Raw genomic sequence first — 57671 nt, 5'->3', positions numbered from 1 at the left:
CAACCCCGTCGACGGCCGCATCATCGTCATCGAGATGAACCCGCGCGTCTCGCGGTCCTCGGCGCTCGCCTCCAAGGCCACCGGCTTCCCGATCGCCAAGATCGCCGCGAAGCTCGCCGTCGGCTACACGCTCGACGAGATCCCGAACGACATCACCGAGAAGACCCCGGCCTCCTTCGAGCCGACGCTCGACTACGTGGTCGTGAAGGCCCCGCGCTTCGCCTTCGAGAAGTTCCCCTCCGCCGACTCCACCCTGACGACCACCATGAAGTCGGTCGGCGAGGCCATGGCGATCGGCCGCAACTTCACCGAGGCGCTGCAGAAGGCGCTGCGGTCGCTGGAGAAGAAGGGCAGCCAGTTCACGTTCGTCGGCGAGCCCGGTGACAAGGCTCTTCTCCTGGAAGAGTCCGTGCGGCCCACCGACGGCCGGATCAACTCCGTCATGCAGGCCATCCGCGCGGGCGCCACGCCCGAGGAGGTCTTCGAGTCGACGAAGATCGACCCGTGGTTCGTCGACCAGCTCTTCCTGATCAAGGAGATCGCGGACGAGCTGGGCGCCGCCGACAAGCTTGACCCCGAGCTGCTCGCCGAGGCCAAGCGGCACGGCTTCTCCGACGCCCAGATCGCCGAGATCCGCGGGCTGCGCGAGGACGTGGTGCGCGAGGTGCGGCACGCGCTGGGTGTGCGCCCGGTGTACAAGACGGTCGACACCTGCGCCGCCGAGTTCGCGGCGAAGACGCCGTACTTCTACTCCTCGTACGACGAGGAGACGGAGGTCGCATCGCGCGAGAAGCCCGCGGTGATCATCCTGGGTTCCGGTCCGAACCGCATCGGCCAGGGCATCGAGTTCGACTACTCCTGCGTCCACGCCTCCTTCGCGCTCAGCGACGCGGGCTACGAGACCGTGATGGTCAACTGCAACCCCGAGACCGTCTCCACGGACTACGACACCTCCGACCGTCTGTACTTCGAGCCGCTGACGCTCGAGGACGTGCTGGAGATCGTCCACGCGGAGTCGCTGGCCGGCCCGATCGCCGGTGTGATCGTCCAGCTCGGCGGCCAGACCCCCCTGGGCCTGGCCCAGGCCCTCAAGGACAACGGCGTGCCGGTCGTCGGTACGTCCCCCGAGGCGATCCACGCCGCCGAGGACCGCGGCGCCTTCGGACGCGTCCTCGCGGAGGCCGGCCTCCCGGCCCCCAAGCACGGCACCGCCACCACCTTCGCCGAGGCCAAGGCCATCGCGGACGAGATCGGCTACCCGGTCCTCGTACGGCCGTCGTACGTCCTCGGCGGGCGCGGCATGGAGATCGTGTACGACGAGACCCGGCTGTCGTCCTACATCGCCGAGTCGACCGAGATCAGCCCCTCCCGGCCGGTCCTCGTCGACCGCTTCCTCGACGACGCGATCGAGATCGACGTGGACGCGCTGTACGACGGCGAGGAGCTGTACCTCGGCGGCGTGATGGAGCACATCGAGGAGGCCGGCATCCACTCCGGCGACTCGGCGTGCGCGCTGCCGCCGATCACGCTGGGCGGCTTCGACATCAAGCGGCTGCGGGCCTCCACGGAGGCCATCGCGAAGGGTGTCGGGGTCCGTGGCCTGATCAACATCCAGTTCGCGATGGCGGGCGACATCCTGTACGTCCTCGAAGCCAACCCGCGAGCCTCGCGCACGGTCCCCTTCACCTCGAAGGCGACCGCGGTGCCGCTGGCGAAGGCCGCCGCCCGGATCTCGCTGGGCGCGACCGTCGCCGAGCTGCGGGCGGAGGGGCTGCTCCCCGCGCACGGTGACGGCGGCGAGCTGCCGCTCGACGCGCCGATCTCCGTCAAGGAGGCCGTCATGCCGTGGTCGCGCTTCCGCGACATCCACGGACGCGGCGTCGACACCGTCCTCGGCCCGGAGATGCGCTCCACCGGTGAGGTCATGGGCATCGACTCCGTCTTCGGCACGGCGTACGCCAAGTCCCAGGCGGGCGCCTACGGTCCGCTGCCGACCAAGGGCCGCGCCTTCATCTCGGTCGCCAACCGCGACAAGCGCTCGATGATCTTCCCGGCGCGCGAGCTGGTCGCGCACGGCTTCGAGCTGCTGGCCACCTCCGGCACGGCCGAGGTGCTCAAGCGCAACGGCATCAACGCGACGGTCGTGCGCAAGCAGTCCGAGGGCACAGGACCGAACGGCGAGCGGACCATCGTCCAGCTGATCCACGACGGCGAGGTCGACCTCATCGTCAACACGCCGTACGGCACCGGTGGCCGCCTCGACGGCTACGAGATCCGTACGGCCGCGGTGGCACGCTCCGTGCCGTGCCTGACGACCGTCCAGGCACTCGCCGCCGCCGTCCAGGGCATCGACGCGCTCAACCACGGCGACGTGGGCGTGCGCTCACTCCAGGAACACGCCGAACATCTGACAGCGGCCCGCGACTAGGGAGGCCCTGGCAGCCCTGAGGGGGACACCGGAAACGGTGTCCCCCTCTTCATGAGGCTCATGAGGCTTCACGAGGACACCGAGAGCTTCAAGAGGACACTGAGACATGTACAAGCTTTTCTTCCGGCTGGTCTTCAAGCGGATGGACCCCGAGCAGGCCCACCACCTCGCCTTCCGCTGGATCCGGCTCGTCGCCCGTATCCCCGTATTGCGTACGTTCGTCGCCGCCGCGCTCGCGCCGCGCCACAAGGAGCTGCGGACCGAGGCGTTCGGCCTGCGGATGCACGGTCCCTTCGGGCTCGCGGCGGGCTTCGACAAGAACGCCGTCGCGATCGACGGGATGTCGATGCTCGGCTTCGACCACATCGAGATCGGCACGGTCACGGGGGAGCCGCAGCCGGGCAATCCCAAGAAGCGGCTGTTCCGCCTCGTGGCGGACCGGGCGCTGATCAACCGTATGGGGTTCAACAACGAGGGTTCCGAGGCCGTCAGCGAGCGCCTGGGGGCCCGTACGCCCGTCTTCAGGACCGTCGTGGGCGTCAACATCGGCAAGACCAAGGTCGTCCCCGAGGAGGAGGCCGTCGGCGACTACGTGAAGTCGACCGAGCGGCTCGCCCGGCACGCGGACTACCTCGTGGTGAACGTGAGCTCGCCGAACACGCCCGGCCTGCGCAACCTCCAGGCCACCGAGGCACTGCGGCCGCTGCTGAGCGCCGTCCGCGAGGCCGCCGACCGCGCGGTCACCGACCGGCGTGTGCCGCTGCTCGTCAAGATCGCGCCCGACCTCGCCGACGAGGACGTCGACGCGGTCGCCGACCTCGCCGTCGAGCTCGGCCTGGACGGGATCATCGCCACGAACACCACGATCGCGCGCGATGGACTCGGTTTGAAGTCCGAACCCTCGCTCGTCGAGGAGACCGGCGGACTCTCGGGCGCGCCGCTGAAGGCACGCTCCCTGGAGGTGCTGCGCCGCCTCTACGCGCGCGTGGGCGACCGGATCACCCTGGTGGGCGTCGGCGGCGTCGAGAACGCCGAGGACGCCTGGCAGCGCATCCTGGCCGGCGCCACGCTGGTCCAGGGGTACAGCGCGTTCATCTACGAGGGCCCCTTCTGGGGCCGGGCGATCCACAAGGGGCTCGCCGCCCGCCTCCGTACCAGCCCGTACACCACCCTCGCCGACGCGGTCGGCGCCGACGTGAGGAAGTCCGCATGAGCCTGGAACCCTTTGGCGCACGTCTTCGCCGTGCCATGGACGAGCGCGGCCCGCTGTGCGTCGGCATCGACCCGCACGCCTCGCTGCTCACCGACTGGGGCCTGAACGACGACATCGCGGGCCTGGAGCGGTTCAGCCGCACCGTCGTCGAGGCGCTGGCCGAGCGGGTCGCGGTCCTCAAGCCGCAGAGCGCGTTCTTCGAGCGGTTCGGCTCACGGGGCATCGCCGTCCTGGAGAAGTCGGTCGAGGAGGCGCGGGCGGCCGGGGCGCTGGTCGTGATGGACGCCAAGCGCGGCGACATCGGCTCGACCATGGCCGCGTACGCGGAGACCTTCCTGCACAAGGACGCGCCGCTCTTCTCGGACGCGCTGACCGTGTCGCCGTACCTGGGCTACGGCTCGCTGAAGCCCGCGGTGGACCTGGCGCGCGAGAGCGGGGCCGGGCTCTTCGTCCTCGCGCTCACCTCGAACCCGGAGGGCGGCGAGGTGCAGCACGCGGTCCGCGGGGACGGCCGCAACGTCGGAGCGACCATGCTGGCCCACCTCGCCGCCGAGAACGCGGGAGAGACGCCCCTGGGGTCCTTCGGCGCGGTCGTCGGCGCCACGCTGGGCGATCTCTCCTCCTACGACCTGGACATCAACGGACCGCTCCTGGCGCCCGGCATCGGCGCCCAGGGAGCCACGGCGGGCGACCTGGCGGGCGTCTTCGGGGCGGTGGTGCGCAATGTCGTGCCGAACGTGAGCCGGGGTGTTCTTCGTCACGGTCCCGACGTGGTCGCGCTGCGTGCGTCCGCCGAGCGCTTCGCGGAGGAGATCAGAGCCGCTGTGACGGCCGCCTGAGTCCTCCGACAGCCGTTCGGGAGTCCTCCGATGAGTGCCTTCGGAACGCCGCGAGTCTGAATACATCCTCAAATCCGGGGCAGTATGTCGTAAATGTCCGGCTCCAGGGAGGCTGACCAGGACTTTTCCGCTGTTCTCGCTGACTCTGGCGCACTTGCCCGCTAGTCTCCGTCGAGTGGGGCCACCTCCCACGCTTTCAAGGCAGTGCGGGGGAGAACGGGCAAGCGTGTTGCTCGTAGCTCCCCAGGTGTGGGGCGACTAGGTTCCTCACCGGTCCGTATCCGACAGTTCGACATCCGAGGTGACGTAGGCGTGGCTCTTCCGCCCCTTACCCCTGAACAGCGCGCAGCCGCGCTCGAAAAGGCCGCCGCGGCTCGCCGGGAGCGGGCCGAGGTCAAGAATCGACTCAAGCACTCCGGCGCCTCCCTTCACGAGGTCATCAAGCAGGGCCAGGAGAACGACGTCATCGGCAAGATGAAGGTCTCCGCTCTCCTGGAGTCCCTGCCGGGCGTGGGCAAGGTCCGCGCCAAGCAGATCATGGAGCGACTCGGTATCTCCGAGAGCCGCCGCGTACGCGGCCTCGGCTCGAACCAGATCGCTTCTCTGGAGCGTGAGTTCGGCGGCTCCGGCGCCTGAGTCCTGGGCATACCGGGATTGCTGGAATAATCGCTGCATGAGTGAACGACCGCGGCTGACCGTGCTCTCCGGCCCCTCTGGGGTCGGCAAGAGCACGGTCGTCGCCCATATGCGCAAGGAACACCCCGAGGTCTGGCTCTCGGTGTCGGCGACGACCCGCAAGCCGCGCCCCGGTGAGAAGCATGGAGTCCACTACTTCTTCGTCTCCGACGAGGAGATGGACAAGCTGATCGCCAACGGCGAGCTGCTGGAGTGGGCCGAATTCGCCGGCAACCGCTACGGGACGCCGCGTGCCGCCGTCCTGGAGCACCTCGAGTCGGGCGTACCCGTCCTCCTGGAGATCGACCTCCAGGGTGCACGGCAGGTCCGCGAGTCCATGTCGGAGGCCCTGCTCGTGTTCCTGGCTCCGCCCTCCTGGGACGAGCTGGTGCGCAGGCTCACCGGACGGGGCACCGAACCGCCCGAGGTGATCGAGCGACGCCTGGAGGCGGCCAAGATCGAACTGGCGGCCGAGCCGGAGTTCGACGTCACCCTGGTCAACACCTCCGTCGAGGACGTGGCGCGTGAGCTGCTAGCCTTGGTAGAAGTTGTTTGATCTTTCAGGTCACTTTTAGGTCATTTCCACCTTTCGGAAGGCAGAGCGTGTCCTCTTCCATTACCGCTCCCGAGGGCATCATCAACCCTCCGATCGACGAGCTCCTCGAGGCCACCGACTCGAAGTACAGCCTCGTGATCTACGCGGCCAAGCGCGCCCGTCAGATCAACGCGTACTACTCGCAGCTCGGCGAGGGCCTCCTCGAGTACGTCGGTCCGCTCGTCGACACCCACGTCCACGAGAAGCCGCTGTCGATCGCCCTGCGCGAGATCAACGCCGGTCTGCTGACGTCCGAGGCCGTCGAGGGCCCCGCGCAGTAGTCGTTCAATCGCTCATCCCAGGCCCGGCGGCGCGACCGCCGGGCCTGTGGTGTGTCATGGAGTCGTACGTTTCCGAGCTCGGGGAGAGACGGTGGACAAGCCCAAGGTCGTGCTGGGGGTCAGCGGTGGCATCGCCGCGTACAAGGCCTGTGAGCTGCTGCGCAGGCTGACGGAGTCGGGCCACGACGTGCGCGTCGTCCCCACCGCCTCCGCGCTGCACTTCGTCGGCGCCGCCACCTGGTCCGCGCTCTCCGGCCACCCCGTCTCCACCGAGGTCTGGTCGGACGTCCACGAGGTCCCGCACGTCCGCATCGGACAGCACGCGGACCTGGTGGTGGTGGCCCCCGCGACGGCCGACATGCTCGCCAAGGCCGCCCACGGCCTGGCCGACGACCTCCTCACCAACACCCTGCTCACCGCCCGCTGCCCGGTCGTCTTCGCGCCCGCCATGCACACCGAGATGTGGGAGCACCCCGCCACCCAGGAGAACGTGGCGACGCTGCGCCGCCGCGGCGCCGTCGTCATCGAGCCCGCCGTGGGGCGCCTGACCGGCGTCGACACCGGCAAGGGGCGACTGCCCGAGCCTGCGGAGATCTTCGAGGTCTGCCGCCGGGTGCTCGCCCGCGGCGCGACCGAGCCCGATCTGACCGGCCGCCACGTCGTCGTCAGCGCCGGCGGTACCCGAGAGCCCCTCGACCCCGTCCGCTTCCTCGGCAACCGCTCCTCCGGCAAGCAGGGGTACGCCCTGGCGCGCACGGCGGCCGCGCGGGGCGCCCGGGTCACGCTCATCGCCGCGAACACCGGACTGCCGGACCCGGCGGGCGTGGACGTGGTGCCGGTCGGGACGGCCGTGCAGCTGCGCGAGGCGGTCCTCAAGGCGGCCTCGGACGCCGACGCCGTGGTGATGGCGGCCGCGGTGGCGGACTTCCGCCCGGCCGCCTACGCGGCCGGAAAGATCAAGAAGAAGGACGACCAGGAACCGGAGCCGATCGTTCTGGTTCGTAATCCGGACATCCTCGCGGAGATCTCGGCGGACCGTCCCCGCCCCGGCCAGGTGGTCGTCGGTTTCGCCGCCGAGACGGACGACGTCCTCGCCAACGGTCGTACGAAGCTGGCGCGCAAGGGGTGCGATCTTCTCGTCGTGAACGAGGTGGGGGAGCGCAAGACCTTCGGTGCCGAGGAGAACGAGGCCGTGGTGCTGGGGGCCGACGGCAGTGAGACCCCGGTGCCGTACGGCCCCAAGGAGGCTTTGGCCGAGATGGTGTGGGACCTGGTGGTACGCCGCCTGGTGTGACTGTCTCATTAGCCCCAGCCGCCGCGTCCATCAGCGTGAAATCGCCCGTGGGGACCCTGGTGGAGAACGATCGTCATGGCGCAGAATGCCCGTGCCGCAGGTCACAGGGCTTCCGAGAAGCGAGACAGGGGGGCCTGTGGGTGAGTGCGACCGATAAACTGTTCTCGGACGACGCCGAGCGCAGCTCTCGTCCCGTCCACCAATGATCAGCCAGCAGCCGCTGCAACCACAGGGAGCGTTGTGTCCCGTCGCCTGTTCACCTCGGAGTCCGTGACCGAGGGTCACCCCGACAAGATCGCTGACCAGATCAGCGACACCATTCTCGATGCGCTTCTGCGCGAGGACCCGACGTCCCGGGTCGCCGTGGAGACGCTGATCACGACCGGCCTGGTGCACGTGGCCGGCGAGGTCACGACCAAGGCGTACGCGCCGATCGCCCAGCTGGTCCGCGACAAGATCCTGGAGATCGGTTACGACTCGTCGAAGAAGGGCTTCGACGGAGCTTCCTGTGGTGTCTCGGTGTCGATCGGCTCGCAGTCGCCCGACATCGCGCAGGGTGTCGACACGGCGTACGAGAACCGGGTCGAGGGCGACGAGGACGAACTCGACAAGCAGGGCGCGGGCGACCAGGGCCTGATGTTCGGGTACGCGACGGACGAGACCCCGGAGCTGATGCCGCTCCCGATCCACCTCGCGCACCGCCTGTCGCGCCGCCTCTCCGAGGTCCGCAAGAACGGGACGATCCCCTACCTCCGTCCCGACGGCAAGACCCAGGTCACCATCGAGTACGACGGCGACAAGGCGGTCCGTCTGGACACGGTCGTCGTCTCCTCGCAGCACGCGTCGGACATCGACCTCGACTCCCTCCTCGCCCCCGACATCCGCGAGTTCGTGGTCGAGCCGGAGCTCAAGGCCCTCCTCGACGACGGCATCAAGCTGGAGACCGAGGGCTACCGTCTCCTGGTGAACCCGACCGGCCGCTTCGAGATCGGCGGCCCGATGGGCGACGCCGGCCTCACCGGCCGCAAGATCATCATCGACACGTACGGCGGCATGGCCCGCCACGGCGGCGGCGCCTTCTCGGGCAAGGACCCGTCCAAGGTCGACCGCTCCGCCGCCTACGCCATGCGCTGGGTCGCCAAGAACGTCGTCGCCGCGGGCCTCGCCTCCCGCTGCGAGGTCCAGGTCGCCTACGCCATCGGCAAGGCCGAGCCGGTCGGTCTCTTCGTCGAGACCTTCGGCACCGCCAAGGTCGACGCCGAGAAGATCGAGACCGCCATCGCCGAGGTCTTCGACCTCCGCCCGGCGGCCATCATCCGCGACCTCGACCTGCTGCGCCCGATCTACTCCCAGACGGCCGCCTACGGCCACTTCGGCCGCGAGCTGCCCGACTTCACGTGGGAGCGCACGGACCGCGTGGAAGCCCTGCGCAAGGCCGTCGGTCTGTAAGCAACGCCTGCACGGTGAGGCCCGGTACCCCGTCGGGGTGCCGGGCCTCACCGTTTCCCGGCGGGAGTCCGCGAGGGGCCGGGCGCGGCGGGTGGGTAGAGATGGGTGGGCGGGTGCGTAAATCGGTGGTGCGGGTCGGGGCGCGGTTCGTAGGGTCGGGGTCTCCCGGTGCGATGGCCGCGGTTACTTCGGTGGAGTGCGCCCAGGGCGCGCGGTGATTCTGGATCATGGTCCGCTGCCGCTTGGAACTCGGGAGAACTGACGTCGTGGCGTCCGGTGCGATGGGCACGGGTACTTCCGGGGTGTGATCCCCTCGCAGGTTCGAATCCTGCTGCCGGTCCTTGGACCGGTATGGCCGAGTGGCCCATGGCAGAAGCGCCCTCGGGGCGTTCGTGATCCGTGGCCGGTCCGATCTCGGGCGCGCGGCGGTGTCAGTGGGGTCTGGTAGGAATGTTGCTGTGAGCAGCGCGAACGGGTGGGGTGAGGGCGGCGCGGAGGGCGCGCCGCCCGAGCAGCTTGCGTTGATTCGGGAAGGGGTGCGGCAGGCCCGGGCGCCCAAGGCGAAGCCGCGCACGTGGCGGGGGGCGAAGCTCGCCGAGGAGCTGCCTGTCGCACGGGTCCTCGTCGACAAGGGTGTGCTGCACCTCGACCGCTATTTCGACTACGCCGTGCCCGCGGAGCTGGACGCCGAGGCACAGCCGGGCGTGCGGGTCCGGGTGCGGTTCGGGGCCGGGCGGCACCGGGTGCGGGAGGGCCGGCGGGAGGGCGGGGGGCTGATCGACGGGTTCCTCGTCGAGCGGCTCGCCGCGTCCGACTACGCCGGGCCGCTCGCCGCGCTCGCGCAGGTCGTGTCGCCCGAGCCCGTGCTCGGGCCCGAGCTGCTGGGACTCGCGCGCGCCGTCGCCGACCGGTACGCGGGGAGCCTCGCGGACGTGCTGCAGCTCGCGGTCCCGCCGCGCAACGCGCGGGCCGAACAGAAGCCCTCGCCCGCGCCGCTTCCTCCGCCCGGCATACCCGAGACCGGTTCCTGGGCGCGATACGGGCGGGGGGCGGCCTTCCTCGAGTCGCTCGCCGCGGGCGGGGCACCGCGGGCCGTGTGGAACGCGTTGCCGGGGCCCGGCTGGGCCGAGGAGATCGCCAGGGCCGTGGGCGCGACGCTCGCCTCGGGGCGGGGCGCGCTCGTCGTCGTGCCGGACGGCCGGGCCGTCACACGGGTGGATGCCGCGCTGTCCGCCGTACTGGGGAAGGGACAGCACGCGGTGCTCACGGCCGAGGCCGGCCCCGAGAAGCGATATCGCGAGTGGCTGGCCGTGCGGCGTGGTTCCGTACGGGCCGTCGTGGGGACCCGGGCCGCCATGTTCGCGCCCGTACGGGATCTGGGACTCGTCGTCATCTGGGACGACGGCGACGACAGCCACAGCGAGCAGCACGCGCCGCAGCCGCATGCCCGGGAAGTGCTGCTGCTGCGGGCCGCTCATGACAAGTGCGCCTTCCTGTTGGGGAGTTGGGGCTGCACGGTCGAGGCGGCGCAGCTGGTCGAGAGCGGGTGGGCGCTGCCGCTGGTCGCCGAGCGGGAGCAGGTGCGGGCGAGCGCGCCGCTCGTGCGGACCGTGGGGGACGGGGACCTCGCGCGGGACGAGGCGGCGCGGGCCGCCCGGCTGCCGACCCTCGCCTGGCAGGTGGTGAGGGACGGCCTGCGGCACGGGCCCGTACTGGTGCAGGTCCCGCGGCGTGGGTACGTACCGCGGATGGCCTGTGCGCAGTGCCGGGCGCCGGCTCGCTGCCGGCACTGCGCGGGACCGCTGGAGGCGCGGGACGCCGGGGCGCTGCTGTGCACGTGGTGCGGGCGGGACGAGGCGGCCTGGCACTGTCCCGAGTGCGGTGGGTTCCGGCTGCGGGCCCAGGTCGTGGGCGCGCGGCGGACCGCGGAGGAGCTGGGGCGGGCGTTTCCGGCCGTGCCCGTGCGGACGTCGGGACGCGAGCAGGTGCTCGACACCGTCCCGGGTGCGCCCGCGCTCGTCGTGAGCACGCCGGGGGCCGAGCCCGTCGCCGAGGGCGGGTACGCCGCCGCGTTGCTGCTCGACGGCTGGACGATGCTGTCGCGGCCCGATCTGCGGGCCGGCGAGGACGCGCTGCGACGGTGGATCGGCGCGGCGGCGCTGGTCCGCGGACAGGGGGCGGGGGGCACGGTCGTGGTCGTCGCGGAGCCGACCCTGCGGCCCGTGCAGGCGCTCGTACGGTGGGATCCCGTCGGGCACGCGGTGCGGGAGCTCGCCGAGCGGGCCGAGCTCGGGTTTCCGCCGGTGTCCCGGATGGCGGCCGTGTCGGGTACGGCGGAGGCGCTCGCCGGGTTCCTCGCCGTGGTCGAGCTTCCGGGCGATGCGGAGGTGCTGGGGCCGGTGCCGCTGCCCGTCACACAGGCCGGTGGACCGCGCCGGGTGGGTGCGCCGCCGCCGGGGGAGCAGTGGGAGCGGGCGCTCGTTCGGGTGCCGCCGGGGAGCGGGGCGGCGCTGGCGGCCGCGCTGAAGGCCGCCCAGGCGGCGCGGATGGCGCGGGGCGTGAGTGAGCCCGTACGGATTCGGATCGATCCGCCGGACATCGGGTGACGAGCGTCGGTCCGCCCCCGTCCGGGCCTCCCCGCCCTGGGCCGCCTCCCGGCTTCGATGGTGCCGGGAGGCAGGCGAGAGGTGGGGTCAGCCGTTGCGGGGGCCCGGGAACGCCGTGGGCCTGACCTCTTCGCGCAGCGTGGGGCTGCCCGCGGTCGGCTGGGTCGGCATGGAGCGGGCGGCGGGGACCGTCGGCACCGTGGGGATGCCCGTGTTGACGGCGACCGTGCGGGTGCCCGAGGTCTCAGTGGAGCGCTCGGCCTCGGCGGCGGCCTGCGCGGCGGCGCGGCGGGCGCCGTAACGGCGGTGCACCGCCTGCTTGGTGACCCCGAGGGCGGAGCCCACCGCGTCCCAGGAGAAGCCCAGGGAGCGGTCGAAGTCCACGGCGGCCGTGACCAGGGTCTCGACGCTGTCCCGCAGCTCCTGGGCGAGGCGGACGGTCGGGGCGGGGGCGCGTCCGTAGACGACGAAGCCCGCGGAGGGGCCGGAGCGGCGCGGGCGGTAGACATTGCCCAGTTGTGCGGTGAGCGTGCGCAGTGCGTCCACCTGCCGGCGGACCCGCTCGATGTCCCGCACCAGCAAGTGCAGGCTGGCCCGAGCCTGGGCGTCGTGGGTTGCGTGGTCGGCCATGAACAAGCCTCTCGAACCGGCGTTGAAAAGGATCGGGCCGCGATCGCGGCCCGATGTGGTCAACTCTCACTTGACCAACGCGTTTGCGGGTGAGTGGTCACGCTGTGGGGGCGCAAGGGCATATGCACAGGGCGCGTCCCGGGGCGTACGCCCCCGGTACGCCGTTGTCTCGCCTCGGTCTTCGGTACCTGTTCGTGTGTTCGGCGTGCCGCCCGTCGAACCCCCGAGCCGCCGAGCCCTCGCGCCGCATAGACTGGTGCGCTGCCCCGTACCCCGTCCGGACCGGCGGATGTGCAGGGCCCTGAAGCGTTCCCGCCCGAGAGGCCAGCCGCCACCCATGAAGCTCGTCTTCGCAGGTACCCCCGAGGTCGCCGTTCCCGCACTGGACGCCTTGATCGCCTCCGGGCGGCACGAGGTGGCCGCCGTGGTCACGCGGCCCGACGCGCCCGCCGGCCGGGGACGCCGGCTTGTCGCGAGTCCGGTCGCCGAGCGGGCGGAGGAGGCCGGCATCGAGGTGCTGAAGCCGGTCAAGCCGCGGGACGAGGACTTTCTGGCCCGGCTGAGGGAGATCGGGCCCGACGCCTGCCCCGTGGTGGCGTACGGGGCGCTGCTGCCCCGGGTCGCCCTCGACGTGCCCGCCCACGGATGGGTCAATCTGCACTTCTCCCTGCTGCCCGCCTGGCGTGGCGCCGCCCCCGTGCAGCACGCGATCATGGCGGGGGACGAGATCACGGGTGCCTCCACCTTCCTCATCGAGGAGGGGCTCGACTCGGGGCCGGTGTACGGGACCGTCACCGAGGAGATCCGGCGCACCGACACCAGCGGGGACCTGCTCACCCGGCTCGCCTTCGCCGGTTCCGGCCTGCTCGTCGCGACCATGGACGGCATCGAGGACGGCACCCTGAAGGCCGTACCGCAGCCTGCCGACGGCGTCACCCTGGCGCCGAAGATCACCGTCGAGAACGCCCACGTCGACTGGTCCGCACCGGCGCTGCGCGTCGACCGGATGGTGCGCGGGTGCACGCCCGCGCCCGGCGCCTGGACCGTCTTCCGCGGCGAGCGGCTCAAGCTCATCCACGCCACGCCCGTGCCCGAGCGCACCGACCTCGCCCCGGGCGAACTGTCCGTCGGCAAGAACAACGTGTACGTCGGGACCGGCTCGTACGCCGTGGAACTGCTCTGGGTCCAGGCCCAGGGCAAGAAGCCGATGCGCGCGGCCGACTGGGCCCGCGGGGTGCGCATCGCCTCCGGCGAGCGGCTCGGGGCCTGACACGCGGTCGTAAGGCGATGGCCCGCACCTCCCCCGGGGGGTGCGGGCCATCGGGCTCCCGGCCGGCCGGGAGGGATCACAAGGCGTGGGCGCGCAGCACCGGCCAGGTCTTCGGGCTGACCCTGGCGTCCACCGTGAGGGTGACCCCGTAGTACTTGGTGGCGGGCCGCTGGAAGTCCGCGGCCGCCGCCTGGGATTTGGTGCGCAGCCGGGCGCGGTAGCCGTGAGGTTGTACAACTCCATTGGTAACACAAGAAGTTGACGCACCGTCCGGGCTCTGGGACTGGTCTGCGGCGATGCGCCGGCACGCGCGCGTGACACTCGGTCATGGGCAGCGCGGGTTGACGGTCTCCGTCATGGACGACGGAGAGGGGTGATTCCGGACCCGCCTCGACGAGTACGTGTACGGAGCCCTGCGGGCCGGGGGCTGCGGGTTCCGCTGAAGGACTCCGGGCCCGAGCGGCTGCTCGCCGCGGTGGCCGCGGTCGACGGCGGCGACGCGCTCTTCGCGCCCAGCGTCACCCGCCGCCTGATCGAGGCCTTCGCACGGAGATCGCCCACCGCCTCGTCACCAGCGCGGCCACCGTCATGACCCACCTCAACCGCACCATGACCAAGCTCGGCCCGGACAGCCGGGCCCAGGCGGTCGTGATCGCGTACGGGACGGGACTGGTGATCCCGGGCGGCTGAGCGGCGGGCGGCCGGCCGACCAGGACACCTGGGCCGTCCGGCCGACGACGTCCGTCCGGAAGTAGGCTGGAGGGGTCGAACCATCCAGGATCCGGAGCACCTTTTTCGTGACTGAGCAGTCCCGCGGGCCGCGTAAGCCCGGCAAGCCCTACCGCCGCCCCCAGAAGGACCCGGTCCGCATGCTCGCCTTCGAGGCGCTGCGGGCCGTGGACGAGCGCGACGCGTACGCCAACCTCGTGCTGCCGCCGCTGCTGCGGAAGGCGCGCGAGAAGGAGGGACCGGAAAAGTTCGACGCGCGGGACGCGGCGCTGGCCACCGAGCTGGTGTACGGGACGCTGCGCCGGCAGGGGACGTACGACGCCGTCATCGCGGCCTGTGTGGACCGGCCGCTGCGAGAAGTCGACCCGCCCGTGCTCGATGTGCTCAGCCTCGGCGTACACCAGCTGCTCGGGACGCGCATCCCGACGCACGCCGCCGTGTCCGCCTCCGTCGAACTCGCCCGCGTCGTACTCGGCGACGGGCGCGCCAAGTTCGTCAACGCCGTGCTGCGCAAGGTCGCCCGGCAGGATCTCGACGCCTGGCTCGAGCAGGTCGCGCCGCCCTACGACGAGGACCCCGAGGACCACCTCGCCGTCGTGCACTCGCACCCGCGCTGGGTCGTCTCGGCGCTGTGGGACGCGCTGGGCGGCGGCCGTGCCGGGATCGAGGACCTGCTGGAGGCCGACAACGAGCGGCCCGAGGTGACGCTCGTGGCGCGGCCCGGGCGTTCCACCGCCGACGAACTCCTCGGCGTTCTTGGGGAGGAGTCCGTGCTGCCGGGACGCTGGTCGCCGTACGCCGTGCGGCTCAGCGAGGGCGGCGAGCCCGGTGCCATCGACGCCGTACGGGAGGGGCGGGCGGGCGTCCAGGACGAGGGCAGCCAGCTGGTGGCGCTCGCTCTCGCGAACGCGCCGCTCGACGGCCCCGACAAGGCGTGGCTGGACGGCTGCGCGGGCCCCGGCGGCAAGGCCGCCATGCTCGCCGGACTGGCCGCCGAGCGCGGCGCCGCGCTGCTCGCCGCGGAGAAGCAGCCGCACCGGGCGGGCCTGGTGGCCAAGGCGCTCGCGGGCAATCCCGGCCCCTACCAGGTCATCGCCGCCGACGGCACCCGTCCGCCGTGGCTGCCCGGCACCTTCGACCGGGTGCTCATGGACGTGCCCTGCACGGGTCTTGGCGCCCTGCGCCGCCGTCCCGAGGCCCGCTGGCGGCGCCGTCCCGAGGACCTGGAAGGCTTCGCGCCCCTCCAGCGCGGGCTGTTGCGCACGGCGCTGGACTCCGTACGGGTCGGCGGCGTCGTCGGGTACGCGACCTGCTCGCCGCACCTCGCCGAGACCCGCGCGGTCGTGGACGACGTCCTCAAGCACTACGACACGGGCTCCGCCGAACTCCTCGACGCCCGCCCGCTCCTGCCCGGCGTACCGGCGCTGGGCGACGGCCCCGACGTACAGCTGTGGCCGCATCTGCACGGTACGGACGCCATGTATCTGGCGCTGATCCGCCGGACGGCGTGACCTCTCCCAGCGCCGAGAACAGCCCGAAGGCGTACCCTTTCTCGTATTCGGAGAAAAGGCCGGAGCGGAGTAGGACGAGGCGTGGTAACCCCCGTCCGAGCGCAATATGAGAGTCATCGCCTGATCCTCCGAGTTCACCATTCTCGTATTTGAGGGCGTGAATGATGGCAGCGCGTGTGGATCCCGATCGTTCCGAGTGGGACGTCATCGTCCTGGGCGGCGCCGCGGCCGGGGAGAACGCGGCTCAGTACGCCACGCAGTTCTCCGGTCTGGAGGCGGTGCTGGTCGAGGCGGAGTTGCTGGGCGGCGAGTGCTCGTACTGGGCCTGCATGCCCAGCAAGGCCCTGTTGCGCCCGGCCGAGGTGCTGGACGGCGGACGGCATGTGCCGGGTGTGTCCTCGCTGTTGACCGGGCGCGAGCTGGACGTGCGCGCGGTACTGGCCCGCCGGGACACCGTCGTGAACGGCCTCGACGACTCCTCGCAGATCAACTGGGCGCTCGGCGTCGGCATCGATGTCGTACGCGGGTACGGGCGGCTCGCCGGGGAGCGCGCGGTGGCGGTGGAGACGGCGGCCGGCGGCACCCGTGTGCTGACCGCACGGCACGCGGTGGTGATCGACACGGGCTCCTGCACCACCGTGCCGACGATCCCCGGCATGAGCGAGGCACGCCCGTGGACGTCCCGAGACGTCACCAATCTGCGCGAGGTGCCACGCCGGGTCGTGGTGCTGGGCGGTGGGGTGGTCGCGTGCGAGGCGGCCACCTGGCTGAAGCCGCTGGGCGTCGAGGAGTTGAGCGTCGTGTACCGGCGCACCGGCCTGCTGGCCCGGGCGGAACCCTTCGCCGGGCGCATGGTGGCCGACCGGTTGACGGACGCGGGGGTGCGGCTGCTTCCCGGCAGATCGGTCACCGAGGTGCGGCGCGACGATCCCCGTGACACGGGAGTCGGGCTGGCGCACGGCGGCGAGGTCACCGTCCGGCTGGACGACGGGAGCACGCTCGTCGCCGACGAACTGGTGCTCGCCACCGGACGTACGCCGAACACCCAGGACATCGGCCTGTCGTCGGTGGGATGCCCCGACGGCGGCTTTCTGGAGGTCGACGACGAGCAGGCCGTACGGGCGGTGGACGGGCACTGGCTGTACGCGGTCGGTGAGGTCTGCGGACGCGCGCTGCTGACCCACATGGGCAAGTACCAGGCGCGGATCGCCGGTGAGGTGATCGCCGCCCGCGCCAAGGACGGGCGGGTGGACGGAGCGGGGAGCGGTGTGCCGGGCTCCGCCGACGGACATCGGGGCAACCCGCAGGTGACGTTCACCGACCCGGAGGTCGGATCGGCCGGCATGACCGAGCGGGCGGCGCGCGCGGCGGGACTCGACGTGGCGACGGTCGAGTACGACATGGCCGCGCTGGCCGGCACGTATGTGCAGCGCGAGGACTACTTCGGGCGCGCCAAACTGGTCGTCGACCGGGATACCGACACGGTGGTGGGCGCGACGTTCGTCGGTTCGGGCGTCGCGGAACTCGTCCACTCCGCCACGACGGCCATCGTCGCGAGAGTGCCGCTTCCCGTGCTGTGGCATGTCGTGCCCAGCTACCCCACCGCGAGCGAGGTGTGGCTCCGCCTGCTGGAGGCGTACCGCGCGGAAAAGCGGCGTGTCGGGTAGCGTGAATTTCCCGTCATGCATTTCAGCCGATCAGGGATCCCGCACGTAACTCGATCGAAAGAAATATGCCATGCCTTTCATTTCCACGAAGGATGACACGGAAATCTATTACAAGGACTGGGGTACGGGGCAACCGGTCGTGTTCAGCCATGGCTGGCCGCTGAACGCCGACGCCTGGGACCCCCAGGTCCGCATGATGGCCGAAAATGGCTTCCGTGCGATCGCGCACGACCGCCGCGGCCACGGACGCTCAGGCCAACCGTGGGACGGAAACGACCTGGACACGTACGCGGACGACCTGGCGCAGTTGATCGAGACACTCGATCTGCGCGACGTGATCCTGGTCGGCCACTCCACCGGTGGCGGCGAGGTGACGCGCTACATCGGCCGCCACGGCACGGGACGGGTCGCCAAGGCCGTCCTCCTCAGCGCGATCCCCCCGCTGATGCTCAAGACGGAAGCGAACCCCGAGGGGCTGCCGTTGGAGGTCTTCGACGAGATCCGCAAGGGCGTCGCGACCGACCGCTCGCAGTTCTACGAGGACCTCAGCGTGCCCTTCTACGGCGCCAACCGGCCCGGGTCCCAGGTGTCCCAGGGCACGCGGGACGCGTTCTGGCTGTGGTGCCTGCAGGTGGGTATCAAGGGCTCGTACGACTGCGTCAAGGCGTTCTCCGAGACCGACCTCACCGAGGACCTGAAGCGGTTCGACATCCCCACCCTGATCGCACACGGCGACGACGACCAGATCGTGCCCATCGTCGCGGCCGCGGAGAAGTCCTCGAAAATCGTCAAGGACGCCACGCTGAAGGTGTACCCGGGTGCCCCGCACGGTCTGTCGATGGTGGCCCCGTTCAAGGACGTCTTCGACGCCGACCTGCTGGCCTTCGCCCGCGGCTGAAGAACCGGCGGCACCCGGACCGTGCGGGGCGCGACACCCGCGCAACGGTCCCGGTGCCGCTTTGGTGCCGTTTTGGTGTCGCCCCGGTGAGGCTCGGGCACGGCGCAGGTATGGCGCATGTATGGCGCAGGTATGCCGCCGGTATGTCTCAGGTACGGTCCAGGAGCCGGACCGAGGAGAGCAACCGGCCCGGGGCATGGCAGGCTTGGGGCATGGCCGTGCAGATCAACCCCAGCATTCTGTCCGCGGACTTCGCCCGTCTTGCCGAAGAGGCACAGGCGGTGGAGGGCGCGGACTGGCTCCATGTCGACGTCATGGACAACCATTTCGTCCCGAACCTCACGCTCGGTGTGCCGGTGGTGGAGTCCCTGGCCCGTGCGACGGACACGCCGCTGGACTGCCATCTGATGATCGCGGACCCCGATCGGTGGGCACCCCAGTACGTGGAAGCGGGTGCCGGCTCCGTCACCTTCCACGTCGAGGCGGCCGCCGCGCCGGTTCGGCTCGCCCGCGAGATCCGGGCCAAGGGCGCCCGCGCCTCCATGGCGCTCAAGCCCGCGACCCCCATCGAGCCGTACGAGGACCTGCTCCCCGAGCTCGACATGCTGCTGATCATGACGGTCGAGCCCGGTTTCGGTGGCCAGGCGTTCCTGGACATCATGCTGCCGAAGATCCGCCGCACCCGTGAGTTGATCAGCAAGCACGGCCTCGAGCTCTGGCTTCAGGTCGACGGCGGTGTGTCGGCGTCCACCATCGAGCGGTGCGCGGAGGCGGGCGCGGACGTCTTCGTCGCAGGCTCGGCCGTGTACGGGGCCGCTGATCCGGCCCACGCGGTACGTGCATTGCGCACCCAGGCTCAGGGCGCGACGGCCCATGCGGCGTGGGCGTGCGACCACTGACCAAAGGGAACGTGAACGCCGCCCAGCAGGGCTGATCAAGTACGCCGGATCTGCAAGGATGAACGGCGAATCCAGAGTGTGAACAGCAGTGAGGAGATCGCCGTGTCGGGTATGTCGGCGGGCCGGTCAGCCATGCGGATGGGACCCGCTGAGCTGGTGCAGGCGGCGGCCATGGCCCGCCGCTTCTACCTCGAGGGGAAATCCAAGATCCAGATCGCCGAGGAGTTCGGCGTCAGCCGCTTCAAGGTGGCCCGGGTCCTGGAGACCGCCCTCGAACGGGATCTCGTGCGGATCGAGATCCGGGTGCCCGCCGAGCTGGACGCGGAGCGCTCCGACGCGCTGCGCGCCCGCTACGGCCTGCGGCACGCCGTCGTGGTCGAGTCCCCGGCGGACGCCGAGGAGTCGCCCGACCCCGAGAACCTCGGTGAAGTCGCCGCCGACCTGCTCGGTGAGCTGGTCAACGAGGGCGATGTGCTGGGCCTGGCCTGGGGCCGCTCCACCATCCACATGGCGGCGGCGCTCGACCGGCTCCCGCCGTGCACGGTGGTGCAGCTGACGGGCGTGTACGACGCCGGGACCGCGGAGCGCGGGTCGGTGGAGGCGGTACGCCGCGCCGCGCAGGTGTCGGGCGGCGACGCCCACCCCATCTACGCGCCGATGCTGCTGCCCGACGCGGCCACCGCGGCCGCGCTGCGCAGCCAGACCGGGATCGCCCGTGCCTTCGAGTACTTCGACAAGGTCACGGTCGCCTGCGTGTCGATCGGCTCCTGGGAGCCCGGCATCTCGACGGTGCACGACATGCTCACCGAGGAGGAGCGCGCCCACTACGCCACCCTCGGTGTCGCCGCCGAGATGTCCGCGCACCTCTTCGACGCCGAGGGGCGGCGGGTCGGCCGTGACCTGGGCGAGCGGTGCATCACCGTCGAGGCCGACCGGCTGCGGCGCATCCCCGAGGTCGTGGCGATCGCGGGCGGACAGCGCAAGGCCGCCGCCATCGACGCGGTGCTGCGGTCCGGGCTCGTCACCAGCCTGGTGACGGACACGTCCGCCGCGGACTACCTGATGACAGCGGGCACGACTCCCCGCCCCGCCCTGAACCGGGCGGACCCGGACGGTCCGTGACCCGTCAGGAGGCGCTTCGGGGTATTGGCGCGCCGCGCGGAGGGGGGCGTGGCAGCATCGGCGGCATGGTGGTGGTGCGGTGGGTGCCCCGGGCGCTCGTGGGGCTGTTTCTGTGTCTCGGCGTGCTCCTGACGGGCTGCTCGTCGACGGAGTCGGCCGGTACGGGTGCGGTGACGGGCGCCCCGTCGGCGGCCCGTTCAGCGGTTCCCACCTGGGCCCACGGGATGGGGACGGTCGACGCGACCCGGCTTCCCGCCGAGGCCCGCACGACGCTCGCCCTCATCGACCAGGGCGGCCCCTTCCCGTACGCCAGGGACGGCGTCGTCTTCGGGAACTTCGAGGGCATGCTGCCCAAGCACCAGCGCGGCTATTACCACGAGTACACGGTCAAAACCCCCGGCGCACACGATCGGGGAGCCCGTCGCATTGTCACCGGGCAGGGCGGTGAGATCTACTACAGCGGTGATCACTACAAGTCGTTCAGGGCGGTGCTGAGATGACGGACGGCCCGTTGGCGGAGGTGTTCCGGGCGGCGCGCGCGGTCGGATGGCAGGTCAGCGTCCTCGACCTCACCGGAGTCTCGGACAAGGCGGCCTTCATGGAACGCTGCGTCCGCGCCCTCGACCTGCCCGAATGGTTCGGCCGGAACTGGGACGCGCTCGCGGACTGCCTGGGCGACCCCGACTGGGGGCCCGCCAGCCCGGGCCGCGTCATCCTGGTGAGCGGCTGGCGGCGCTACGCCAAGGCCCGCCCCGACGAGTGGGAGATCGCCCAGGAGGTGCTGGAATCGGCCACCGGGCACTACGAGGAGCACGACGCCACGCTGTCGGTGGTCCTCTCGCTTGGAGGATCCGACCAACTGCCCCCTGACCAGCCTGGATGATCTGTCCGGGCATCACATACAGGTCGCCATGGGACAATGAAGTACGTGCTCTTCCCCCTGGCTGACCTGTCCGGGGGCCACCTCTGATCGACTGGGATGTGCAGCACGTGCGTTTCCTCAACGACATCCAGCCTCCGTACGACCTGACGTACGACGACGTCTTCATGGTGCCCAGCCGCTCCGCGGTCGGCTCCCGGCAGGGCGTGGACCTCAGTGCCCCGGACGGCACCGGCACCACGATCCCCCTGGTCGTCGCCAACATGACCGCGATCGCGGGCCGCCGCATGGCCGAGACCGTCGCCCGCCGGGGCGGTCTCGTGGTCATCCCGCAGGACATTCCGATCGAGGTCGTCACCGAGGTCGTCTCCTGGGTCAAGGGACGCCACCTGGTGCTCGACACCCCCATCGTCCTGGCCCCCCACCAGACCGTCGCCGACGCGCTGGCGCTGCTGCCCAAGCGCGCCCACAACGCGGGCGTCGTGGTCGACGAGGACGGCCGTCCGATCGGCGTGGTCACCGACGCCGACCTCACCGGCGTGGACCGGTTCACGCAGCTGGCCGAGGTCATGTCCCGGGACCTGCTGCTCCTGGACGCCGACATCGAGCCGCGCGAGGCGTTCAACAAGCTGGACGGCGCCAACCGCCGCTACGCCCCGGCCGTGGACGCCGAGGGCAAGCTCGCCGGCATCCTCACCCGCAAGGGCGCCCTGCGCGCCACGCTCTACACCCCGGCCACCGACGCCGCCGGCAAGCTGCGCATCGCCGCCGCCGTGGGCATCAACGGCGATGTCGCGGGCAAGGCCAAGCAGCTCCTCGACGCGGGCGTCGACACGCTCGTCATCGACACCGCGCACGGCCACCAGGAGTCGATGATCAGCGCGATCAGGACCGTGCGCGCGCTCGACCCGCAGGTCCCGATCGTCGCGGGCAACATCGTCGCCGCCGAGGGCGTCAAGGACCTCATCGACGCGGGCGCGGACATCATCAAGGTCGGCGTCGGCCCCGGCGCCATGTGCACCACCCGCATGATGACCGGCGTCGGCCGGCCGCAGTTCTCGGCCGTCCTCGAGTGCGCCGCAGAGGCGAAGAAGTACGGCAAGCACGTGTGGGCCGACGGCGGCGTCCGTCACCCGCGCGACGTGGCCATGGCGCTGGCCGCGGGCGCGTCCAACGTGATGGTCGGTTCCTGGTTCGCGGGAACGTACGAGTCCCCGGGCGACCTCCAGCAGGACGCCGACGGGCGCCTGTACAAGGAGTCGTTCGGCATGGCGTCCGCGCGCGCGGTCCGCAACCGCACGAGCGAGGAGTCGGCGTACGACCGCGCCCGCAAGGCACTCTTCGAGGAGGGCATCTCCACCTCGCGGATGTTCCTCGACCCGGGCCGCCCGGGCGTCGAGGACCTGATCGACTCGATCATCGCGGGCGTCCGCTCCTCCTGCACCTACGCGGGCGCCAACTCCCTGGAGGAGTTCGCCGAGAACGCGATCGTCGGCATCCAGAGCGCGGCCGGCTACGCGGAGGGCAAGCCCCTGCACGCCAGCTGGAGCTGACCCCTTCCACCGTCGTACGGCCCCCGTGGTGCGCCCGCGGGGGCCGTCGGCGTACCTGCCGCGGACTGCCGTGCGGGGGCGTGCGCAACCATCGAAAGGCCCCGCGCAACGAACACGCGCCGAGGTGCGATGAACGCAACGATCTTGCGGAGACGCGCAAGGTTGCTGCATTACGCCCGTGAAGCCCGGACTCATAGGGTCAAGCGCTGTACATGGCGTGGCGGGGACCCCGCTCGGTGGGTCCCTGCTGCCAGGGGTGCCGCCGGTCCCCGCCGTATCGACCGGCAGCGATGAAGGAGCCACCGCGTGCTCGATCAAGGCGCACCCCCGCAGTCCCGCACAGAGTCCGCCGCACCGTCCCCGGGTGTCGGCGCGCGTCTCATGCGCCGCAAGCCCGTGGAACGCCTGGTCGCCGAGGGCGGTCAGGGCGAGGGAGGCTCGCTCAGGCGCTCCCTCGGGCTGTGGCAGCTCACCATGATCAGCATCGGCGCCACCCTGGGCACCGGCATCTTCGTGGTCCTCGGCGAGGCCGTCCCCAAGGCCGGACCCGCGGTCACCCTCTCCTTCGTGATCGCCGGCCTCACGGCGCTGTTCTCGGCCCTGTCGTACGCCGAGCTGGCCGGCACGATCCCGGTCGCCGGCTCCTCGTACTCGTACGCGTACGCAACGATGGGTGAGCTGATCGCCTGGATCTGCGGCTGGTGTCTGGTCCTGGAGTACGGCGTGTCGGTGGCCGCCGTCGCGGTCGGCTGGGGCGAGTACCTCAACGAACTGCTCGCCGGCACGATCGGCGTCACCATCCCGAACGCGCTCTCCGCACCTCCCGGCGACGGCGGCATCTTCAACCTGCCGGCCCTGATTGTCGTCCTGCTCGCCATGGCCTTCCTGCTCGGCGGCGCCAAGGAGTCCGCACGCGCCAACACGATCATGGTGGCCGTGAAGATCGTCGCGCTGCTGCTGTTCTGCGCGATCGGCATCCAGGGCTTCAAGTCCGGCAACTACGAGCACTTCATGCCGCTCGGCATGGCGGGCGTCAGCGCCGCCGGTGCCACGCTGTTCTTCTCGTACATCGGCTTCGACGCCGCCTCCACCGCGGGTGAGGAGGCCAAGGACCCGCAGCGCGACCTGCCGCGCGCGATCATGCTCTCGCTGGTCATCGTGACGGCCCTGTACGTCGTCGTCGCGGCCGTCGCCGTCGGCGCCAAGCCCTGGCGGAAGTTCAACGACTCGGAGGCCGCGCTCGCCGAGATCATGAAGAACGTCACCGGGCAGACCTTCTGGGGCACGCTGCTCGCCGCCGGTGCCGTCATCGCCATCGCCAGCGTCGTCCTGACCGTCCTCTACGGCCAGACCCGCATCCTCTTCGCCATGTCCCGCGACGGGCTCGTGCCCAAGGTGTTCTCGCGCGTGCACCCGAAGACCGGCGCGCCCCGCGCCAACACCGTGATCGTCTCGCTGTTCTGCGGTGTCCTCGCCGCCGCGATCCCGCTCGGCCAGCTCGCCGACGCCACCAGCATCGGCACCCTCTTCGCCTTCGCGCTGGTCAATGTGGCCGTCGTGGTGCTGCGTCGGACGCGCCCGGAGATGCGGCGCACCTTCCGGGTGCCGTTGTCGCCGGTGCTGCCCGCGATCGGCTTCGCCCTGTGCGTGTGGATGATGGGCAGCCTTTCGGCCGTCACCTGGGTGGTCTTCGGAGTCTGGATGGCCGCCGGGCTCGTGTTCTACTTCAGTTACGGCTACCGCCGCTCCCGTCTCGCGCCATCAGAAAAGTGAAACACCCGCAGTGCTGAACGATCTCGACGAACGCATCGTGCACGCCCTCGCCGAGGACGCCCGCCGCTCCTACGCCGACATCGGCCAACTGGTCGGCCTGTCCGCGCCCGCCGTGAAGCGTCGGGTGGACCGGCTGCGGGCCACGGGTGCCATCACCGGGTTCACCGTGCGGGTGGATCCGGCGGCGCTGGGGTGGGAGACGGAGGGGTTCGTCGAGATCTACTGCCGCCGGAACACCTCGCCGGAGACCATTCAGCGGGGGCTGGAGCGCTATCAGGAAGTGGTGGCCGCGTCCACCGTCACCGGTGAGGCGGATGCGGTGGTGCAGGTGTTCGCTTCTGACATGCGGCATTTCGAGCGGGTGTTGGAACGGATCGCCGGGGAGCCGTTCGTGGAGCGTACGAAGTCGGTGCTGGTGTTGTCTCCGTTGCTGCGGCGGTTTTCGTCAGGGTCGCCCACGTAAGGGGTCGTTGGGGGCTGAGTGGCGGCTGCGGGTTCGTCGTGGCTGGTCGCGCAGTTCCCCGCGCCCCTGACGGGGCGTTGCACCCTGCGCCCTCTGACAAGAACCCTTACTCCGCTGTCTTCCTCGCCAGCGCGTTGTTGCCGATGGAGTTGTGGACGCTGAAGCTCACCGCGTCCGAGCGGTAGCGGTCGTCGGACCATTCCACCGGGCGGCCTTCGCGGGTGGTGGTGACGCGGCGGACCCTCAGGAGGGGACTGGTGCGGCGGACGCCGAGGAGGTCCGCGTCCTGGGCGCCCGCCGCCACCGCGTCGATGACGTGCTCCCCGTAGGCGAAGACCAGACCGGTGTCCTCGTAGAGCCGCTGGGTGACCGAGGGGCAGTCGGGCTCGATGGCCTCGACGGCGGGGGAGATCCAGTCCGCGTACACGGTCCGCTCCAGGAGGACCGGCTCGCCGTCCAGACCGCGGACCCGCAGGACGTGCAACACCGGTGTCCCCTCGGGGAGTTGGAGGCGCCCGGCGTCCTCCGTGGTCGCCGGGCGGTGCTCCTGCTCGACGACGTGTCCCGTCGCCTCCCGGCCCATCGCGCGCGCCCACTGGGCGAAGCTGCGCAGTTCGGCGAAGCTCTGGCTGCGGCGGCTGGCGAGGACCACCCGGCGGGCGCCCTGGCGGGAGCCGATGAGGCCCTCGGCGGTCAGGGCCGCGACGGCCTGGCGGACCGTGCCGCGGGCCACGCCGTACTGGGCCGCGAGGTCCGTCTCCGCGGGCAGCAGACTGCCCACCGTGTACTCCTCGCGGTCGATGGCGCGCCGCAGCTCGTCGGCGATCTCCTCGTGTCGCGCCGGCATGCTTCCCCTCTGATTCGACTGCTGTGCACAGCGTGACCAGCCTAATCGAGATCCGAACGTGATCGGCGCGGGCCGGGATTGTGCAGGGAATCAAGGGTCACGGTTTCGCCAAAGTTTACGAACAGGACACCCACGCCGGGCCTACTGGGGCCAACTTGTTCAGACAAGTTCTCCGCACTACCCGAACCTCGTGCGTACTCCTGGAGAGACCGTGACCGTGTTCCTGCCGAGGACCGCCGTCCTCACCGGCGGCCTCGCCGTCGCCGCCGCCCTCGCCCTCAGCGCCTGTGGCGCGGCCCCCGACGACAAGTCGACCACCGCCGACGGCAAGAGCGCGGCCACCGCGACCTCCGCCGCTGACTTCGGCGGCCTCGACGCCCTGGTCAAGGCCGCCAAGAAGGAGGGCACGCTGCACGCGATCGCGCTGCCCCGTGACTGGGCCAACTACGGCGCCCTGATCGACGGCTTCAAGAAGAAGTACGGCATCAAGATCGAGGTGGAGAACCCGGACGGCTCCAGCCAGGACGAGATCAACGCCGTGACGTCGAGGAAGGGGCAGGACCGCGCCCCGGACGTCCTCGACCTGGGCAGCTCGTTCGCGCTCAGCGCCGCCCAGCAGGGGCTGCTCGCGCCGTACAAGGTGACCGCCTTCGCCGACATCCCCGAGGGACAGAAGGACGCGCAGGGCCGCTGGTTCAACGACTACGGCGGCTACATCTCCATCGGCTGCGACGCCAAGAAGGTCAAGGAGTGCCCGAAGACCTTCAAGGACCTGCTCAAGCCGGAGTACAAGGGCCAGGTCGCCCTCAACGGCAACCCCACCAAGTCCGGTTCGGCCTTCGGTGGTGTCTACGCGGCCTCGCTGGCCAACGGCGGTTCGTTCGACGACATCCAGCCCGGCCTGGACTTCTTCGCCAAGCTGAAGAAGAACGGCAACTACACGCCCGTCGAGTCGACCCCGGCCACCGTCGAGAAGGGCGAGACCCCGATCAGCATCGACTGGGACTACCTGAACGCCGGTTACGCCGACGAGTTCAAGTCCAAGGGCGTCGACTGGACGGTCACGGTCCCCTCGGACGGCAAGTTCTCCCAGTACTACTCCCAGGCCATCAACAAGGACGCCCCGCACCCGGCGGCCGCCCGCCTGTGGCAGGAGTACCTCTACAGCGCCGAGGGCCAGAACCTCTGGCTCAAGGGCTACGCCCGCCCGGCCCTGATGACCGCCATGCAGACGGCCGGCACCCTCGACAAGACCGCCGCCGCCAAGCTCCCCGCGGTCTCCGGCACGCCGAGCTTCCCGACCGAGGCCCAGCAGGCCAAGGCCAAGACGGTCCTCGCGCAGGGCTGGGGCAAGGCCGTCTCCGGATGACCACCGTCCTCACCGAGGCCGAGGCCGACGTGACGCCCGCCGCCGCCGCTTCCCAGCGGCGGCGGCGCCGCGCCCCCGGCTGGCTCGCCGTGCTCCCGCTGCTGGTCTTCGTCGCGATCGCCTTCGGCATCCCCGCCCTGGCCATGCTGAACGGCGCCTTCACCGTCAAGAACCAGACGACCGGCGCCACCTCGTACACCACGGCCAACCTGACCGACTCGCTCCAGGGCGCCTACCTCACCGCCCTGATCGGCAGCGTCAAGCTGTCCGCGGTCTCCGCGGGCATCGCGACCGTCCTCGGACTGCCGCTCGCCCAGGCCGTGGTGACCTCCCGCTTCCGCGCCCTGCGCGAGGCGGTCCTCACCGCCTCCGGCGTCCTCGCCAACTTCGGCGGTGTGCCGCTGGCCTTCGCGTTCGTCGCCACCCTCGGCAACGCGGGTGTCCTGACCGAACACCTGGGCCTGAAGGACAAGGGCTGGAACCTCTACAGCTTCTGGGGCCTGGTCATCGTCTACCTGTACTTCCTGATCCCGCTGATGGTCCTCACCATCACGCCCGCCTTGGACGGTCTGCGCTCCCAGTGGCGCGAGGCCGCACAGAACAACGGCGCCACCGGAATCCAGTACTGGCGGCACATCGCCCTCCCCGTCCTCACGCCCTCCCTGCTCGGCGGCCTCGTGCTGCTCTTCGGCAGCGCCTTCGCCGCGTACGCCACCGCGGCGGCCATGGTGGGCAGTGCGGTCCCGCTGGTCACCCTGCAGATCGCCGACGCCATCTCCGGCAACGTCCTGGTCGGCCAGGAGAACGTGGCGCTCGCCCTCAGCCTCGACATGGTCCTCATCGCGGGCCTGGTCATGGCCGTGTACCTGCCCCTGCAACGACGGAGCGCGCGATGGCTGGAAGCCTGAACAATCCCGCTCGGGTCCTGAAGCCCGCCCGCGGGGTGAACAAGTCCGTACGCGTGCGTCCCTGGCGCGGGGTCGTCCTCGTCTGCGCCGGGCTCTACTTCCTGGTCCCGCTCGCCGCGTCCGTGATCTTCACGGTCGACGTGCCGAACCAGGGGATCACCTTCGACGCGTACCGCCAGATCGTCTCCGCCGACGGCTTCGGCTCCAGCCTGCTGCTCTCGCTGGAACTGGCCGCCGCCACCATCGCCGTGGTCCTGCTGCTGATGGTGCCCGCGATGGTCGCGCTGCGGCTCGGTGCCCCGAAGCTGCGGCCCGTGGTGGAGGTGATCTGCTCGCTGCCACTGGTCGTCCCGCCGATCGCCTTCGTCGCCGGGATCGCCACGGTCCTCAAGTGGGGACCCGAACACCTCTCCCGCACCCCGCTCTTCGAGACGTTCGTGGCACTCCAGAACCCCGACTTCCCCGCAGTGCTCGTCCTCGCGTACGTCGTGATGGCACTGCCGTTCGTGTACCGGGCCCTGGACGCCGGGCTGCGCGCCGTCGACGTACGCACCCTCGTCGAGGCCGCGCGCAGTTGCGGGGCGAACTGGCCGCAGGCGCTGGTACGGGTCGTGCTGCCCAATCTACGCGGAGCGCTGCTCAACGCCTCCTTCCTCACGCTGGCCCTGGTGCTCGGCGAGTTCACCGTCGCCCAGCTGCTCGGCTTCCAGCCCTTCGCCGTGTGGATCTACAGCGTCGGCGGCTCGCAGGCCCAGCTCTCCGTCGCCGTCTCCGTGCTCAGCCTGCTCGTCACCTGGGCCCTGCTCCTCTCGCTCGCCGGGCTCGGCGGGCGCTCCCGTTCCGCTTCCGCATCCCGGGGATGAACCATGACCGTCACCACGCTTGAGAAGGCCGCCGACGCCAAGGCCGCCACCGTTGAATTCCGGGGCCTGCGGCGGGAGTTCGGCCCGACCGTCGCTCTCGACGGCCTCGACCTGACCGTCCGGCCCGGCGAACTCCTCGCCCTGCTCGGCCCCTCCGGCTGCGGCAAGACCACCGCGCTGCGCATGCTCGCCGGGTTCGAACACCCCGACTCCGGCGAGGTGCTGGTCGACGGCGAGGACGTCACCCGGGTCCCGGCCCACCGCCGCGACGCGGGGATGGTCTTCCAGTCCTACAGCCTCTTCCCGCACCTCAGCGCCCTCGACAACGTGGCCTTCGGGCTGCGGATGCGCAAGGTGCGAACCGCCGAACGGCGTGCCCGCGCGGCCGAGTTGCTCGACCTCGTGGGACTCGCCGACAAGGGCGAGCGGTTCCCGCACCAGCTCTCCGGCGGCCAGCAGCAGCGCATCGCGCTGGCCCGCGCGCTCGCCCTGCGTCCGCGCGTGCTGCTGCTCGACGAGCCCCTCTCCGCCCTGGACGCCAAGGTGCGGCTCACCCTGCGCGAGGAGATCCGCCGGCTTCAGCAGGAACTCGGCATCACCACGCTGTTCGTGACGCACGATCAGGAAGAGGCGCTGTCCATGGCGGACCGCGTCGCCGTGATGCGGGCCGGGCGGCTCGAACAGTGCGCCGCGCCCGCCGAGCTGTACGGGCGGCCCGCGACCGCCTTCGTCGCCGAGTTCGTCGGCACGATGAGCCGGATTCCGGGGCGGCTGGACTCCGGCGTGGCCGAGGTGCTCGGACAGCGGCTGCCGGTCGACGGGGACGCGCCCGCCGCGACCGAGATCGACGTGCTCGTACGGCCCGAGGCGGTGCGGGTACGGGCCGACGAGGCCGGGACCGCACGCGTCGTCGCCACCGCCTTCCTCGGCGCCGCCACCCGTGTCACCGTCCGGCTCCCGGACGCCACCGAGGTCAAGGCCGACCTGCCCACCCATGAGGCCGTCGGGCTCGGCTCGGGCGCCGCCGTGACCGTGAGCCTGCCGGAGCGGCCGGTACTGGTCGCCGAGCGCACGCAGTGACCGACGCATCCCCCACTGAGTTACGCCGAGTGAAAGAGAGCACCGTGACCCTCCGCACCACCTCCCCCCACCTCCCCCTCCAGGCCGTCCTGTTCGACATGGACGGCACGCTCGTGGACACCGAGCGGCTGTGGTGGGAGGCGGTGGAGCAGGTGGCCGACGGGCTCGGACGCCGGCTGGCCGGGGCCGACCAGCCGGAGGTGCTCGGCCGGCCCGTCGAGTACACCGCCGCCTGGCTGGGCGGGATCACGGGCGCCGATACGGAGGATATCGCCGCCGAACTGCACCGGGAGTTCGCGCACCGGGTCCGTACCGGCATCGTGCCCCGCCCGGGTGCGCTGCGGCTCCTCGGCGAACTGGTCCGCGAGGGTGTCCCCACCGCCCTCGTGACCGCGTCGCCGCGCGCCGTCGCCGACACCGTCCTCGCGGCGCTCGGCGCCGAACACTTCGCGGTCTCCGTCACGGCCGACGACACCGAGCGCACCAAGCCCGCCCCCGACCCCTACCTCGCCGCCTGCCGCGCCCTCGGCGTCGATCCCGCCGCGTGTGTGGCCGTGGAGGACACCGAGACGGGTGTGGCGTCCGCCGAGGCCGCGGGGTGCGCCGTGCTCGCCGTGCCCTCGCTCGCGCCGATCGACTCCGTACCCGGACGCACCGTCCTGACCAGCCTGGAGGAGGTGACCCCGGCCCGGCTGCGCGCCATGGTCGCGCCGCGCGAGCTGCGGGTGATGAGCTGGAACCTCTGGTACGGCGGGACGAAGGTCGACGACCACCGCGAGAAGCAGCTCAAGGTCATCGCCGAGACGGGCGCGGACGTGGTCGGCCTCCAGGAGACGTACGGCACCTCGGCACAGGAACTCGCCGAGGCCCTCGGCTGGCACCACCACCGGGCCGGCGAGAACCTCGGTGTCATCAGCCGCTACCCGATCACCGCCCGCCACGGCGACCCGGACGTCGGCTTCTACGGCGGCACCGGAGTGCGCGTCCGGCTGGACGGCGGCCAGGAGGTGGACGTCTGGAGCGCCCACCTCGACTACACGCCGTACGGCCCCTACGAGGCCCGCTTCGACGGGCTCCCGGCGGCCGAGCTGATCGCCCACGAGGGTGTCCGACTGGAGCAGATGCGGGAGATCCTGCGACGGATCGCCGAGTCCGCCACGGAGGCGGTCCCCGTGGTCCTGGTCGGTGACTTCAACGCGCCCTCGCACCTGGACTGGCCGGACGTCGCGTGGCCCGTGACCAGGGCCGCCGAGGAGGCGGGCCTGCGCGACTCCTACCGTGAGGCCCACCCCGACCCCGTGCGGGAGCCCGGACACACCTGGTCGCCGGTCCACGTGGAGCACGAGGACGGCAGCGGGCGGCCCGAGCCGCAGGACCGGATCGACTTCGTGCTGCACCGGGGGCTGACGGTGCTCGACTCCCGGGCGCTCGTCACCGGCACCCCGCGCCCCTGGCCCGAGGTCGCCGGCAACGACTGGCCCTCGGACCACGCCGCGGTCGTCACCACCTTCGCCGTCTGAACCGAGCGGCGGTCCAGGAAACCATTGCGGTGCGGGCGCGCCATCACGTAGGTTGATCCGCGCCCGCTACCAGCGAGTAACACCGAAGGGTAACCAACCGTCGCCCGGCCACCCGACCGTCCTGCCGTCCTGGGGAGTCCATGCGCTGGTCCTTCGGCCGTCCCACCACGGTCCGTACGCGCATCGTGGCGCTCGCGCTCGCACCGGTTCTCGCCCTCATGGTGCTGTGGAGCTTCGCCATGGTGTCCGTCACCGGCGAACTGCGCGCGCTCGTCCGGGTCCAGGGGGTGTACGACGACTTCGGGACGCCCGTCGACACGGCGGTCGGCCAGATCCAGATCGAACGGCGGCTCGCGGCCGCCTACCTGGGCGCGGACCACGGCACGGCGGCGGCCCTCGACCTGATGGAACAACAGCGCCGCACCGACCGCGCCGTGACCGCCATGCGGACGGCGATCCGGGACGGCGACCGCGGGCGGCTCTCCGCCAGGCAGCGGCAGGTGCTCGACGCCGTGCTGCGCTCCTTCGACGGGCTGGAGGGGCTGCGGGAGCGGGTGCTGTCCCGCGCCATCAGCTGGGACCGGGCGGTCACCGAGTACGGCGCCCTCGTGGAGCCGGGCTTCGACGTCCAGTCCGCCCTCACGGCGCTGCAGGCCGGACAGCTCGCACGCGAGGCCCAGGTCGTCATCGAGCTGGTGCGGGTGAGGGAGTTCGTCTCGCGGGAGGACGCCCTCGTCGCCGGGGCGCGAGCCGCCGGATCGCTCACCGACGGCCAGTACGACACGCTCACCGCGACGATCGAGGACCGCCGGATCTTCGAGCGGACGTATGTGCCCGACCTCCCCGCCGACTCGCGCGCCCTCTTCGAGGAGTTCCAGCGCGGCTCCCTGTACCGGGAGCTGACCCGGGGTGAGGACGCCCTGCTGCGGGCGGGCGCACGGGGTGCGGGAGAGGCCGTCGCGGCCGGTTCCTGGCGCACCACCACCGACCGGGCCGTCAAGCGGTACATGCAGCTGTGCACGCGGTCGGCCGTCAACTCCGCCGAACGCGGGCGGGCCTTCGCCTACCGGGAGCTGGCCAAGGCGGCGATCGTCGGTGTACTCGGACTCGCCGCCGTGGGACTGTCCCTGTGGTTCGCCGTGCGCGGCGCCCGGCGCATATCGCGCCGCCTGGAGACCCTCCGGGACGCCGCCGACCTCCTCACCACCCGCCAGCTGCCCGACGTGATGCGGCGGCTCGGCGCGGGCGAGGACGTGGACGCCGCCACCGAGGCGCCGCCCCTGGCCGACGGGGAGGCGGGAGCCGACGAGATCGGCCAGGTCGGCCGGTCCTTCAACACCGCCCGCCTCGCGGCCGTCGAGGCCGCCGTCAAGCAGGCCACCCTGCGCCGCGGGCTGTTCGCGGTGCTCCTCAACATCGCCCGCCGCAACCAGGCGCTCGTCCACCGCCAGCTCAAACTGGTCGACACGCTGGAGCGACGCACCGAAGACCCGGACGTCCTGGACGACCTGTTCCGGATCGATCACCTCACCACCCGGATGCGGCGCCACGCGGAGAGCCTGATCATCCTCTCCGGCGCGGCGCCCGGCCGCAGATGGCGCAGGCCCGTACCGGTCGCCCGCGTGGTGGCCTCCGCGGTGGGCGAGATCGAGGAGTACGCGCGCGTCGTGGTCCCGCCGATGCCGGAGGTGGGCGTGGCGGCGGACGCCGTCGCCGACGTCGTCCATCTGATCGCCGAACTCGTCGAGAACGCCACCGTGTTCTCACCGCCCCACACCCAGGTCACCCTGCGCACCGGGCGGGCCGGGGGCGGGTTCGTCCTGGAGATCGACGACCGGGGCCTCGGTCTCGAACCCGAACAGATCGAGGAGGCCCACCGCACCCTCACCACGCCGGACGACTTCGATCCGACCCGGCACGACCGGCTCGGGCTGTACGTGGTGGGGCGGCTCGCCGCACGGCACGGCATCGAGGTCACGCTGTGCCGGTCGCCGTACGGCGGTACGACGGCGGTGGTGCTGCTGCCGGAGGCGGTCCTCGCGCCGGTCGACCCCGAGCGGCCGGAGCCGGCGGCGGACACGGAATCGCGGGCACTGCCGTCGCGCACCTCCCGGACCGCCGAGACCTCCCGGACCTCCGAGACCTCCCGGAAGGGCACCGCCGTCCTTGAGGAAAAGCGGGAGGCACCTGACCGTCACACGGACCGTGCGGAGGAACAGTCGGAGGCACCTCGGCGGCACGCGGACCGTGTAGAGAACCCGCGGGAGGCACCTCTCCGGCACGCGGATCGTGTGCCAGAGACCGCTCCCGCCACCAGCCCGCCCGCACTGCCCACCCGCGTCCGGCAGACCTCCCTCGCCCCCGAACTGCGCACGGAGGGCCCGGCCACCGACGAGCCGTCGGAGCGCGAGGTCACCCCCGAGGAGGTCCGCGCGGTCTTCGGCGCCTTCCAGCGCGGCCTCGACCGCGGCCGCAAGGGCCTGCCCACCGGGTCCGGATCCGAGCGGCGAACCGACACCGAGGAAGGGACGGACGCCGACGATGCTCCGTGACCAGACCCCCGAGCACTCCGACCGGGCCTCCGAGCCCCGGGGCGGCACCCCCGAACCGCCCGGCACGGACCTCGGCTGGCTGCTCGACGACCTCGTGGCCAGGACCGACCACGTCCGCCAGGCCGTGCTCCTCACCGCCGACGGCCTCCCGCTGAGCTGCTCGGACGGCATGCGCCGACGGGACATCGAGCACCTCGCCGCCGTCTGCTCCGGCTTCCACAGCCTGGCCCGCTCGGCCGGTGAACGCTTCGCCGCGGGGGAGGTGCGCCAGACCATGGTGATGCTCGACGACGCCTACCTCTTCATCACCCCGGCGGGCGACGGCAGCCGGCTGGCCGTCCTGAGCGAGGTGCAGACGGACGTCGGACAGCTCGCCCACGAGATGGCGTTGCTGGTCCGCCGCGTCGGCCGCCACATGGCCGCCGCCGTACGGTCGGCCGCCGACCCCGCGGGCCCCTGACCCGGCCGTGACCGACGACCACTGGTACGAGGACGAGACCGGGTCGATGGTGCGGCCCTACACCGTGACCCGGGGCCGGACCCGGCCCTCGGACCGGCACACCATCGATCTGATGTCGCGGGTCACCGCCCTGAGGACGGACGAGGGCAGGCCCGGTGTCGACCATGCCGGCGCCGCCCTGCTGGCCCTGGTGCGCCACGGACCCCGGCCGGTCGTCGAGCTCGCCGCCGACGCCGACCTGCCCCTGACCGTCGTACGCGTGCTGCTCGGCGATCTGGCCGAGGCCGGTCTCGTACGCATCGACGCGCCGCGGCGGCCGGAACCGGGCGGCCCGGCGGCCGACCCCGAGCTGCTGCGCGAGATCGTGGAGCGACTGCGCGCGCTGTGAGAACGGGACGCGGGCCGTGCGGCCGGGACGGCTCGGCACGGAGAGGCCGCGACGGCTCGTCACGACGTCTGTGACCTGCGCCTCAGGGGTTTCGGGCGCCGCCCGAGGGCGCGCAACGAATCGCCGCCGGAGGCAGGGCGCACGCAACGATTCGTCCACCGGCGCGCAACGGCTCCTCCTTGTCCCCCCGAGCCCCCCGCCCGTACCGTCTAAGCAGCCCCCGACACCCCTCCGTACCCGTGAGGACCACGCATGCGCACAGCCCTGCTCCAGAGCTCCGGCCGCCCCGGCTCGGTCGTCGAGAACCTGAAGGTCCTCGACGAGGCCGCGGGCCGCGCCGCCGCTGCCGGCGCCGGGCTCGTGGCGGCTCCGGAGATGTTCCTCACCGGGTACGCGATCGGCGACGACATCGCCCGCCTCGCCGAGCCCGCCGACGGGGACTCCGCCGACGCGGTCGCCGAGATCGCCACCCGCCACGGCGTCGCCGTCGTCTACGGCTACCCCGAGCGCGAGGGCGAGACGGTCTACAACTCCGCGCAGCTCATCTCCGCCGACGGCACCCGCCTCGCGAACTACCGCAAGACCCACCTCTTCGGCTGCTTCGAGCGCGACCACTTCACGCCCGGCGAGCAGCCCGTCGTCCAGGCGGACCTGAACGGCCTCCGCGTCGGCCTCATGATCTGCTACGACGTCGAGTTCCCGGAGAACGTCCGGGCGCACGCGCTCGCCGGCACCGACCTCCTCGTCGTGCCGACCGCGCAGATGCACCCCTTCCAGTTCGTCGCCGAGTCCGTCGTCCCGGTGCGCGCCTTCGAGAACCAGATGTACGTCGCGTACGTCAACCGGGTCGGCCCGGAGGGCGAGTTCGAGTTCGTCGGACTGTCCACGCTGGCCGGTCCCGACGGGATCGCCCGGACCCGGGCCGGACGCGGTGAGGAACTCGTCCTCGCCGACGCCGACCCCGACTTCCTCGCGGCCTCGCGCGAGGCGAACCCGTATCTGAAGGACCGCCGCCCCGGCCTCTACGGGTCGCTCGTCTGACACCCGGCAGCCCCCCAGCGCCTCCCCTCACCAGCTTTCCCGCAAGGAGTCCGTACCCCATGACGTCCACGGTGCCCACCGCCGTCCAGCACGCCGACGCGCAGCAGCCGCCGATCACCATGTTCGGCCCGGACTTCCCGTACGCGTACGACGACTTCCTCGCCCACCCGGCGGGCCTCGGCCAGATACCCGCGACCGAGCACGGCACCGAGGTCGCGGTCATCGGCGGCGGCCTGTCCGGCATCGTGGCCGCCTACGAGCTGATGAAGATGGGCCTCAAGCCCGTCGTCTACGAGGCCGACGAGATCGGCGGTCGCCTGCGCACCGTGGGCTTCGAGGGGTGCGACCCGTCGCTCACCGCCGAGATGGGCGCCATGCGCTTCCCGCCCTCCTCCACCGCCCTCCAGCACTACATCGACCTGGTGGGTCTGGAGACCCGGCCGTTCCCCAACCCGCTCGCGGAGTCCACTCCCTCGACGGTCGTCGACCTCAAGGGCGAGTCGCACTACGCGACCACCGTCGACGACCTGCCGCAGGTCTACCGCGACGTGATGAACGCCTGGAACGCCTGCCTCGAAGAGGGCGCCGACTTCTCCGACATGAACCAGGCCATGCGTGAGCGCGATGTGCCGCGCATCCGCGAGATCTGGGCGAAGCTCGTCGAGAAGCTCGACAACCAGACCTTCTACGGCTTCCTCTGCGACTCGGACTCCTTCAAGTCCTTCCGGCACCGCGAGATCTTCGGCCAGGTCGGCTTCGGCACCGGCGGCTGGGACACCGACTTCCCGAACTCGATCCTGGAGATCCTGCGCGTCGTCTACACCGAGGCCGACGACCACCACCGCGGCATCGTCGGCGGCTCCCAGCAGCTGCCGCTGCGCCTGTGGGAGCGCGAGCCGCAGAAGATCGTGCACTGGGCCTACGGCACCTCGCTCGCGAAGCTGCACGACGGCGCCCCGCGCCCGGCCGTGACCCGGCTGCATCGCACGGCGGGCAACCAGATCACGGTGACGGACGCCAACGGTGACATCCGCACCTTCAAGGCGGCGATCTTCACCGCCCAGTCCTGGATGCTGCTCTCCAAGATCGCCTGCGACGACTCGCTCTTCCCGATCGACCACTGGACCGCCATCGAGCGGACCCACTACATGGAGAGCTCCAAGCTCTTCGTGCCGGTCGACCGGCCGTTCTGGCTGGACAAGGCCGTCGACGACAGGGGAAATCCGACGGGCCGTGACGTCATGTCGATGACGCTCACCGACCGCATGACCCGCGGGACCTACCTCCTCGACGAGGGCCCGGACAAGCCCGCCGTCATCTGCCTCTCGTACACGTGGTGCGACGACAGCCTGAAGTGGCTGCCGCTGTCCGCGAACGAGCGGATGGAGGTCATGCTGAAGTCGCTCGGCGAGATCTACCCGAAGGTCGACATCAGGAAGCACATCATCGGCAACCCGGTGACCGTGTCCTGGGAGAACGAGCCCTACTTCATGGGCGCGTTCAAGGCCAACCTGCCCGGCCACTACCGCTACCAGCGCCGCCTGTTCACGCACTTCATGCAGGAAGCGCTGCCCGAGGACAAGCGGGGCATCTTCCTCGCCGGCGACGACATCTCCTGGACGGCAGGCTGGGCCGAGGGTGCCGTGCAGACCGCGCTGAACGCGGTCTGGGGCGTCATGCACCAGCTGGGCGGGGCGACCGACCCGACCAACCCCGGGCCCGGCGACGTCTACGACGAGATCGCGCCGGTGGAACTGCCCGAGGACTGAGCCGGGCCGGCCTCCATGGGGTGGCCGGTCAGATTCCGGCCGCCCGCGCCGCCGTGTACACCTCGGCGGCCAGGTCCTTGAGCTCCTCGGCGTCCCGCGTGCCGTCCTGGAGGTCGACGAAGTACTCGTCGAGGCCGATCTCGGCGTACGGCACCAGGTCCGACACGATCTGGTCGACGTTGCCCTGGAAGGGCTGGCGGTCCGCGCCGTCGTAGGCCTTGGCGGAGTAGCGCGTGTTGATCCGCGCCACCGACTGGATCGGCTCGGTGCGCCCGCGCTCGGCCGCGAAGTCCTGCACCTGCCGCCACTGGGCGGCGAGCTGGTCGGCGCCTCCCGTGGCCACGGGCTGCCAGCCGTCGCCGCGGTCCACGAGCCGGGTCAGCGCCTTCTTGCTGAAGGCGGGCAGCAGGATCGGGATCGGCCGGGCGGGCTTCGGGGCGACCACCGCCGACTTGATCCTGGTCAGGCGGCCCTCGTACGACACCGGGTCCGGGCCCCACACCGCGCGGCACACGTCGAGGACCTCGTCCAGGACCTGGCCCCGCTCCTCGAACGGCGCCACGCCCGCCGCCGCGTACTCGTCGAGCGACCAGCCGGTACCGAGGCCCGCCACGACCCGGCCGCCGCTCGCCGCGTCCAGTGTGGCCAGGGCCCTGGCCAGCTGGAACGGGCCGTGCAACGGGGCGACCAGGACGCTGGTGCCCAGCCGCGCCCGCCGCGTGGCCGTCGCGGCCAGCGTCAGGGTCACCAGCGGCTCGGCGACGCCGCGGTACAAATCGGGCCAGGGCAGGTTCGGGACGCCGTACAGCCCCTGCGTGGCGGGGTCCGGGAACAGGGCGCGCTCGAACACCCACAGACTCTCGTAGCCGATCTCCTCAGCCGTGCGCGCCACGTCCGGGACGTCACGACCGATGTCGAACTGGCGTGTTTGAGGAAGACTCAGACCCAGCCGAGCAGCCATGCTTGTGCTCCTTCGCATTCGGCATTTGAATCGTGAACGTATCGCGTACGAGAGTGAGTTACGTGCCGTACGCGGTGATATGGCCGGATCGGTCCCCCAGGGGCGTGAGCAGCATCCGGCCCGCCAGGCCGACCGCGGCGCCGAGGCGGTCGGCGAACTCCTCGGCGAGGTCGGGGAGTCCGCGCAGCGCCCACAGGGCCCGCGCCGCCGACCAGGCCGCGTCGCGGGCCCTCTCCAGGCTCCACGAACCGAGGAGATGGGTGAGCGGATCGGCGATCTGGAGGAGGTCGGGGCCCGGCATCAGATCTTCGCGGACGCGCTCCTCCATCGAGACGAGGAGGTCACCCACGCGCTCGAACTCGTCCTCCAGATCGGCTGGTTCGCAGCGCAGGGTACGGCAGGTGTCCACGACGGCGAGCGCCAGATCGTGTCCGATGTGCGCATTGATGCCCGCGAGCGCGAACTGCAGCGGGCGTACTCCCGGATGGCGCCGGAACTGGAACAGCGGGCGCCAGCAGGCGGGCGGGGACCCCTCCTCGGCCACGCGCAGATAGCGCTCGGCGAAACGTACATCCAGCGTGACCGCGGCCTCGCCGTCCGGGAATTCCCCCGCGTCCAGGCGCCGTTCGACCTCCTCCGTGACGGTGAGGTAGACACGGTTGAAGACCGCGATTCCGTCCCGCTCCGGCAGGGTCGCCGCCAGGGTGCGCATCCGGGAGGCGATCGCGTCCACGGGGGTGGTGAACTGTTCCAACTGCGTCATGGGGGCAGGTTCCCAGTCCTAGGCTGACCGGAGTCGCCGCCTGGCCGGGCACATCCCCAGAAAGGGGGAACACGCCCGTGTCGGGAGGCGCGGATGTGGCCGGGAGTGGCGCAAACGTGGTGGGAACCGGGGGGAGCGGTAGGTGTCAGGCTTACGTGCGCGGCGCCTGGCCGCACGCAGGGCCGAGCGCAGGCGGGTGGCCCGGCGCGCCGCCATGGTCGCGGCGGCCTCGGTGGTCGTGGCGGTCGGCGCGGTGACGGGGATGATGTCCGCCCTCGACCGCGAGCGCCCCTCCGACGACGCCCAACCGCTGGTGACCCGCTCGCCCGGCCTCCGCCCGCCGCCCGCCGTACCGACTCCCTCCCCGTCCGGGACCTCCGCCGCGCCGTCCCCGTCCCGGCACTCCCCGTCCCCGAAGCCGAGCCCGACGCCCTCCCCGAGCGGGAAGGAGCCGACGACCGTGGCCGCCCCCGCCCTGCTCTACACCCACCCCGACTCCCAGGTCCTGGACTGGGTCGCGTCCCACCCCGGCGACCACCGGCGCGCGGTCATCGAGTCCCGGATCGCCGACCGCCCGGCCGCTGTCTGGTTCGCCGACTTCACCCCCGCCACCATCACCGCGCGGGTCAGGGCGGTGACCGCGGGCGCCGCGGCCGAGGGCCGGGTCCCGGTCGTCGTGCCGTACGCGATCCCGCAGCGCGACTGCGGCGGGGCCTCACAGGGCGGCGCACCCGACCTCGCCGCGTACGACGGCTGGATCGACGACTTCGCGGCGGGCCTCGGCGAGGACGAGGTCATCGTCATCCTGGAGCCCGACTCGGTCGCCCAGGCCGGCTGCCTCCCCGCGACCGACCGGGCCGCCCGCTTCGCCTCGCTGGCCCGCGCCGGCCGCGTCCTCAAGGCCGCCGACCCCCGGGCCCGCGTCTACTACGACGCCGGCCACTCCGCCTGGAACCCGGCCGCCGAGCAGGCCGCGCTCCTCGCACGGGCGGGCGCCGCGTCGGCCGCCTCCTCCGACGGTGTCTTCACCAACGTGTCCAATTTCCACCGTACGAGCGACGAGATCGCGTACGCCCGCCAGGTGCTGTCCGCGCTGGGCGGCCCCGCGAGCCTGGGCGCCGTCATCGACACCAGCCGCAACGGCAACGGCTCCCCGGCCGACGGGGAGTGGTGCGATCCGGCGGGCCGGAAGATCGGCCGGGCGCCGACCCTGAACACCGGGGAGGCCAGGATCGACGCCTATCTCTGGGTGAAGCTGCCGGGGGAGTCGGACGGGTGCAAGGGCACGCCGGGGACCTTCTCGGCGGAGTACGCCTATGAGCTGGCGCGCTGATCGTCCGCCTCGTCGTACGAGGACGTGCCGGAGTCCAGCAGCGGCTCATCGGTCTTCAGGTGGGCCGGGGCCATCGCCCGCAGCGCGTGGTACCCGGTGATCACGACGAGCGTGCCGAGCGCGATGCCGCTGAGCGAGAAGTTGTCCGTGAACTTCAGGGAGACGCCGCCGACGCCGATGATGATGCCCGCGGCGGCCGGCACCAGGTTCAGCGGATTGCGCAGGTCGACCCGGGCGTTGAGCCAGATCTGGGCGCCGAGCAGGCCGATCATGCCGTACAGGATGACGGTGATGCCGCCGAGCACGCCGCCCGGGATCGCGGCCACGATCGCGCCGAACTTGGGGCAGAGGCCGAAGAGGAGGGCGAAGCCCGCGGCGGCCCAGTAGGCGGCCGTGGAGTAGACGCGGGTCGCGGCCATCACGCCGATGTTCTCGGAGTACGTGGTGTTGGGCGGGCCGCCGACCGCCGTGGAGAGCATCGAGGCGACGCCGTCCGCGGAGATCGCGGTGCCCAGCTTGTCGTCCAGCGGATCGCCGGTCATCTCGCCGACGGCCTTGACGTGCCCCGCGTTCTCGGCAACCAGCGCGATCACGACCGGCAGCGCGACGAGGATCGCCGACCACTGGAAGGACGGGCCGTGGAAGGACGGCAGCCCGATCCAGTCCGCCTTGCCGACGCCGGAGAGATTCAGCCGCCAGTGGTCGGTGAGCTTGCCGCTCGCGTCCACCGAGTGGATCTTTCCGAAGACCCGGTCGAAGACCCAGGAGATCCCGTACCCGAAGAGCAGGCCCAGGAAGATCGCGATCCGTGACCAGAAACCGCGCAGGCAGACGACTGCCAGACCGGTGAGCAGCATGGTGAGCAGCGCCGTCCACTGGTCCTGCGGCCAGTACGTGGACGCCGTCACCGGCGCCAGGTTGAAACCGATCAGCATGACGACGGCGCCCGTGACGATCGGTGGCATCGCGGCATGGATGATCCGCGCCCCGAACCGCTGGACGGCCAGGCCCACCAGGAACAGCGCGACGCCCACGACGAACACCGCGCCCGTCACCGTGGCGCTGGTGCCGCCCTGCGCGCGGATCACCGCGGCGACGCCCACGAAGGAGAGCGAACAGCCGAGGTAGCTGGGCACCCGGCCGCGGGTGGCGAGCAGGAAGATGACCGTCGCGAAGCCGGACATCATGATCGCGAGGTTCGGGTTCAGACCCATGAGCACCGGTGCCACGAACGACGCCCCGAACATCGCCACCACGTGCTGGGCGCCGAGCCCGATCGTGCGCGGCCACGAGAGGCGTTCATCGGGGCGGACAACCGCTCCGGGCGCGGGCGTCCGCCCGTCGCCGTGCAGTTTCCAGCGCACACCGAGGTCCATGGTGAGTTTCGCTTTCTTCGTACGTGAAACTTTGTCCGGACCATTGTCACGGGTACCTGGCGGTTCTACGCTCGCACGGTCTTACTCATGAACTGCGTTCACATTTCTGATCGGAGGCTTGATGAGTGCAAGACCCCGTCCGTCCCGTCTGGCTGTCCTCCTCGCCGCCGTGGCCACCTTCGCGGCGGTCGTCGTCCCCTCCGCCTCGGCCCACGCGGCCCCGAAGGCCCCCCGGACCGCCGTCCTCGACGGCGCGCGGCTCCAGCAGACCCGGCTCCGCCTCGACCGCGGGGATCCCCAACTGAAGCGCACGCTCAAGGACTTGACCGCCCGCGCCGACAACTGGCTGCCCCAGGGCCCCTGGACGGTCGTCGACAAGCCCAAGCCCGCCCCCGGCGGCGACGTCCACGACTACCTGAGCCAGGCCCCGTACTGGTGGCCCTCCCAGCCGAAGACCGCCGACAACCCCTGGGGCTGCCCGTACGTCCAGCGCGACGGCCAGCGCAACCCCGAGGTCGACACCGGCACCGACCGTCAGGACGTCGAGAAGGTCTTCGACTCCACGTACGACCTCGCGCTCGCCTGGTACTACACCGGCAGGAAGCAGTACGCCGAGAAGGCCGCCACCGTCCTGCGCACCTGGTTCCTCGCCTCGGCCACCCGGATGAACCCGAACCTCGACCACGGGCAGTTCATCCCCTGCAAGTACGACGGCCGGGCCATCGGCATCATCGACTTCTCGCAGTCCTACACCAGCGTCCTGGACGCGATCGCGATCCTGGAGACGGGCGCCCCCGGCTGGTCGAAGAGCGACCGCACCGCCATGCGCGCCTGGAACACCGACTTCCGCGACTGGCTGGAGAACAGCGCCTTCGGCGGCGAGGAGGGCGCCGCCAAGAACAACCACGGCACCTTCTACGACATGCAGCTCGCCGCCCTGGCGTACGCGACCGGCGACGAGGACCTCGCCCGCCGGACCGTCCTCGGCGCGGAGTCCAAGCGGATCGACCCGCAGGTCGCCGCGGACGGCAGCCAGCCCCAGGAGCTCACCCGCACCCGCAGCTGGCACTACTCGACCTTCGACCTCGTCGCCTACACCCGCCTCGCGGCCATCGGCCGGCACGTCGGCGTGAACCTGTGGCGGTACACGGGGCCGGACGGCCAGACCCTGGCCAAGGCGGTCGACTATCTGCTGCCCGCCGCGACGGGCGCCGCGCCGTGGCCCCACCCGGAGCTGGAGTTCCACCGCTACGCGGCGAGCGACATCGTGCACGCGGCGGCCGACGCGGGGGACCGGGCGGCCCAGGCCGCGGTGCCGAAACTGGAGACACCGCCCGGCGGCGACCTGTGGACACTGCGGCCCGCAGCCGAGCAGCTGGACTCGATCGCCGGCTGACCGGAGGGCCTGCGAACACCCTGATCAGGGGCTCCTGAGCGGCCGCTTAGGATGGGGGTGTCCCCACCGTCCCCACCGGCACCCTCAGGAGCCCCGCCCGTGACCGCCGAAGCGCCCGCAGCCTCCGCCCTCTCCTACGGGCGGCTCCTCCCCGTCACCGTCCACTTCGACGACCTGGACGCACTCGGCCTGCTCCACAACGCCCGCTACCCGGTCATGGTCGAACGCGCCTGGACCGCCCTGTGGAACGACCAGGGCTTCCTCGCCTTCGAGGGCGACTGGGAGGCGGCGGGCGACTTCTGCAACGCCGTCAAGGAGCTGCGGATCAGCTACGAGGCCCCGATCAACCGCCCCGGCGAATACGCCGTCCACCTCTGGCTGGAGCGCCTGGGGAACACCGGACTGACGTACGGCTTCCGCTTCTGCTCGGCCGACGGCGCGCTCACGTACGCGCACGGCACGCGGGTCCTCGTCAGGCTCGACGCCGCGACGCTGCGTCCCACGCCCTGGAGCGACCGCTTCAGGGCCGTGGGTCGGGAACTGCTGCGGGCGCGGGACTGACCTTGGGCCGGTCGCGCTCACCCGCGCGCAGCACCCCCGCGAACGCGGCAAGGCCGCATGCCAGCACCGTGACCAGCCCGAACGACACCACCAGGCTCGTCGCCTGCGCCAGCGTGCCGATCGCACTCGGCGCGACCAGGCCGGAGGTGTACGTGATGGTGGCGACGCCCGCGATGGCCTGACTGGGGTTGGGGCCGCTGTGTCCGGCCGCCGCGAAGCAGAGCGGGACGACGACGGCGATGCCGAGACCCATCAGGGCGAAGCCGCTCATCGCCACGGCGGGGTGGTCCGCGACGACGACGAGCAGCCCGCCGAGCACGGCGAGACCGCCGCCGGCCCGCACCGTGCGCACCGCGCCGAACCGATTCACCACCGCGTCGCCCGCGAGCCGGGCCAGCGCCATGGTCAGCATGAACCCGGTCGTCGACGCCGCCGCGAGACCGGCCGAGCTGCCCAGTTCGTCCTTGAGATAGACCGCCGACCAGTCCAGGCTGGCGCCCTCGGCGAACACCGCGCAGAAGCCGATCGCACCGATGAGCAGGGCGGACTTCGGTGGCAGCGCGAAGCGCGGCGGTGGGGCCTCGTCCTCGGCCGGTCGCAGGTCGAGGACCCACTGGCAGGCGGTGAGACCCAGGACCGTCAGGACCCCGGCCGCCAGTGCGTGGTGCAGGCGCGCATCCGAGCCGAGGTGCGCGGCGAGGGTGCCGCCCGCCGAGCCGACCAGGGCACCCGCGCTCCACATGCCGTGCAGCCCCGACATGATCGACTTTCCGAGACGGCTCTCGATCTCGACGCCGAGCGCGTTCATGGCCACGTCCGCCATGCCCGCCGACGCGCCGTAGACGAAGAGGGCCGGGCACAGCGTGTAGATGTTCGGCGCGAGGGACGGGAGGATCAGCGACAGCGTCCACAGGGACAGCAGCCCGCGCAGCGCGGTACGGGCGCCGAAGCGGTGGCTGATCCGGCCCGCCAGCGGCATCGCGACGGAGGCCCCGATCGCCGGGAACGCGAGGGCCAGTCCGAGCTGGCCGGTGCTGACGGACGCGTGGTCCTGGATCCAGGGGACCCGGGTGGCGAACGAGCCCGTCACCGCTCCGTGCACCGCGAAGACGGCGGCCACGGCGTATCGCGCCCGCTTCACCTCACGCAGGTCGTAGACCATGTAACCCATCTTTCCCGCCCCTCCAGGCTTCGCTCCCCGCGCTGCCGCCGTAAACTATCAGGAACCCTGCCTGATAGATAGATGATTTACTGGCCACCGACGGAGCGACTGATCTGGGAGGATCCCGGCATGCCCGCATCACCGAGCACCGCCCGGGCCATCAACGACCGCGTCGCGCTGCGCCTGCTCCAGCAGGAAGGCCCCCTGACGGCAGGGCAGTTGAAGCAGCTCACGGGACTGTCCCGGCCCACCGTCGCCGACCTCGTCGAACGCCTCACGGCCGCCGGACTGATCGAGGTGGTGGGGGAGTCGGGGGAACAGCGCCGCGGCCCCAACGCCCGCCTGTACGGGATCGTCGCCGACCGGGCCCATCTCGCCGCCCTCGACGTCCGCACCGAGGGCGTCTCGGTCGTCGTCTCCGATCTCCTCGGCAGGGAACTGGCCCGGGCGTCGGTGCCGATCGCGGACGACACGGGCACCGGGCCCGCCGTCGAGCAGGCGGTCACGCTGGTCGAGCGCGCGGCCAAGGAGGCCGGGGCGGAGCGCCTGCACACGGTCGGCGTCGGAGCCCCTGGTCTCATCGACCCCGCGACCGGCGAACTCCGCGACTCCTCCGGCCTGCCCGAGTGGCACCGCCGCCTGGTCGCCGCCCTCCAGGAACGGCTGCCCGCCCGCGTCATCGTCGAGAACGAGACGAACCTCGCCGCCCTCGCGGAGCAGCGTGACGGCGCCGCCCGCGACCGCGACACGTTCGTCCTGCTCTGGCTCGGCCACGGCACCGGTGCGGCCGTCGTCCTCGACGGCAGACTCCGTCGTGGGGCGTCCGGCGGCACGGGCGAGATCGGCTTCCTGCCGGTGCCGGGCACGTCGACGCTGCCCTCGGCGACGGACTGTGAGGGCGGGTTCCACTCCCTGGCGGGGTCCGCCGCGATCGCGGAACTCGCGGCCGGCCACGGGTTGGTGGCGACGGCGGTGTCGCCCGGCGAACCGGAGGCGGCGGCGCTGGTGAGGCAAGCGGTGGCGACCCTTTCCTCTCCCTCCGCCTCCCCCTCCCCTTCCCCTTCGGCTTCCTCCGGAGCCGACCGCTTCCTCTCCGCCCTCGCCGACCGCCTCGCCATCGGCGCGGCGTCCGTCGTGGCCGTTCTCGACCCCGGGTGCGTGGTGCTCGGCGGTGAGGTGGGGCAGGTGGGCGGGGAGGTACTGGCCGCGCGGGTCGGCGAGCGGCTCGCCCGGATGTCCCCGCTGCCGGTCGAGGTACGCGCGAGCGCGCTGGGTGGCGGCGCGGTACTCCGCGGAGCCCTCCTGACCGCCCGAGAATCAGCCCAGGACGACCTCTTCGCGCCGCGCTCCCGGTAGGTAACCCGGTCTGAAGACGCGCGCCCCGCCCGAGGGGCGCGGGGAACCGCGCGATCGGCCCCACGCGCCCGCAGCCCAAGACTCCCCGGATGGGGAGACCCGGCGGCGGGGCAAGGGCCTCCGTCACCGCCGCCGGGTCGCTCAAGGGGCGAGTGCGACGCCTCGGCTTCGACAAACCATTGATCATGGACCTTAAGAGGACTAGACCAAGGTGGTCAATGGGTACGGACCAATGGGCGATCGCGTCAAGCGTGAGGAGTCTCGCGGGAGTTGACCTCCCGCGATGCGCCGGAGAAGTCCATCCGGACGACCTGTGAGGCACCCCACAGACGTTCGCCCGCATGGACGTGGATCAGACGTGGCACACTGATGCTGTACCAGAAGCAGCGCACTCCGGGGTCGGTGAAAGTCCGAACCGGCGGTTATAGTCCGCGACCCGGTCGCTTCCAGCGGCCGGTTGACCAGGTGGAATTCCTGGACCGACGGTTAAAGTCCGGATGGGAGGCAGTGCGCGGCGGGCGGGCATTCGTGCGCGCTGCCGTTTGTTTCGGCGCGTCCTTCGGGACGTGTCGCCCCATGCGGCTCGCTCCCGGTGTCGCAGTCCGCTCATTCTGTCGTCATCGACAGGCCCCGGAGTCCGTGCCCCATGAGGCAGGAGGACCCGGGAAGTGTTCACCGGAATCGTCGAAGAGCTGGGTGAGGTCACCGCCGTCGAAATTCTCGACGACGCCTCCCGTTTCCGTCTGCGTGGCCCCGTCGTCACGCAGGGCGCACAGCACGGCGACTCCATCGCCGTGAACGGCGTCTGTCTCACGGTCGTCGAACACGAAGGCGACGAATTCACCGCCGACGTCATGGCCGAAACCCTGGACCGCTCCAGCCTCGGCGCCCTGACCGTCGGATCCCGCGTCAACCTGGAACGCCCGATGGCCGTGGGCGAGCGCCTCGGCGGCCACATCGTCCAGGGCCACGTCGACGGCACGGGCACGGTCATCGAGCGCAAGCCGTCCGAGAACTGGGAGATCGTGAAGATCTCCCTCCCCGCGGACCTCTCCCGCTACGTGGTCGAGAAGGGCTCCATCACCGTCGACGGCATCAGCCTGACGGTGGTCGACGCGGGCCCGGACTTCTTCACCGTCAGCCTCATCCCCACCACCCTCGACCTGACCACGCTCGGCCACAAGCAGGCAGGCGACCCGGTCAACCTCGAGGTGGACGTCATCGCCAAGTACGTCGAGCGACTGCTCGGCGCCCGTGGCGAGCAGCCGGTCGCGCTGCCCGACACCCAGGGGAGCGGTCGGTGAACTGGCTGAACTCCGAGGCGTTCACGCTCCTCGGACAGCACATCAAGTGGTCGGACATGATCGGCAACATCATCGGTCTGATCGGCCTCGCACTCGGCTGGCTGCGCTCCATATGGAGCTGGCCCGTACAACTCCTGTCCGGCGTCGTCCTCTTCGCGGCCTTCGCCAGCGGCCATCTCTCCGGCAGTGCCGGAAAGCAGGTCGTGGTCATCGTCGTTGCCCTGTGGGGCTGGTGGCAGTGGAACCGCGGCAAGGCGGAGGGCCGGGGCGGCCACATCTCCGTTCGGTTCGCCACCTGGCGCGAGCGCGCCTACATGGTGGGCGCCGCCGCCGTCGGCACGCTCGCGGTCAGCGGTCTGTTCCACGCGTACCCGACCCTGTCCTGGGACCCCTGGCCGGACGCGTACATCTTCGTCGGCACGATCGTCGCCATGTACGCGCAGGCCCGCGGCATGGTCGAGTTCTGGTTCGCCTGGCTGCTGGTCGACGTGGTGGGCGTCCCGCTCAACTTCGCCAACGGCTACGCCTTCTCCGGTTTCGTCTACGTCGTCTACGGCGCGCTCGTCCTGTCGGGCATGCGCGACTGGTGGCTGCGCTCCCGCAAGGCCGGGCAGCCCGTCCTGGAAGGAGCCCCCGCATGACCACGGCACCCGTTTGGTACAGCACGGGGCACGATGAAGATGCTTCGGACTTCGCGCTCGACCCGGTCGAGAAGGCCATCGCCGACATCGCGGCGGGCCGACCGATCGTGGTCGTCGACGACGAGGACCGGGAGAACGAGGGCGACCTCGTCATCGCCGCCGAGAAGGCGACCCCCGAGATCATCGCCTTCATGATGAGCGAGTGCCGCGGGCTGATCTGCGCGCCCATGGAGGGCGACGAACTCGACCGCCTCCAGCTCCCCCAAATGGTCGAGAACAACACCGAGTCGATGAAGACCGCGTTCACCGTCTCGGTGGACGCCTCCGCCGCCCACGGCGTGTCCACCGGCATCTCCGCGGCCGACCGCGCCACCACACTGCGGCTGCTGGCCGGCGGCGAGGCCGAGGCGGGCGACTTCGTGCGCCCCGGTCACATCTTCCCGCTGCGCGCCAAGCCCGGCGGTGTTCTCGTCCGCAACGGCCACACCGAGGCCGCCGTCGACCTCGCCCGGCTCGCGGGCCTGCGCCCGGCCGGCGCGATCGTCGAGATCGCCGGGGAGGACGGACGCATGCTCCGTCTGCCCGAGCTGATCCCGTTCGCCCGCAAGCACGGTCTGACGATCATCTCCATCGAGGACCTGATCGCCTACCGCCGTACCGCGGAGCCCACCGTCCGCCGCGAGGCCAAGACGCAACTGCCCACCGCCTTCGGCGAGTTCACGGCGTACGGCTACCGCTCCACCGTCGACGGCGTCGAGCACGTCGCCCTGGTGCACGGCGAGATCGGCGACGGCGAGGACGTCCTCGTCCGAGTCCACTCCGAGTGCCTGACCGGCGACATCTTCCACTCGCTGCGCTGCGACTGCGGTCCCCAGCTCCAGACCTCCATGGAGCGCATCCAGGCCGAGGGCCGGGGCGTCGTGGTCTACCTGCGTGGGCACGAGGGGCGCGGCATCGGCCTGTTGTCCAAGCTGCGCGCCTACGAGCTCCAGGAGCGCGGCCGCGACACCCTCGACGCCAACCTGGAACTCGGCCTGCCCGCCGACGCCCGGGACTACGGCGCGAGCGCGCAGATCCTTCAGGACCTCGGCGTCCACAGCCTGCGCCTGCTGACCAACAACCCCGACAAGACCGACGCGCTGGTCCGGCACGGCCTCAAGGTCACGCGCCGGGAGCCGATGCCCGTACAGGCGGGCGAGCACAACCTCCGCTACCTGCGCACCAAGCGGGACCGGATGGGTCACGACCTGCCCTGGCTCGACACGGCCACCGTGTCCGCCTGCGGCAACCAGTAACAAGAAAGCACTGAGGAGAGACGTGAGCGGCAAGGGTGCACCTGAACTGTCCGTACGCAACTGCGGCGACCTGCGGGTCGCGGTCATCGCGGCACAGTGGCACGAAAAGGTGATGGACGGCCTCGTCAACGGCGCGCTGCGCGCCCTGCACGAGCTCGGGATCGACGAGCCGACCCTGCTCAGGGTCCCCGGCAGCTTCGAGCTGCCGGTCGTCGCCAAGGTCCTCGCGGGCCGCGGCTACGACGCGATCGTCGCGCTCGGCGTCGTCATCCGCGGCGGTACCCCGCATTTCGAATACGTGTGCCAGGGTGTCACCCAGGGCCTCACCCAGGTCTCCATCGACACCGGCGTTCCCATCGGCTTCGGCGTGCTGACCTGCGACACCGAGGAGCAGGCTCTCGACCGTGCGGGCATCGAGGGCTCCAACGAGGACAAGGGACACGAGGCGGTGACGGCCGCCGTGGCGACCGCGGCCACGCTGCGCTCAGTATCCGAACCCTGGCACTGAGGCAGGGGCGGTAGCGCGTAGGGTGGGCAGCATCATGTCCAAGAAGACGTTCGAGGAGCTCTTCACCGAGCTCCAGCACAAGGCCGCCACGGGCGATCCCACCACTTCGCGCACCGCCGAACTGGTCGGCAAGGGCGTCCATGCCATCGGCAAGAAGGTCGTCGAAGAGGCCGCCGAGGTCTGGATGGCCGCCGAGTACGAGGGCAAGGACGCCGCCGCCGAGGAGATCTCGCAGCTCCTCTACCACGTTCAGGTGATGATGGTGGCGCGCGGGATCTCCCTCGACGACGTGTACGCCCACCTCTGAGCCGTAAATCCCGCAATCCCGTACGTATCGTACGCACGAACGAAGGAAGCCGACCTCATGCTGCGCATCGCCGTCCCCAACAAGGGTTCCCTGTCAGGCCCTGCGGCGGAGATGCTGCATGAGGCCGGCTACCAGCAGCGCCGGGAGTCCAAGGAACTGCGCATCGTCGACCCGGGCAACGAGGTCGAGTTCTTCTACCTCCGCCCCCGCGACATCGCGATCTACGTCTCCTCCGGCCGCCTCGACATCGGCATCACCGGCCGCGACCTGCTCATCGACTCGGGCGCCAACGCGGAGGAGATCCTCCCGCTCGGCTTCGCCCGTTCGACGTTCCGCTTCGCCACCAAGCCCGGCACCGCCAAGGGCATCGAGGACCTCGGCGGCATGACGGTCGCCACCTCCTACGAGGGCATCGTGGCCAAGCACCTCGCCGACAGCGGCATCGACGCCTCCGTCGTCCACCTCGACGGCGCCGTCGAGACCGCGATCGAACTCGGTGTCGCCGAGGTCATCGCGGACGTCGTCGAGACCGGCACCTCGCTGCGCAACGCGGGCCTCGAGGTCTTCGGCGACCCGATCATGAACTCCGAGGCCGTCGTCATCCGCAGGGTCGGGGCCGACGCCTCCGAGGACGCCGAGCCCAAGGTGCAGCAGTTCCTGCGCCGCCTCCAGGGCGTCCTGGTCGCACGTACGTACGTGATGATGGACTACGACTGCCGCGCCGAGCACCTGGAGAAGGCCGTCGCGCTCACGCCCGGCCTGGAGTCGCCGACCATCTCCCCGCTGCACAACGAGGGCTGGGTCGCCGTCCGTGCCATGGTGCCCGCCAAGGAGGCCCAGCAGATCATGGACGACCTGTACGCGCTCGGCGCGCGGGCCATCCTGACCACGGCCATCCACGCCTGCCGCCTCTGAGGACCCCGACCGAAGCCATGCCCGACCTTCCCACGCTCCCCGTCACGTTCCGGCCGTCCCTCACCCGGGCCGTGCTGCTCACCGCGGGCGTCGCGATCTTCGTTGTCATAGCGACGGTCGCGATGCTCCTCGAACAGCTCAGCCCGGGGGAGAAGCTCAGCTTCATCTTCATCGGCGCGCTGCTCTTCGGCGTCCTGCTGATGCTCTCGCGGCCCAAGGTCGTCGCCGACGAGACCGGCGTCACCGTGGTGAACATCACCAGCAGGCGACACCTGGAGTGGGCGGAGATCCTCCAGGTCAACCTGCGCCCCGGCGACCCCTGGGTGTTCCTCAACCTCAGCGACGGCACCAGCCTGCCCGTGCTCGGCATCCAGCCGGGCATCGCCAAACAGCGCGCGATCCAGGACGCCCGCGCCCTGCGCGCGCTCGCCGAGGCCCGCTCCATCGGCGACCCGGAGCAACATCACGGCTGACTCTCGGCCTTCCACCCTGCCGTCCGGGCCCATGTCTTGATTAATCTGTTGGCGGAGGCGTTTTCGTTGCGCCTCCGCCGCTGATTTTCCACCTGGTGACTCAGAGGCCCCCTGCTACCCGAGGAGTGACTCCCTCCAGCGATGGACGGATCGTCCTGTAGTACCTGCGCCGCCCCCTCCCGACATATCGAGGCGGCGGCATCATGACCATCCCCCTGCTGCTCCTTGGGGCGGCGTTCCTGCTGATCCTCGCCAACGGCTTCTTCGTGGCGGCCGAGTTCGGCCTCGTCACGGTCGAGCGGCCCGACGCCGAGAAGGCGGCGGCCGAAGGCGACCGACGGGCCGGTACGGTCGTCGAATCGCTCAAGGAACTGTCGTTCCAGCTCTCCGGCACCCAGCTCGGCATCACCATCACCTCGCTCGTCGTCGGCATGCTCGCCGAACCCGCGCTCGCCGAACTGCTGCACGGACCCTTCACCGCGATCGGACTGCCCAAGGGCGCCGTGTCCGGTGTCGCCGTCGTGGTCGGCATGCTGCTCGCCGCGGCCGTGCAGATGGTGATCGGCGAACTCGTGCCCAAGAACTGGGCGGTCTCCAAGCCGCTTCAGGTCGCCCGCTTCGTCGCGGGCCCGCAGCACGTCTTCTCCCGCCTCTTCCGGCCGGTGATCGCCGCGCTCAACACGGTCGCCAACCGGCTCGTACGGGCCCTGGGTGTCGAACCCGCCGAGGAGCTGGCCTCCGCCCGCACCCCCGGCGAGCTCGTCTCCCTGGCCCGGCACTCGGCCCAGGCCGGCGCCCTGGAGCAGGACACCGCGGATCTCTTCGTACGGACCATCTCGCTCGCCGACCTGACCGCGCAGCACGTCATGACCCCGCGGGTACGGGTCAGCGCGCTCCAGTCCTCCGCCACGGCCGAGGACGTCGTCAACCTCACCCGCGCCACCGGCCTCTCCCGTTTCCCCGTCTACCGCGAGCGGATCGACGAGATCGTCGGCATGGCGCACCTCAAGGACGCCCTGGCGATCCCCTCCCAGGACCGGCTGCGCACCCCCGTCGGCCGGATCGCCCAGGCCCCGCTGCTGGTCCCGGAGACCCTGCCCGTGCAGCCCCTGCTGGAGCAGCTGCGCAACCAGCAGCCGATCGCCGTCGTCGTCGACGAGTACGGCGGTACGGCGGGCGTGGTCACCCTGGAGGACATCGTCGAGGAACTCGTCGGCGAGGTCCGCGACGAGCACGACGCCAAGGACCTGCCGGAGCTCGCCTCCGTGCCGCCCGAGGACGGGCGGCCCGCCTGGGACGCCGACGGCAGCTGTCGGGTCGACGTCCTGCAGCGCATAGGCCTCGACGTGCCCGAGGGCCCCTACGAGACCGTCGCGGGCCTCGTCGCCGATCTGCTCGGCCGGATCCCGGCCCCCGGCGACAAGGCCGAACTGCCCGGCTGGCGTCTCTCGGTACGCCAGGTCGGGCACTACCGGGCCGAACGGGTCCGGCTGGTCAGGACCGCCGACGCGGTTGCCGCGCCGGAGGCCGTCCGATGAGCGTGCTCCAACTCCTGTTCGCCGTGTTGCTGGTGCTCGCCAACGGGTTCTTCGTCGGCGCCGAGTTCGCGCTCGTCTCCGTACGGCGCAGTCAGATCGAACCGCTCGGGTCCGCGCGGGCCCGTCAGGTCCTGTACGGCCTGGAGCGGCTGCCGCAGATGATGGCGGCGGCCCAGTTCGGCATCACCATCTGCTCGTTGACGCTCGGCGCGGTGGCCGAACCGACGGTGGCGCATCTGCTCGAGCCCGTCTTCGAGGCGGTGCACCTCCCCGAAGGGGTGATCCACCCCCTCGGATACGTCATCGCGCTCGCCCTCGTCGTCTTCTTCCACCTCGTCATCGGCGAGATGGTCCCGAAGAACCTGGCGATGGCCGCGCCCGAGAAGACGGCGCTGTGGCTGAGCCCCGGCCTGGTGGCCTTCGCGCGCCTGTGCCGTCCCGTCACCGTCGCCCTGGGCGCCTGCGCCCGCCTCATCCTGAAACTCTTCCGGGTCGAACCCAAGGACGAGGTCGAGGCGGTCTTCACGAGCGAGCAGCTCAACCGGCTCGTCGAGGACTCAGGTCAGGCGGGCCTGCTGGACCCCAAGGAGCAGGAACGCCTCGAAGACGCCCTGGAACTGGGCTCCCGCCCGGTCACCGACGTCCTCCTGGACCACGGCTCCCTGGTCACCGTCGGCCCCTCCGTCACGCCCGGCCAGGTCGTCGCGCTCACCGCCCGCACCGGGTACTCCCGGTTCCCGGTGGTCGCGGAGAACGGCGCCTTCATGGGCTATCTGCATGTGAAGGACGTACTCGACCTGGAGGAGTCCGAACGGGCGGTTCCCCAGCACCTGTGGCGACACATGACCACCCTGAGCTCCGAACTCCCGCTGGACGACGCCCTGACCGTGATGCGCCGCGCCGCGACGCACCTCGCGCAGGTCGCGGACGCGTCGGGGAAGGTTTTGGGTCTTGTCGCGCTGGAGGACGTCCTGGAGCTCCTGGTGGGCGAGGTACGCGACCCGGCCCATCGGGACGTCGGCGCTGCCGCTGTGGCCACGCCGCTGAAGGATCCGCGTCTCAGCGAGACCCCCGAGCAGGCCCTGGCAACCTGACGCCACCGTGTGGGGAGCTGCTCGCGCAGCTCCCCACACCCCCGGACCGGCCGCGCCCCTGAGAGCCTCGGTGCATGCCGCGTTCGAGGACGAGGACCGTCGGTCACATCGCCGAAGGGTCCTGGGGGCCCCGGCCCGACAGCACCTCCCCGTACGCCTGCATGAGGTCCGGCAGCCGGAGTGTCGACAAATCGTCGCGGGAAGGTGTGTTCGGGTACCCGGAGAGACGCAGGTCCCGGTACGCGCAGCTCTTCTCGTACAGGGTGCGCAGGAACCGGCCGTTGCCGAGTTCGTCGATCCAGCCCTGGTCGACCACGTGCCCGGCGATGGAGCGGAGCTCGTCGAGCGCCTCCTCGTCCCAGATGTCACCGTTCTCGGCGGCGAGCACCTCACCGATGGAGGTGAGTTCCAGGGGGCGGTAGGAGGGGAAGTCGACCCGGGTGGTGAAGCGGGAGGAGAGGCCGGGATTGGCGGCCAGGAGGCGGTCCATGCCCTCCGGGTAGCCGGCGAGGATGACCACGAGGTGGTCGCGGTTGTCCTCGGCCCGCTTCAGGAGCACCTGCAGCGCCTCGTCCCCGTACGCGTCCCCCTTGCCGTAGCCCGAGTTCGACAGCGCGTACGCCTCGTCCACGAAGAGGACCCCGCCGATCGCCGAGTCGATCAGCTCGTTGGCCTTGACGGCGGTCTGGCCCAGGTACTCGCCCACGAGGTCCGCCCGCTGCGCCTCCACGAGGTGGTCACCGCCGAGCAGACCGAGCGCGTAGAAGACCCGTCCGAGAATGCGAGCCACCGTGGTCTTGCCGGTGCCCGAGGGGCCGGAGAAGACGAAATGGCGCTTCGGCGGCTGGACGGGCAGGCCCTGCCCGGCCCGCAGCCGCGCCATGTTCAGCTGCGCCGACAACGCCTTGACCTGGCGCTTCACCGGCTCCAGCCCGACCATGCGCTCCAGTTCGGCGAGCGCTTCGTCAAGTAAGGCGGGGTCGGTCGGCCCGGCCGGCAACGGCTGCACCGGTACCACGGCCTTCTCGCGCACCGCGTCGGTCTCCGGCGGCAACGCGCCCGGCGGGAGCGGATCGGGCTCCGAGAGCTTCAGGTCGCGGCCCTCGACGCCGAAGAGGGGATCGATTCCGTCGGGGCCGTCCATGACGTCCTGCCCGACCCCGGCGAGGGTGATCGCCGCGAGGTCGGCCGCGGCGTCGTCGTACCCGTCGCCCTCGGAGATCGCGGCCAATCGGGCCGAGGTGTCCATGAAGGCCGGGTCGACGCGGTGCACCGCCCGGTACAGAGGCAGCGCGGCGGCCGACCGCCCGGTGCCCTCGTGGGCCCGCGCGAGCCAGTACCGCAGCTCCTTGCGCTGGGGCTGCTCGCTGCGGCAGCGCATCAGCGCGGAGGACAGGAGCGGCTCCGCCTGGCCGAACATCTCCAGGCGGACCCGGGCCATGCCGCCGAAGAGGCCGGCCTCTATGCCCAGCATGGGGTCGTCGATCAGCGGATCCGTGTGCCGGACCAGCTGCTCCCAGTCCTTGACCAGATAGGCCCGGCAGGCGTGCAGAAACCGCACCTGATGATCGGCGTCGACCGGCGGTAGCCCCGCGAGCGCCCGGTCCAGCTCGGGCACATGGCGGCCGTCCAGCCAGTGCGAGGCGTGCGCGAGCAGTAGATCGCGCGGGCTCTCCAGCACCGGCTGCACCCACCAGCCCAGCCAGTACCAGGAGTTGAGCGTGCGCCGGTGGCGCGAGCGCTGCTCGCCGAAGCGGTCCCGGTGTCGGAACATCCGCAGCAGCGCGGTCGTCGTGTCCACCCGCAGCGCGTGCAGTCCGAGCCAGCCGTCCGCCATGCCCGGGTCCATCCGGACCGCGGTACGGAACTCCTCCTCCGCCTGCGGATAGGCGCCCATGGTGTAGGCGTCCACACCTCGCATCCAGGCGAGGTCGGCCGGGGCCTCCGGGCCCTGCATGCCGAAGTCCATCACGTCCCCCACAAACCGTGCCCCCGATGCTTCTCCGAACGGGCCGGTGCCCGTCGGCAGCTTTGGTCGAACCCCTGTGCCGCGGACGGGAGTTGCACCGGTGCGCAGAGCAGCCGTCCGAAGGTCGCACCGAGAGGCATCGTACCTGCGGTTCATGGGCGTGCCGAAGGGTGCCGCACGCCCCCGTTCCACGAGGTGGGAGCAGATGGGGCGCACTTGACTCGGTGACCGAGGGTGAGCGAATCGCGGCGCGGAGCGCCCGAAAAGAGAGGGTGTGGGCAGAACGAAGCCCCCGATCACGGGGGAACAACCGGGGGCTTCGCGACTGCGGGCGGCTTCGAAAGACCGCACATTCAGAACGTAAGTCCTGTACGGCCCCCGGGTCAAGCCGAGTTGAGGCACTGAGGGAACTTCCCTCGCAAGGCTCTTCACAAGTTCAGCACATTGCGGATGATCCGTCACCGTGAGTGAGGGGCTGGTCCGGTCCAGCGGTCTCAGTGGGTCCCGAAAACACCTCGTATCCCTCAGAACACTGCCGCACCAGAAGATCGGCGAAGGGTTTTGAGGGATCCTCGACGAAGTGCTGACGCTCGGCGGCGACCCACTCGGCCCAGAACGCGCTCTGCGCCTCGCCGTCCCGTCGCCGCCCTCGGGTCCAGGCCTCGTCGCGCGCCAGTTCCATCCACAGCAGCCGCGCGAGATACGGGCGCAGCGCCCGGCGGCCGGCGCCGACCCCCTCCAGCAGGATCACGGGCGCGGGCGGCAGTTCGCGGACCGGACCGAAGGCGCGGGCGCTCCAGTCGTACGGGACGTAGCGCGCCGTCTCGCCCCGGCTCAGCGGCTCGACCACCTGGCCCAGCAGCCGTCGGGTCCAGCCGAACAGCTCCTCGTGCGTCGCGATGTCGTCGAGGTGCAGCACGGGCGCGTCGCCGAGTGCCGCGGCCAGCCGTCCGGCGAAGGTGGTCTTCCCGGAGCCGGCGTGCCCGTCGACGCCGATCAGGCGGACGGGTCCGCAGGAGGGCGGCAGGGCGCGCAGGCGCGCGGCGAGGTCGCGAATGACGGTTCCCGAGGTGCGGTGAGGCGCGGGCGCGTCCGCCCGGCGGGCACACGCACCCCTGTACGGGGACCACTCTAGTGGCGGACCGCG

Annotated in this window: 51 protein-coding genes, 1 pseudogene and 1 riboswitch (2 of these 53 cut by a window edge); of the genes and pseudogenes, 44 read left to right on the top strand and 8 right to left on the bottom strand. The window is 71.2% G+C overall.

The features are described 5' to 3' along the window. From carB to FNV62_RS12445, 9 genes are all read left to right on the top strand, one after another. On the top strand, positions 1–2428 hold the 3' portion of the coding sequence (gene carB / locus FNV62_RS12485) for a carbamoyl-phosphate synthase large subunit (protein WP_097283897.1). 881 nt of this gene lie to the left of the window's left edge; the window shows 2428 of its 3309 coding nt (coding positions 882–3309); the start codon falls outside the window, past its left edge; the stop codon is at positions 2426–2428. 106 nt (positions 2429–2534) lie between these two features. Continuing rightward, positions 2535–3641, top strand: a complete 1107-nt coding sequence (locus FNV62_RS12480) for a quinone-dependent dihydroorotate dehydrogenase (protein ID WP_144315224.1) — start codon at positions 2535–2537, stop codon at positions 3639–3641. Then, entirely contained in the window at positions 3638–4480 is an 843-nt protein-coding gene (gene pyrF, locus FNV62_RS12475; protein ID WP_164657626.1) for an orotidine-5'-phosphate decarboxylase, read from the top strand. Before FNV62_RS12480 ends, pyrF begins: the two co-directional genes overlap by 4 nt. Before the next feature lie 312 nt (positions 4481–4792). Continuing rightward, entirely contained in the window at positions 4793–5116 is a 324-nt protein-coding gene (locus tag FNV62_RS12470; protein ID WP_016638838.1) for an integration host factor, read from the top strand. Between the two features lie 37 nt (positions 5117–5153). Further along, entirely contained in the window at positions 5154–5711 is a 558-nt protein-coding gene (gene gmk / locus FNV62_RS12465) for a guanylate kinase (protein WP_054233983.1), read from the top strand. Positions 5712–5758: 47 nt separating this feature from the next. Next, on the top strand, positions 5759–6031 hold the full coding sequence (gene rpoZ, locus FNV62_RS12460) for a DNA-directed RNA polymerase subunit omega (protein WP_003982715.1): 273 nt from the start codon (positions 5759–5761) through the stop codon (positions 6029–6031). Between the two features lie 91 nt (positions 6032–6122). Beyond that, on the top strand, positions 6123–7325 hold the full coding sequence (gene coaBC, locus FNV62_RS12455) for a bifunctional phosphopantothenoylcysteine decarboxylase/phosphopantothenate--cysteine ligase CoaBC (protein WP_054233984.1): 1203 nt from the start codon (positions 6123–6125) through the stop codon (positions 7323–7325). A 240-nt stretch (positions 7326–7565) separates the two neighbouring features. After that, positions 7566–8774 (top strand): methionine adenosyltransferase, encoded by a 1209-nt coding sequence (metK, locus tag FNV62_RS12450; protein WP_054233985.1) that lies wholly within the window; start codon positions 7566–7568, stop codon positions 8772–8774. A gap of 458 nt (positions 8775–9232) precedes the next feature. Beyond that, positions 9233–11380, top strand: a complete 2148-nt coding sequence (locus FNV62_RS12445; RefSeq protein WP_097283895.1) for a primosomal protein N' — start codon at positions 9233–9235, stop codon at positions 11378–11380. An 87-nt stretch (positions 11381–11467) separates the two neighbouring features. Here the strand turns inward: FNV62_RS12445 and FNV62_RS12440 are convergent, their stop codons facing one another. Further along, complete coding sequence (locus tag FNV62_RS12440; protein WP_054236825.1) at positions 11468–12010, bottom strand: hypothetical protein; 543 nt, start codon at positions 12008–12010, stop codon at positions 11468–11470. A 337-nt stretch (positions 12011–12347) separates the two neighbouring features. Between FNV62_RS12440 and fmt the strand changes: the two genes are divergently transcribed. The 12 genes and pseudogenes from fmt (at position 12348) to FNV62_RS12380 (ending at position 24775) form a co-directional block, all read left to right on the top strand. Then, entirely contained in the window at positions 12348–13280 is a 933-nt protein-coding gene (gene fmt, locus FNV62_RS12435) for a methionyl-tRNA formyltransferase (RefSeq protein ID WP_054236824.1), read from the top strand. A gap of 389 nt (positions 13281–13669) precedes the next feature. Beyond that, positions 13670–13970 (top strand): annotated as a pseudogene (locus FNV62_RS12430) (LuxR C-terminal-related transcriptional regulator); the annotation flags it as partial. A gap of 107 nt (positions 13971–14077) precedes the next feature. Continuing rightward, positions 14078–15520 (top strand): RsmB/NOP family class I SAM-dependent RNA methyltransferase, encoded by a 1443-nt coding sequence (locus FNV62_RS12425; RefSeq protein ID WP_143612864.1) that lies wholly within the window; start codon positions 14078–14080, stop codon positions 15518–15520. Positions 15521–15681: 161 nt separating this feature from the next. Beyond that, the gene (locus FNV62_RS12420; protein ID WP_413083837.1) at positions 15682–17187 is read left to right on the top strand and encodes a dihydrolipoyl dehydrogenase family protein; all 1506 of its coding nucleotides are present in this window, start codon (positions 15682–15684) and stop codon (positions 17185–17187) included. Positions 17188–17257: 70 nt separating this feature from the next. Then, entirely contained in the window at positions 17258–18085 is an 828-nt protein-coding gene (locus FNV62_RS12415; protein WP_097283892.1) for an alpha/beta fold hydrolase, read from the top strand. A gap of 212 nt (positions 18086–18297) precedes the next feature. After that, entirely contained in the window at positions 18298–18984 is a 687-nt protein-coding gene (gene rpe / locus FNV62_RS12410; RefSeq protein ID WP_054236821.1) for a ribulose-phosphate 3-epimerase, read from the top strand. A 78-nt stretch (positions 18985–19062) separates the two neighbouring features. Continuing rightward, positions 19063–20106 carry a sugar-binding transcriptional regulator gene (locus tag FNV62_RS12405; protein ID WP_054236820.1) on the top strand — a complete coding sequence of 348 codons (1044 nt, stop codon included), beginning with the start codon at positions 19063–19065 and terminating at the stop codon, positions 20104–20106. Positions 20107–20174: 68 nt separating this feature from the next. Beyond that, positions 20175–20606, top strand: a complete 432-nt coding sequence (locus FNV62_RS12400) for a ribonuclease domain-containing protein (RefSeq protein ID WP_143657017.1) — start codon at positions 20175–20177, stop codon at positions 20604–20606. Continuing rightward, entirely contained in the window at positions 20603–20989 is a 387-nt protein-coding gene (locus FNV62_RS12395; RefSeq protein ID WP_060900093.1) for a barstar family protein, read from the top strand. Before FNV62_RS12400 ends, FNV62_RS12395 begins: the two co-directional genes overlap by 4 nt. Positions 20990–21096: 107 nt before the next feature. After that, the gene (locus FNV62_RS12390; protein WP_054236833.1) at positions 21097–22539 is read left to right on the top strand and encodes a GuaB1 family IMP dehydrogenase-related protein; all 1443 of its coding nucleotides are present in this window, start codon (positions 21097–21099) and stop codon (positions 22537–22539) included. Positions 22540–22845: 306 nt separating this feature from the next. Beyond that, positions 22846–24312, top strand: coding sequence for an amino acid permease (locus FNV62_RS12385; protein ID WP_054236818.1), 1467 nt, complete (start codon positions 22846–22848; stop codon positions 24310–24312). A gap of 10 nt (positions 24313–24322) precedes the next feature. Then, entirely contained in the window at positions 24323–24775 is a 453-nt protein-coding gene (locus tag FNV62_RS12380) for an Lrp/AsnC family transcriptional regulator (RefSeq protein ID WP_015661832.1), read from the top strand. A gap of 106 nt (positions 24776–24881) precedes the next feature. On the opposite strand, the gene FNV62_RS12375 is transcribed toward FNV62_RS12380, so the two are convergent. Beyond that, positions 24882–25622, bottom strand: a complete 741-nt coding sequence (locus FNV62_RS12375; RefSeq protein ID WP_054236817.1) for a GntR family transcriptional regulator — start codon at positions 25620–25622, stop codon at positions 24882–24884. Positions 25623–25833: 211 nt separating this feature from the next. On the opposite strand from FNV62_RS12375, the gene FNV62_RS12370 reads away from it, so the two are divergent. The 10 genes from FNV62_RS12370 to FNV62_RS12325 all read left to right on the top strand — a co-directional run bounded on the left by FNV62_RS12370 (position 25834) and on the right by FNV62_RS12325 (position 37572). After that, positions 25834–26991, top strand: coding sequence for an ABC transporter substrate-binding protein (locus tag FNV62_RS12370; protein WP_097283890.1), 1158 nt, complete (start codon positions 25834–25836; stop codon positions 26989–26991). Next, positions 26988–27899: an ABC transporter permease gene (locus tag FNV62_RS12365; RefSeq protein ID WP_097283889.1), complete on the top strand. Its 912-nt coding sequence runs from the start codon at positions 26988–26990 to the stop codon at positions 27897–27899. Before FNV62_RS12370 ends, FNV62_RS12365 begins: the two co-directional genes overlap by 4 nt. Continuing rightward, positions 27884–28762 carry an ABC transporter permease gene (locus tag FNV62_RS12360; protein ID WP_143654700.1) on the top strand — a complete coding sequence of 293 codons (879 nt, stop codon included), beginning with the start codon at positions 27884–27886 and terminating at the stop codon, positions 28760–28762. The genes FNV62_RS12365 and FNV62_RS12360 overlap by 16 nt, the downstream gene beginning before the upstream one ends. A gap of 3 nt (positions 28763–28765) precedes the next feature. Continuing rightward, positions 28766–29842 (top strand): ABC transporter ATP-binding protein, encoded by a 1077-nt coding sequence (locus FNV62_RS12355; protein WP_097283887.1) that lies wholly within the window; start codon positions 28766–28768, stop codon positions 29840–29842. Positions 29843–29886: 44 nt separating this feature from the next. After that, complete coding sequence (locus tag FNV62_RS12350) at positions 29887–31362, top strand: HAD-IA family hydrolase (protein WP_225900248.1); 1476 nt, start codon at positions 29887–29889, stop codon at positions 31360–31362. A 140-nt stretch (positions 31363–31502) separates the two neighbouring features. Further along, positions 31503–33914 carry a nitrate- and nitrite sensing domain-containing protein gene (locus FNV62_RS12345; protein WP_097283886.1) on the top strand — a complete coding sequence of 804 codons (2412 nt, stop codon included), beginning with the start codon at positions 31503–31505 and terminating at the stop codon, positions 33912–33914. Continuing rightward, complete coding sequence (locus tag FNV62_RS12340) at positions 33904–34374, top strand: roadblock/LC7 domain-containing protein (protein WP_079090060.1); 471 nt, start codon at positions 33904–33906, stop codon at positions 34372–34374. Before FNV62_RS12345 ends, FNV62_RS12340 begins: the two co-directional genes overlap by 11 nt. Before the next feature lie 7 nt (positions 34375–34381). Next, on the top strand, positions 34382–34762 hold the full coding sequence (locus tag FNV62_RS12335) for a DUF742 domain-containing protein (protein ID WP_225900247.1): 381 nt from the start codon (positions 34382–34384) through the stop codon (positions 34760–34762). 252 nt (positions 34763–35014) lie between these two features. Continuing rightward, positions 35015–35803 carry a carbon-nitrogen hydrolase family protein gene (locus FNV62_RS12330; protein WP_054236813.1) on the top strand — a complete coding sequence of 263 codons (789 nt, stop codon included), beginning with the start codon at positions 35015–35017 and terminating at the stop codon, positions 35801–35803. 59 nt (positions 35804–35862) lie between these two features. Next, entirely contained in the window at positions 35863–37572 is a 1710-nt protein-coding gene (locus tag FNV62_RS12325; RefSeq protein ID WP_054236812.1) for a flavin monoamine oxidase family protein, read from the top strand. Positions 37573–37600: 28 nt separating this feature from the next. On the opposite strand, the gene FNV62_RS12320 is transcribed toward FNV62_RS12325, so the two are convergent. Further along, positions 37601–38533: an LLM class F420-dependent oxidoreductase gene (locus FNV62_RS12320; protein ID WP_144315223.1), complete on the bottom strand. Its 933-nt coding sequence runs from the start codon at positions 38531–38533 to the stop codon at positions 37601–37603. A 58-nt stretch (positions 38534–38591) separates the two neighbouring features. Then, positions 38592–39296, bottom strand: coding sequence for a DUF5995 family protein (locus FNV62_RS12315; RefSeq protein ID WP_143607597.1), 705 nt, complete (start codon positions 39294–39296; stop codon positions 38592–38594). Positions 39297–39510: 214 nt separating this feature from the next. Between FNV62_RS12315 and FNV62_RS12310 the strand changes: the two genes are divergently transcribed. After that, a complete protein-coding gene (locus FNV62_RS12310; RefSeq protein WP_144316463.1) occupies positions 39511–40629 on the top strand; it encodes a glycoside hydrolase family 6 protein in 1119 nt (372 codons plus the stop codon). Here FNV62_RS12310 and FNV62_RS12305 read toward each other — a convergent pair. Further along, positions 40611–42005: a uracil-xanthine permease family protein gene (locus FNV62_RS12305; RefSeq protein ID WP_054236809.1), complete on the bottom strand. Its 1395-nt coding sequence runs from the start codon at positions 42003–42005 to the stop codon at positions 40611–40613. The two genes, FNV62_RS12310 and FNV62_RS12305, sit on opposite strands and share 19 nt — an antisense overlap. A 121-nt stretch (positions 42006–42126) precedes the next feature. Here FNV62_RS12305 and FNV62_RS12300 point away from each other — a divergent pair, with 121 nt between their 5' ends. Continuing rightward, positions 42127–43401 carry an alginate lyase family protein gene (locus tag FNV62_RS12300; protein WP_144315222.1) on the top strand — a complete coding sequence of 425 codons (1275 nt, stop codon included), beginning with the start codon at positions 42127–42129 and terminating at the stop codon, positions 43399–43401. 99 nt (positions 43402–43500) lie between these two features. Then, on the top strand, positions 43501–43962 hold the full coding sequence (locus tag FNV62_RS12295) for an acyl-CoA thioesterase (RefSeq protein ID WP_144315221.1): 462 nt from the start codon (positions 43501–43503) through the stop codon (positions 43960–43962). Here the strand turns inward: FNV62_RS12295 and FNV62_RS12290 are convergent. Beyond that, positions 43922–45124, bottom strand: a complete 1203-nt coding sequence (locus FNV62_RS12290; protein ID WP_373559462.1) for an MFS transporter — start codon at positions 45122–45124, stop codon at positions 43922–43924. The two genes, FNV62_RS12295 and FNV62_RS12290, sit on opposite strands and share 41 nt — an antisense overlap. 129 nt (positions 45125–45253) lie before the next feature. On the opposite strand from FNV62_RS12290, the gene FNV62_RS12285 reads away from it, so the two are divergent. From FNV62_RS12285 to FNV62_RS12240, 10 genes are all read left to right on the top strand, one after another. Next, positions 45254–46480, top strand: coding sequence for an ROK family transcriptional regulator (locus FNV62_RS12285; protein WP_143607594.1), 1227 nt, complete (start codon positions 45254–45256; stop codon positions 46478–46480). 384 nt (positions 46481–46864) lie between these two features. After that, a riboswitch (FMN riboswitch) is annotated at positions 46865–46995 on the top strand. Between the two features lie 153 nt (positions 46996–47148). After that, entirely contained in the window at positions 47149–47784 is a 636-nt protein-coding gene (locus FNV62_RS12280; RefSeq protein WP_054236274.1) for a riboflavin synthase, read from the top strand. Beyond that, on the top strand, positions 47781–48425 hold the full coding sequence (gene pnuC, locus FNV62_RS12275; protein WP_060902401.1) for a nicotinamide riboside transporter PnuC: 645 nt from the start codon (positions 47781–47783) through the stop codon (positions 48423–48425). Before FNV62_RS12280 ends, pnuC begins: the two co-directional genes overlap by 4 nt. Beyond that, a complete protein-coding gene (locus FNV62_RS12270) occupies positions 48422–49720 on the top strand; it encodes a bifunctional 3,4-dihydroxy-2-butanone-4-phosphate synthase/GTP cyclohydrolase II (RefSeq protein WP_054236272.1) in 1299 nt (432 codons plus the stop codon). The genes pnuC and FNV62_RS12270 overlap by 4 nt, the downstream gene beginning before the upstream one ends. A gap of 22 nt (positions 49721–49742) precedes the next feature. Next, positions 49743–50228, top strand: a complete 486-nt coding sequence (gene ribH, locus FNV62_RS12265) for a 6,7-dimethyl-8-ribityllumazine synthase (RefSeq protein WP_067366149.1) — start codon at positions 49743–49745, stop codon at positions 50226–50228. Between the two features lie 34 nt (positions 50229–50262). After that, on the top strand, positions 50263–50535 hold the full coding sequence (locus FNV62_RS12260) for a phosphoribosyl-ATP diphosphatase (protein WP_054236279.1): 273 nt from the start codon (positions 50263–50265) through the stop codon (positions 50533–50535). Between the two features lie 57 nt (positions 50536–50592). Further along, on the top strand, positions 50593–51450 hold the full coding sequence (hisG, locus tag FNV62_RS12255; protein ID WP_097283879.1) for an ATP phosphoribosyltransferase: 858 nt from the start codon (positions 50593–50595) through the stop codon (positions 51448–51450). Between the two features lie 17 nt (positions 51451–51467). Next, positions 51468–51923, top strand: a complete 456-nt coding sequence (locus tag FNV62_RS12250; protein ID WP_054236269.1) for a PH domain-containing protein — start codon at positions 51468–51470, stop codon at positions 51921–51923. 203 nt (positions 51924–52126) lie between these two features. Further along, positions 52127–53461, top strand: coding sequence for a hemolysin family protein (locus FNV62_RS12245; protein WP_143607593.1), 1335 nt, complete (start codon positions 52127–52129; stop codon positions 53459–53461). Further along, positions 53458–54555: a hemolysin family protein gene (locus tag FNV62_RS12240; RefSeq protein WP_060902402.1), complete on the top strand. Its 1098-nt coding sequence runs from the start codon at positions 53458–53460 to the stop codon at positions 54553–54555. The genes FNV62_RS12245 and FNV62_RS12240 overlap by 4 nt, the downstream gene beginning before the upstream one ends. Positions 54556–54658: 103 nt before the next feature. Here FNV62_RS12240 and FNV62_RS12235 read toward each other — a convergent pair whose 3' ends face one another. Further along, the gene (locus tag FNV62_RS12235; RefSeq protein WP_097283877.1) at positions 54659–56524 is read right to left on the bottom strand and encodes an AAA family ATPase; all 1866 of its coding nucleotides are present in this window, start codon (positions 56522–56524) and stop codon (positions 54659–54661) included. A gap of 436 nt (positions 56525–56960) precedes the next feature. Beyond that, positions 56961–57671, bottom strand: partial view of a uridine kinase gene (locus tag FNV62_RS12230; protein WP_225900246.1) — the 3' portion only. It continues 33 nt past the right edge of the window; only the last 711 of its 744 coding nucleotides appear in the window; the start codon falls outside the window, past its right edge; its stop codon occupies positions 56961–56963.

It is taken from the genome of Streptomyces sp. RLB3-17 (assembly GCF_007113425.2).
GTDB lineage: Bacteria > Actinomycetota > Actinomycetes > Streptomycetales > Streptomycetaceae > Streptomyces > Streptomyces mirabilis_D.
Note: the sequence above shows the minus strand (reverse complement) of the source record. Positions and strands in the feature narration are given on the sequence as shown.

Coding starts and splice junctions, on each gene's coding strand:
- FNV62_RS12310 (WP_144316463.1), top strand. CDS start 39,511: ATGGTCGCGGCGGCCTCGGTGGTCGTGGCGGTCGGCGCGGTGACGGGG.
- FNV62_RS12365 (WP_097283889.1), top strand. CDS start 26,988: ATGACCACCGTCCTCACCGAGGCCGAGGCCGACGTGACGCCCGCCGCC.
- FNV62_RS12420 (WP_413083837.1), top strand. CDS start 15,682: ATGATGGCAGCGCGTGTGGATCCCGATCGTTCCGAGTGGGACGTCATC.
- FNV62_RS12320 (WP_144315223.1), bottom strand. CDS start 38,533: ATGGCTGCTCGGCTGGGTCTGAGTCTTCCTCAAACACGCCAGTTCGAC.
- FNV62_RS12480 (WP_144315224.1), top strand. CDS start 2,535: ATGTACAAGCTTTTCTTCCGGCTGGTCTTCAAGCGGATGGACCCCGAG.
- FNV62_RS12285 (WP_143607594.1), top strand. CDS start 45,254: ATGCCCGCATCACCGAGCACCGCCCGGGCCATCAACGACCGCGTCGCG.
- FNV62_RS12440 (WP_054236825.1), bottom strand. CDS start 12,010: ATGGCCGACCACGCAACCCACGACGCCCAGGCTCGGGCCAGCCTGCAC.
- FNV62_RS12315 (WP_143607597.1), bottom strand. CDS start 39,296: ATGACGCAGTTGGAACAGTTCACCACCCCCGTGGACGCGATCGCCTCC.
- FNV62_RS12235 (WP_097283877.1), bottom strand. CDS start 56,524: ATGGACTTCGGCATGCAGGGCCCGGAGGCCCCGGCCGACCTCGCCTGG.
- FNV62_RS12375 (WP_054236817.1), bottom strand. CDS start 25,622: ATGCCGGCGCGACACGAGGAGATCGCCGACGAGCTGCGGCGCGCCATC.
- FNV62_RS12355 (WP_097283887.1), top strand. CDS start 28,766: ATGACCGTCACCACGCTTGAGAAGGCCGCCGACGCCAAGGCCGCCACC.
- FNV62_RS12250 (WP_054236269.1), top strand. CDS start 51,468: ATGCCCGACCTTCCCACGCTCCCCGTCACGTTCCGGCCGTCCCTCACC.
- rpe (WP_054236821.1), top strand. CDS start 18,298: ATGGCCGTGCAGATCAACCCCAGCATTCTGTCCGCGGACTTCGCCCGT.
- pyrF (WP_164657626.1), top strand. CDS start 3,638: ATGAGCCTGGAACCCTTTGGCGCACGTCTTCGCCGTGCCATGGACGAG.
- FNV62_RS12345 (WP_097283886.1), top strand. CDS start 31,503: ATGCGCTGGTCCTTCGGCCGTCCCACCACGGTCCGTACGCGCATCGTG.
- FNV62_RS12360 (WP_143654700.1), top strand. CDS start 27,884: ATGGCTGGAAGCCTGAACAATCCCGCTCGGGTCCTGAAGCCCGCCCGC.
- FNV62_RS12240 (WP_060902402.1), top strand. CDS start 53,458: ATGAGCGTGCTCCAACTCCTGTTCGCCGTGTTGCTGGTGCTCGCCAAC.
- FNV62_RS12340 (WP_079090060.1), top strand. CDS start 33,904: ATGCTCCGTGACCAGACCCCCGAGCACTCCGACCGGGCCTCCGAGCCC.
- FNV62_RS12245 (WP_143607593.1), top strand. CDS start 52,127: ATGACCATCCCCCTGCTGCTCCTTGGGGCGGCGTTCCTGCTGATCCTC.
- FNV62_RS12395 (WP_060900093.1), top strand. CDS start 20,603: ATGACGGACGGCCCGTTGGCGGAGGTGTTCCGGGCGGCGCGCGCGGTC.
- FNV62_RS12300 (WP_144315222.1), top strand. CDS start 42,127: ATGAGTGCAAGACCCCGTCCGTCCCGTCTGGCTGTCCTCCTCGCCGCC.
- FNV62_RS12325 (WP_054236812.1), top strand. CDS start 35,863: ATGACGTCCACGGTGCCCACCGCCGTCCAGCACGCCGACGCGCAGCAG.
- FNV62_RS12330 (WP_054236813.1), top strand. CDS start 35,015: ATGCGCACAGCCCTGCTCCAGAGCTCCGGCCGCCCCGGCTCGGTCGTC.
- fmt (WP_054236824.1), top strand. CDS start 12,348: ATGAAGCTCGTCTTCGCAGGTACCCCCGAGGTCGCCGTTCCCGCACTG.
- FNV62_RS12305 (WP_054236809.1), bottom strand. CDS start 42,005: ATGGACCTCGGTGTGCGCTGGAAACTGCACGGCGACGGGCGGACGCCC.
- FNV62_RS12260 (WP_054236279.1), top strand. CDS start 50,263: ATGTCCAAGAAGACGTTCGAGGAGCTCTTCACCGAGCTCCAGCACAAG.
- FNV62_RS12415 (WP_097283892.1), top strand. CDS start 17,258: ATGCCTTTCATTTCCACGAAGGATGACACGGAAATCTATTACAAGGAC.
- FNV62_RS12290 (WP_373559462.1), bottom strand. CDS start 45,124: ATGGTCTACGACCTGCGTGAGGTGAAGCGGGCGCGATACGCCGTGGCC.
- gmk (WP_054233983.1), top strand. CDS start 5,154: ATGAGTGAACGACCGCGGCTGACCGTGCTCTCCGGCCCCTCTGGGGTC.
- hisG (WP_097283879.1), top strand. CDS start 50,593: ATGCTGCGCATCGCCGTCCCCAACAAGGGTTCCCTGTCAGGCCCTGCG.
- FNV62_RS12270 (WP_054236272.1), top strand. CDS start 48,422: ATGACCACGGCACCCGTTTGGTACAGCACGGGGCACGATGAAGATGCT.